Origin of the sequence: Streptomyces sp. NPDC048192 (assembly GCF_043202415.1) — a bacterium.
Taxonomy (GTDB): domain Bacteria; phylum Actinomycetota; class Actinomycetes; order Streptomycetales; family Streptomycetaceae; genus Streptomyces.
The window spans coordinates 1-56,686 of the sequence record NZ_JBIDAL010000023.1 but is presented as its reverse complement, the minus strand read 5'-3'; the positions used below and the strand labels follow the sequence as shown (position 1 = coordinate 56,686).

Below are 56,686 nucleotides of genomic sequence, written 5' to 3'. Positions count from 1 at the left end.
CAGGAAGGCGCAGCGCTTGGTGATCGGGTTCAGCACCGCGACTTTCAGCGGGGTGCGGGCGGCGGCCTGGATGCGGGCCAGCCAGGTCTGGCCGGGGACCAGGATGGTCAGCTCGGCCGGCCACTGGGCGAGTGCCTGGGGGTCGGGGCACACCACACCGGCCAGGGTGAACGCGGCGCCCGGGCGGGGCCTGCTGTAGAGGAGCAGGCCGTTGCCGTGGGCGGGGCTCTGGACGCCGTACTCGACCGGTTTGCCGGATGCGGTGCGGACCAGTTGCGTGAAGGTGGGCCACAGCTGAGGGTCTATTCCGGCGTGTTGGAGGAAGGCGGCCAGACGTTCTTGCTCGGCCTGCCGTTCCTGGGCGCGCTGCAGGGCGTCTTCAAGGCGCCGTTCGGCGGCGGCGGCCCGCGCCGCGGCCGCCCGGCGGGCCTGCTCGGCAGCCCGGGCACGTGCGGCGGCCTCGGCTTCCGCTTCCATCCGGGCGCGGGCGGCCGCCAGTTGCACGTACGCGTCGGCCGTCCACCACACCGTGCCACCCGGGCCGGTATGAGGGTGCACCCGCCCCTGGAGGATCCACCCGATGGCATCGCCGAGCGGGCAGGTGATGTGGGTCCATCCCGCCGTCCCCGCCAGCGTGCGCGGAGCCCAGGCGTAGCGCGCCATGCCGTTGCCGCACCGTCCAGCCGCCCCCGCGGCCTTCGGGCGACTCCACCCGCAGCGAGGGCACGGCACGCTGCCAGGGCCTGCCCTGCAGCCCGACCCAGCACACCCCCACACCATCTCGCGCATAGCGCTCGGTACGCATCCGCGCCTCTGACGGCGTCAACGGCGACAGCTGCGCTTCCAGAGCCATGAACGCCCTGCCCTGCTCATCGAAGACCAGCACGTCAGCACGCCAGTCGCGCCGCTCGCTGCTCACCTCCAGCTGTGCTGTGAACCCCGCCGCCCGGGCGGCCGTGGCCAACTCCAGCTTCAGCAGGTGGTGTTCGTACGACTCGTTCGCCAGCTCGCAGTCACGGGGCTGCTGCTGGTGGTAGAAGTGCCGGGCACGGCGTGAGGAGACCCGCGCGAACACCCGGCCCCCACACTCCGGGCACGCCAGCTGCACCCCCTTGACCCGATGGACGTCCTCCCAGGCACGGCCGCACCCGAGATCGTCCAACGACGCATCCAGCCGCCCCCAGTCGGCATGGACCGCGGTGAACCCCATCCGCCCTCCCCAGGCGCGCGGTGTCTCAAGCCCGGTGCCAGTGGCCCGTCGCTGGCCTCAGCGTCCCTGGGCAGGGCAGCGGCGAGGCTGCCGCTGCCGTCGCACGATGCCGGCCCACCCCCTCGCCCCGCAGGACACGCAGCGCCACGTGAGCGGTGCCCCCGGCGAGGGCGCACTGCTCCTTGAGGTTGCGCACGGCAGGCCGCCGTTCACCGGCCACAGCCGGCCGGCCAGCATCTGCCGCCTCAAGGCCTGCGGCAGATCCGCTGACAGGCGGCAGCAAGGCAAGGGACCGAAGTCGGCAGCGGCGTGGCGTCGGCCGCCGTGGTCACCGACTGCCGGCGGTGTCGCGGCGGGGCCGGTTTGGTTCCCGGCCGATCTGCGCGGCGACCTGCCTGATCTCCGTCTCGCCGTAGGCGGTGCGCACCCCCGACGGGCTGTATCCGGCGTGGCGGGCGAGTTCCTCCAACTGGTAGGGGCGGCTGCCGTGGAACTCGCGTCCGTAGGCCAGCAGTTGCCGGATCCGGGCGTCCACGGCCTGCTTCTGCGCCTTCAGGTCGTCCAGTGCCAGCAGCAGCGGGTCCGTCTCGAGCTCCAGGCCCGCGGCCTCCAGATTGAGGGCGTCGTTCCTGCGCTGCTCCTCCACCTGTTCGCAGGCGTCGGCGTAGCAGTCCTCGGGGGTGACGGTGCCGGGTTCGGGCATGGGGTGGCGCAGCGCGGCCAGTTCTTCAATCGGATGCATACAGCGATCATCACAGTCTGCAGCGATGATCGCAATGAGATTTGCTGGATCCAGCGCTCCTCGTCCGTCGGCTGCCGACGGCAACCCTTCTGTGGGTGCGGGGTGTTCGCCCTGCGGCACGCGGCCCCGGCCGGCAGCGGGGACCGGCCGCCGGGCACACCGCGGCTCCTTCCGCAGGGTGCCTGCCGGCCCGCCACGCGCAGTGCGTCCTCCAGTGCGCCGATCTCACCCCGGCGCGGTTTGATTCAGCAATCGGACGGGTCTGCTGCACGAAACCGCGGTGAAAGTGAAAGTGTCACTTTCACTGCACGACGGTGAAAGTGAAAGTGTCACTTCCCGTGCTGCGCGTTCCAAATCGTTCGGGAAGTGATTTGTGAACATGGTTCCTGGGGGGAAGCGCGGCCGGTGAAAGATCTAGTGGAAATCTCACAGTGGAAAACACATGTCTGCAAGCTTCGTTTTTCGCACGAGACATCGTTTCGTGGGATTTGGCAGCTGTGGTCGTCCGGGATGAAAGTGTGGCGTGCGAGGTGGTGATTTCACTCCGCTGGAGCGCTAGAATGAAATCGCCCGGAGATCGGCGATGCCGAATCTCCGGGCGGCGGTCTTGGAGAAGTGTTCCCCGGGAGTCCTGAAGATGGGTCTTCGGATGCGGGCTCCCGGGGGCGGCCAAGTCCGGTGCGGGGCCCGGGCCACTGCCAGGTGGAGCGGGCCCCGCACGTACTACATGTAGGTTTTGACCAGCCAGAACAGCTGGTGCGTGAACCACGGCCACACCACGTAGGTGATGTGGGCGCCGTAGTACAAGGTCGACAGGACGTAGGAGATGAGCGCGATCCGCTCGGTCCTGCGTCCGGGACCCTCAGGCTCGGCCGACTTCTCGGGGAGGTCCCGGGCGGATTCTTCCTCCTCGTTGCCGGCCATGACTGTTCCTCCTGTTTCATCGTTAATGAGTGCCAGTGCGAGAAATGCTAGCAGGGTGCTCCGGGAGCTCCCTTTCGAATGTTATTCGTGACGCTCTTGATCATGCATTCCTTGTCACGCGGAGGGGGTTTTGGGTGAATTTTCCGCCCAGTCGTTCGATTTTTTGGCGGACGCTCATTGGCTTTCTGTGATGTGTGTCACACGTCCAGTTTTGATCTTCCTGATGTCCGGAATTCTGGATTCCGGCGCCTATGGAGCTTCCTTTTTACGGCGCGGCGTCGGCGCACCGGATGGGCGACCGGGCGCCGCGCGGGCTCGTCAGCGCGCTGGGGGCCGCTCAGGACTCCGGCGACCGGTCGCGGTCCTCGCGCAGGCAGCGGACGATCATCCGGCGCAGCTCGTCCGGGCTGATGTCAGGGGGCGGTGCCTGCGCGGCCTCGGCCTGCATCGCCTCGAGCTCCTCGTCGCTCAGCAGGTCTTCCTCCCGCTGCTCGCGCAGCATGGCCTGGTACCCGTCCTCTTCTTCATCCTCATCGTTGGGGAGGCCGCGGTAGCGGCGCCGGTCTCGCTGGTAGGTGCGTTGGTCCTCAGCGCGCTCGGCGACCGCGCAGGGATAGGACGATTCCCCGCACCTGCCCGATCGCGGGTCCTCGGCCCGGTCGCGAGCGGCCATCAGCAGGCGCGCCTCGCCGCCGGTCACGTGGCAGACCTCCAAGAACGCCGTCAGCAGCTCGGCCGTCACCGGCCGCTCGCCGCGCAGCACGGCGGACACCGTCGACCTCCGCAGCCGGTAGCCGGCCTCGGGAGCCGTCTCCAGCTCCCGCAGCGTGAGACCGGCGCGGGCCAGCACCACCTTCATCGCACGTACCACCCCGGCGCGCTTGGTGATGCGAGAGGCGTCGTACTGCATCCGGGCCAGCGGGTTGCGCGCCGCGCGTACCCGCCTGAGCAGCGCTTCGCCCGGCCGGGGATCGGCGCCGGCACCGACGGCCCAGGCGGTCACCGCCTGCGAGGTAGGAACCCGGCCGTCGACAGCCCGGCGCAGAGTCTTGGCCGTGACCGGGTGCCCGGCCGCCGTGGCCGCTTCAGCGAGCTGCCCGTAGGAGACACGGCCACGCGCGTTGCTCATCCAGTTGACCAGCGCGGCCAGTTCCACCGCACCCGCGCAGTCGCCGGCACCCGAACGCGTCGCCGTACGAGTCACCGGGCACCTCCTCCGACACGGGTACAGCCGCTGTGGAAGAGACGGAGCGCGGCAGCACCCCGGGCCGCAGGCGGCCTGTGGAAGCCGACCGGGACGGCGGTCGCGGTGCGCGCCGGAGAAGAACGGAGCATGGCAACATCCCTCGTGAACACAGAGCTTGGCGGGTGGGGTCCGCAGAACCTGCGCGGTCCCGCGGTGTTCGTCCCGCCGCGGCGGCGCCGACCGCGGTGAGGACATGTGGATCGTGGCAGCGGGACCCGGCGGATTTCCAGCCGAACCCAGCGCGCCCCCGAAAGTTACGTACGCTCCCGACGTGTGAGAAAGCCCAGCTCACACGGGGCGGAGTGACAATTTTGTCCCGGCTTCACGGGCCGGCCGGCACACCCGCCCGCGGGCATGGCGGCACCTCGGGCACGGACGGTCCCCACACCTCGGGCAACCCCCTGGGGGGTGAGCGCGACCGGGACCGCACGGCCGTGCGGCCCTCGGGGCCCGGTGTGGAAGAGAGGGGTGAGCGCCTGCGTGAGGACACCCGTCCTGCGGCTGCCAGCCGGGCATCCCGGTACGGGGCGCCCCGACAGCCCTGCCGCGCGACGCCCGGTTACCGGCTCTGCCGTCACCCGCCGTGGACCGCATCGGGCAGACCGGCCCTGCGCGGCTCCTGCCTCATGCCCGCAGTACGAAGGGGCCCCGACCGCTTACGCCGGTCCTCAGGCCTGTTCGACCCATGCGAGGGTGCGGCGTTGGACTTCATCGGCACGAGCTCCACGGGGCCGTCATCGGTGAGGGGGCCGCCCATCTTTGCGTTCCGGGCGGGGCGGTCACGCCTCATCAACTGCGCGTACTCCGCCGTGGACATGCCGTGCACGCGCAGCGGGGCGAGGCCGTCGCGCCTGCGCACTTCCCTGTACAGCTCCCTGAGCATGCCGCTGCGCTGTAGCTGTTCGGCCAGTAGGTCGAAGTCGTCCGGGCTGTTGGCGCTCTTGTACACCCCCAAGGCATGCAGGAGCTGGCGAACCTGCGCCGATTCCGCGGCCTGAGCCCGCACCGGTGGCCGTGCGCCGCGAGCCGCCGTGGCGGTGCCGGTAGCGGCCTGCGCCCAGGCCTTGTGCCACTGGGCGAGCGTGCGCTTGCCGGTGACACCGCAGCCCTGCAGGAAGGCCTCGCAGTGGTTCCAGGCGGGCAGCTTGGTCTTCCGGTTGACGATGCGCCAGAGGGTTCCGAGAGGAAGAAGGAACACTTCACGCCCGCCGGGTGCTCCGGCCGGTTGGGGAACCGTGCCGGCGCGCTGCTGGACGGTGCGCAGCGGTGGCGCCCCGGCGCCCTCGTAGACGGCCGCGAGTGCGGCCGTGAAGTCCTGACGAGTACGGATGTTGTGGACCCCGGGAGCGTGGAGCCGGCCCAGGATCCCGCGGTCCTTGGCCCGGGCCCGCCTCCACAGCTCAAGCGCCCTGCGCTCCTGCTGCGCGGTGGCGTCGCAGCCGCGCACGTACGCCACGACGGTGGCCTCCTTCGGCAGGGTGTGGCAGCCGGCCGCGCGCTTGAGGGTGGCGGCCGAGACGGCCAGGGCCGGATCGCCGAGCGCAGCGGTGCGCTCGGCGAGTTCGGCGAACGTCAGCTGGGCTCGCTGCCGCAGGTTCTCCAGCATGAGGCCGAGGGCGGCACCGGGCGAGCCGGCGGGGGCGGTTCGCGCCGCGCGCATCGTCGACCCGCCGCTTCTACCGGCGGGCGGCGGCGTGCAGCGCGGCCGCGAAGGCCTGCAGCAGCAGCCGGCCGCTCCCGCCGACGGCGTAGACGGCGGCGCCGATCGCTCCGCACCCGGCGAGGAGAACGAGGACGTCACGCACCGGCATGCCGTTGCCGGCGAGGCCCGCACCCAGCAGGGGAAAGACGCTGATTCCGAAGGCCTGCGCGGCGGTGACCGGCGCCCGGGACGGGCGGCTACGGCCGCGGGCGGGCGCGGGGGCGCCGTTGGAGGTGGTGGACATGCTGGACTGCCTCCCTGGCAGACGGGCGGGCCGCCGACGATGCTTGATGCCGACGACCCGCACGAGTGGTGTGCTACTGGCCGCAAGAACCGGTGCGCTCATGGCAGTTGACGCTGCCACGCCCCGGTGCAGTGCAGGATGCCACGCCCCGCCGTACCCGCGCGGATCCTCGGCTCACGCGTGTTCCAGGCGTCCCAAAAACTCTCTACGGCCGCAACGCCAGCGTCTGGATGGCTCGCACCTCCCCGGCCACTGCCTTTTTCCAGCCCGCCGGGCAGGCCGTCCTGTCTGTGGGCTCACCGGCGTTCCACGTTGCCTTGCCGCGGCCGGGCCGGGACGGGAACCTGGATGCAACCACGTTCGAGCGTCGGGGGGGGGGGGGGGGGGGGGGGGGGGGGGGGGGGGGGGGGGGGGGGGGGGGGGGGGGGGGCGCCGCCCCCCCCCCCCCCCCCCCCCCCCCCCCCCCCCCCCCCCCCCCCCCCCCCCCCCCCCCCCCCCGACCTCGGACCTCCCTGGCACGCTACTGGCCGCAAACCGAAGCAAAGCAGGGACACCGCAGACCGGTTGACGCCGGGCCTGCACCGGCGGGACTGGTCCGGACAACGGGCCAGTCCCGCCACACTTCTGCCCGGGCGGCTGGCGATGAGCCGACCCGGCGTTCGCGGCCGCATGCGATGCCGTCAGCGTCGTCTCGGCGCCCTACGGCCGCAGCAGGCCCATACGGCTGATTCCCCAGCGGGTGGCCTGTCTCATGGAGGAGCTGAGCAAGCCTCGCGCCACCGTGCCCGCGTTGGTCGCCGCGCTCTGCGTCAGCCGTACGGCGATCTACCAGCGGCGCGGCCGTGATAGGGAGTGCGCCTGGGCCAGGGACGCCGCGTGGGCAGCGCCGATCTCGTGTGAACGCTGCGGGCCGGACCTGAGAAGGTGCCTCAGGTCCGAACAGCCCGACCGTGCTGCTCCTCCCGGGGGGGAGTGACGCGTCCTGCAGGCCGGAACCGGTGAAGCGCCGACGGGTGACCTGACCTGCCCATGCGCCGACCACACTCCCAGCCGCTGTCGGACCGGCGGTGGCAACGCGCTTGCGTGCGCCTCCGCAGAGAGGGACGGGGGTGTCGGCACTGCTCGGCTGGTTGGTCTGAGACGGGTCTTCACCGGCTTGCTGGTCCGGCCGAGCGCCGTAGACGCAGAGAGTGCGGGGTCGGGCGTGTGGTTGGGAGGACGCCGGCCACGATCAGGCGGGGGATTTCGGTGGCGCTACGGGCGTGCCTGATGATCCAGATGCTGTCTTCGATGTCGCGGTATCCGGCGGTGTGGTCGCTGGCGTCGCCGACCAGGAGCAGAGCGAATGGTGGTCCGGTGGCGGTGTAGTTCGCGGCCTGTGCGAGGTAGTCGCGCTCGACAATGTGCTGGGTCTTCCACTGCGCTGTGCGCCACTTGATCTCGGCTACGAAGCGGCTGCCGGGCTCCGGCGTGTAGATGACGTCGGCGCGGCCGCTGGCGACGTCCCACTTCTCCCGCTCCACGGTGCCCGGTGGGAAGAGAGGACTGATGTGCTGGTGGAAGTCGTCCTGGAGGTTCTTCTCATTCCAGGGGACGAGGGTGCCGTCGGCGTCCTTGCGCGCCGGTCCGAGGTAGGCGATGCGCTCGCCGTAGAGGTTGGCCTGGGCGTCGAAGCGGTCGTAGAGGAACCGCAGGAAGTGCTCCAGCAGGGGGGTGAAGTAGTGGCTGTCGCTGGGCTTCCAGGCCGGGCTGGTCTTCAGGGTGTCGAGCAGGGTCTCCAGGTGGGTGTCCACGCGGGCGTTGCCGGTGGGGGTGTAGCCCTTGGTGAGTTGGTGTGCGAGCTGCTCGAGCCGGTCGAGATGGTGAGGGTCGAGGTCGTCGCGTAGGCCGGTGGCGTCAGACTGAAAGAGCGCGGCAAGCGCGGGTCGGCCTTCCAGGGCTTTTCCCGGCACCGCCTCCTGCGGTGGCGTTTGACTGCCCGTCTGCCGGCGTCGCTGGCGTACAGCGTCGTACAGCGTCTTGGCGTCCGGGTGGTCGGTGAACTGGGGGTCGTGGGCGAGGGCTTGCTCCAGTTGGTGCAGCAGGCCTTGGCTGCGTACGAAGGGTGCCTCTATGGCTGGGCTGATCAGCGCCGTGAGCCCCGGGGAGCCGTTGTTGGGGGTGTGGATGCTGCGGCTGGCGAGGTAGATCTGCAGGAGGTCGTTCAGGGCGTCGGCGGGCGTGTACCAGCTGGGCTGGTCCAGGTGTGTCTGTGCGGCGTTGAGGGTGGTGACGAGCTTCGACCAGGCGCTTTGGGTCAGGCTGCGGGCGCTGAGCCAGTCGAGCTGGTGCATGCGGCCGGTCCAGGCGGCGAGGTGCGCGGTGGTGGTGTCCAGCTGGATGGCTGCGTCGGTGAGCCGTTGCCGGGCGCTGTTGTCACCCGTGGGGTTCTGCTCGAGGTCGGCGAAGGCGAGGACGGCTTCGATGGCGGCGGCATGGGCGCGGGCGTCCAAGCGGGCCTCGTGGGTGCGGTCGAGTTCGGTGAACCGCATCAGGGCTCGCCGCAGTTGCTCGTCGGCGGTGGTGCGGTCGGCGGCCTCCAGCGCGGTTCGCTCGTCGGCCAGGGCGAGTTCGAAGCTCGCGTCGGCTCGGGTGGCGGGGGCCAGGGCGGGCTGGTTCTCCAGGGCGGCGAGGACGTCGAGGAGGTGGTCGGTGTCGGCGAAGTGGTCGCGGGCGATGCCGATCAGGATCGGCAGACGTTCCAGGGCGTCGGCGGGCTCGGTGCCGGTGATCTCGGTGAGCAGCGCGAGCAGACGGTGCGGGGAGCCTCCGGCCACCGCCAGGCGTAGCAGCCCGGCGATCGCCGGGTGGGCGAGGGCGGCGTCGCAGTCGCCGGTGAGCGCGTCCTCTGCGAGCGTGGCAAGATCTCGTACGATCCGGTTGCCCAGGCGGGCGGCCAGCTCCGGCTGGGTGCACACGACGTCGAGCGCGTCGGCGAGGACCCACGCCGAGTGAGGCTGGCGCAGGCCCTGAGCCGCAGCCGCGAGTAGCGCAGCGGCCTGGCCGGCCGGGATGGTGTCAAGGCCGTGGGTCAGCGCGCTGAGGAGGTAGGGCAGTTGCGGTCCGGCGGCCAGCGTGTCCGCCTCAGCCGCGACGGCGTCTGCTCCGCCGAGATCCTCCAGGCGGGGGCCGACGTCCAGTTCTTCCTCGCTCGCCCGGCCGGCCCACTCCTGGAGGGCCCGGTCCACGCTCGGAGCCACTGTCCTCTCCTCTCTGCTGGGCCGCGCCGGAAGCGAGCAGCTTAGAACAGGTGTTCACTATCGCGGGTGATGAGGTGGTCGGCAGGCAGATCGTCGACGAGTTCGGGCTGGGCGGTGGTCAGCACGACCTGCAGGTCCGGGAGGTCCTTGGCGATGGCCTGCAGCTCGGCGATCAGGGTCCGGGCCGGTACTTCGGTGACCTCCTCGGCGGCGACGGAGTCGATCAGCAGCAGACCGGGATGGGCGGCCACGCCGCGGTCCGCCCCGACACGCAGGAGCGCGATGACCGTGGCGATCCGCATGCGCAGCCGATCGCCGCGGCTGAGGCGCTTGAACGGGGTCTTCACCCCTGCCTTGACGGCGTTGACCCGGCCGGAGCGGTCGAGGCGGACGCTGTCGAGGTTCTGTACCCCGAAACGGGTCGCCAGCTCAACGATCTGAGTATTCATCGCCGGGAAAAGCCGCTTGGCGGCCGTATCGACGGCCTCGCGTACGGCCTCGGTCACGGCCTCCAGGACCTGGACCGACACGGGAACGGGGGGCTCTTCCGGGCGGGTGCCGGTGGCGGCGAGGCGTCCTTCCAGACCAGCTGCCTCAAGCTCCAGCTGACGAAGGCGCTCATGATTCTGCGACGTCGCCAGCGCCGTCTGCAGCGCGGCCGCGGCGGTTTGCTGCTCGACGAGCGCGGCGTCCACCGCGGCTGCCGCGGCCTCACGTTGCCGACGTGCCTCGGCCTCCGCCTCCCGCGCCTTTGCGAGCTGCTGCTCCAAGTCCTGCAGCAGCGCTTCGGCAGTCTCTTCGTCGACCTCGGGCAGCGGCCGGGTGCACACTGCGCAGGAAGCGTCCTCGCGCTCCTGCTGGCGGCGGTCACGATCGAGGGGCTCCTCGCATCGCGGACAGCACACCGGATCGAGCCGGCCCAGCACCCGCCGCGCCTGCCAGGTCTCACGGGCATCCAGCAGCGCCTGGTCGGCGCGCATCCGCGCCGCGCTCATCTCGGTCAGGCTCTGTTCGGCGTCGTGCAGCACACCCTGTGTGTCCCGAAGCCGTGCCGCGGCATCATCGGCGGCCTGGAGCAAGGGGGACACGTCCCGGCTCGCCACGTCCCGAAGTTCGCCGATCTGCTGGGAAAGCAGTTTCAGTTGCTCCCGCCATACGGTTCGCTCGGCCTTGCGGGCGTCGGCGTCTCCTTCCGCACGGCGCTTTCCTTGCGCGAGTGTCTTGCGCTCCCGCTTGCCGGCGACCGACAGCTGGGTGAGCACCGTGCTGTAGGGAATGTCGACGAAGAGCTCCATGAGCCGGGCGGACAGGCCCACCGCGTTGACATCCCCGAGAAGGATCTCGTCGCCCCCTGGGTTGAGGTAACACGCTCCGAAGTACGAGGCCCACCCGTGGACCTGGGGCGCGCCTTCGCCGTCGGCGCCGCCGCCGGCCTGCCACAGGCTGGTGTGCCCCATCCGCAGCGCGTCGAGGAAGAAGGCGCCGATGCTGCGGTCGACCTCGTCGGTTCCGGCAGCCTGCTCCAGCAGACGCAGGCCGTCCCCGGTGTCGTCCGTGGCCAGCAGTTGCTCCATGGTGTCTGCGGTGAGGATCCGCCCGGTCAGCGCCGGATGAGCGCCGGGATCGACCTCCAGGACAATCCGGATGGGGCGTCCGGCTACCGCGACGTCCATGCTCAGATGCCGCACCCAGGAACGGACGTCCAAAGGCAGATCGCGAGGCTCTCCACGAAGCGGCCAGACCAGGAATTCCAGCAGGCTCGTCTTCCCGGCGCTGTTGTCGGGGTGGACGATCGCCCACACGCCCGACGAGAAGTCCCGCTCCACACTGAAGGGATCGCCCGAGTGCTTCACCCCCTTGACCCGAAGGCGCAGCATGCGCAGTCGGCGGTCGGCGGTTGCCGGGCTCTTCAACGTGATGTTGGCCTCCGCGAGCGACCGCTCCACCTGCTCCGCGGTCAGCCCCAGCTTCGCGGCGACACTCTGCAGAATGTCGCCGGCCCGCGGAACGCGGACCTCCCCGGTGGTCGTCTCGGGCGACGCGGTCACGAGGCCTCCTGGTCGACGTCGGACACCGGCACCGGGGCGGCAGCCTCCAGCTGACGCAGCCGGGCGCGGGCTTGCTCGGTGATAGGTGAGATGTACTGCCTCCACGGGGTGTCGGCGTAGTCGCTCAACAGATACTGCCGATTCTTGATCTGCGTACCGCCGAGCCCATCGACCAGCGCCACGACCAGCTGGGTGCGCTTGATATACCACTCCAACGCGGGGGCGTCCTTCACCAGCGACCGCGTCACCTCGCGACCGCGCTCGAGGAGAAAGTAGACGTGCTCGACGACGCGCTTCTGACCGCTCCGGCCAAGAACCTGCGTCTTGCGGATCAGTCCGCGCTCCACGAGCGGCGCCAGCGCGTCATCCAGTTCCTCGAAGGCCCCGAATTTATGGCGCAGCATGGGAAAGCGCCTCAGATCCGGCTCTTCCGAGCCCAGGATGTCCGAGGCGAGGCTGAGCAGTCCCCTCTCATCGGGAGCCGCCTCGTACTCGTTCATCAGCTCGAAGGCCAGATAGTCCGGGTAGCGGACCCAGAAATCCAACTTCTGCAGACGGACTTGCGTGTGGACCACGCCCACCGTCGCCGCTGGTACGTCCTCGTCCTCGGCCGGCGGCTTTGCGGCGGCGTCGATCAGCAGCAACAGCCGAATGGAATCCTGCCAGCGACTTGCCCTACGTACCGCCAAGGGTGCGACCATCGTGCTCCCCACACAGTGTTCGCCCAATCACAAAAGGTCATCTTGGCAGCCGGACGGGCCTGCACACCAGACGTGGAAGCCAGCCGACTGTCGAGGCTGCGCGCCGGGACGGGCACGAGCGTCAGAAGCAGAACCAGGCCAGTGCCCGGGCGAAAGGCCGGCAACTGGCTCTCGCTCTTTGCCTGACTGAGGCGAGAAGGCCCGGTTGTCAGCGGTGGCTGTCAGGCTGAACGGATGGACCGTGATGAGGAACAACTGCTGCGGGCCGGGTCTACGGTGCCGACCACGACGCCCCGGGCCCGCGGCCCGGACGGCGCTACGCCGAACTGGTCGGAGGTCCGCTGGACGGCCTGCTGCTCGACATCACCGGCCTCACACGGCAGGAGGTCGGAACCGGCGTTGCGCTGGCCACCGAGCTGGGGCAGTTCGGCATCAGTGGCCGGGCCGTGTATGACCCGCGCCCCGGTGATGCGGACCATTTCGACTTGACCGGCGACACGCCCTGACCGACGCCACGGCCGCGTGCACTGACGCCCTCCATAGCGTCGGGAGCCGCGGACGCCCCGCCAGGCAGCCTGCTTTCCGCAGAGCGTTGAGGCATTTCGCGATCCCCGCACGGACGGTGTCCGACTCGCCGACGGACAAGACCAACGCGTACGAGCAGGTCACATTCCCCGGCGCGTACCAGGTCCGTCTCCCGCAGTACCGGAAGTCCTCGTTCACGCCGCACGACTGCCCCCGCCTCCCCCTGGCGCCACGAGCGGCGGGTCCTCGCTGTTGGCCGCGTTTCGACGATCCGGCCGATTCATCGAATCGCTGGCACGAGGCAGTTCTGCAACTGACGGTCGCTGACTGCGACGAGCGACTTCAGGCCGCTCGGCATCGATTTCTGACGTGCGGCCGTCCCCTCGGTGCGCGGCGTGGACGCTGGTGCTGGTATAGGTAGGGGTCGGTGTCTGCGATCGGGGTAGGCGCTCACGATGGACGCTGCGTGGAGGGGATGAGCGTGGATGTCCCGGTTGATACCGAGAGCCACTCCGGCGCGCCCTCACATGGTGCGCACGGCCTGGAGGTCTACCCACTGCCGGGACGTTGCGGTGTGCGTGCGGCCGGGGACGTCAACGCTGCCACGCGGCCGGTGTGGAGCGAGATACTCGACCAGCTTGTGCGGCAGGGTGAGGGCCTTGTGCACCTGGACATGTCCCAAGTGACCTTCATCGACGTGGCGGGGGTGACGGACCTGGCGATGGCCGCGCAGTCGCTGCGCGGCGGAAGACGGATCGTGGTGCAGCAGCCGCCGCCCCACGTGCCGCGCGTACTGGAGCTTTTCTGGCCCGGCCTGGGCGGGATCGAGGTAGCACAGTGACCGGTCCCGTTACCGAGGCCGAGCGGTTCGAGCATCCAGCGCTGTTCTACCGCGGCGAGGACCAGTATCTGGCCGGCACGGTCCCCTTCGTGCTGGAGGGCCTGGCCGCAGGTGAGCCGGTGGCGGTGGCCGCCCCGCCGGACCGCCTTGAGGCGATCAAGGACGGCTTGGGCGACCACGCTGGGCAGGTGCGCTTCGTGGATATGACCCAGGCCGGCCGCAACCCCGGTCGGATCATTCCCGCGGTGCTGCGGCGGTTCGCCGACGCCCACACCACCGGACGGGTGCGGATCATCGGTGAGCCGATCTGGCCCGGCCGCACCAGCGTGGAGTACCCGGCGTGCGTGCAGCACGAGTCGCTGATCAACTTTGCGTTTACCGGGCGTGCGGTGACGATCCTTTGCCCGTACGACGCCGACCGGCTCGACGAGCGGGTGCTGGAAGATGCCTGGGCCACCCATCCCTTGGTCATTGACGAGGACGGGGGCAAGCCCTCGGCCGCCTTCCAGTGGCAGGCAGTCGTCGCCCGCTACAATCGGGCGCTTGCTGTGCCGCCGCAGGCCGAGGCGTCCTCCTTCCGCGGCAGCGGTGAACTGGCGGAGGTGCGTGAGTTCGCCGTGCTGTGCGCCAAGCGGCTGGGGCTGGACGGGCAGCGGCTGCAGGACTTGGAGGTGGCGGTGGCGGAGTTGAGCACCAACAGCGTCATCCACGGCGCCGGCGGCGGCATACTGCGCATCTGGAGCGAGGGCGAGCAGGTCGTCTGCGAGGTGCACGACGCGGGCCGGCTGAGCGATCCGCTGGCCGGACGGCGCCCTCCGGCCCCGGAACGGCCCGGCGGGCGGGGCCTGCTGCTGGTCAACCACGTCGCCGACCTGGTCCGCATCCACACCAGCCAGGCGGGCACCACTATCCGCTTCTACATCAGCCTCTGACCTCTCTCCGACGCTCAAGCGCGGCTTGCCGTGCTCCTTGTCTCATGGACGCTGTAAACCGAGAGGACATATCTGTACACGACGGCAGGCAGGCGGCGTCAGGCCCCGTCGGCGCCTGCCGGCTGTGCGGGCCTACTCCCGAAAGGGGCGGGAGACTTTTAGCTGCCCGGCCCGGCAGCCGCCAATGCGCCGCGAGCCGTCTGGCTGATCGACCGGTCAGCCGCCTCTGCCTCCGGCGAGGATAGCCCGGTGATCAGGGATTAAGAGGACTTCTTGGGCATCCAGAGGTGCTCACTGGCCGGGATGCGACAGGGCCAGCTGATCCTTGACCCAGGGGTCGAACACCGCCAGCCGGTGGGCGGCAGAGGGGTAGAAGGTCGCCAGCTGGCCGGCGATCCACGGATCCATGGGCTGGCGGGCCGTGCCCTGGCTTTCAACGGCGGCCGTGGTGTTGAGAACCCGGTGCTCGCCCGCCTGTGGAGTCGCCGCCATCGCCGAGCCGCCGCTGGCCACGACAACGCCTGCGGCGATGGCGGCACACACACCTGCACTCGCTACCCGGCGCGTCAACTTCATGATCGTCTCCTCCTCGCTCTGCCCGCCCCGCCCGAGCACCGCGCGGCGCGGGCCGTCCAGCGATCCGGAATAATTTGTTCCGGCTGGCTCGCCTACCCCCTGCCGTTTCACACACACCCGCGTCGCCGGTGTCAGTGGTGTTGGAATGCGTGACGAGCTGGCCGCGGCTGCCGGGCAGGGGGCCGGCCCGCTGGCGTCGTGGCATGGCCTGCAGATGCCTGGGTAGACGCGCGGTCGTCGGGTCGAGGCAGGCCGGCAGCGTACAGCGATAGGGGAGGGAAGCATCATGACGACAGTGGCTGCCTCGCAGGTGGACACGAGCGTGGACGGCCTGCCGGAGGTTGCAGATCCCTCCCAGGTGGCGCCGAAGGATGCCCGGCAGTTGACGCGTCTGTTCTTCGAGCAGCTGGCGGTGCTGGAGGAGGGTACGCCCGAGTACAGCTACGCGCGCAACACGCTGATCGAGATGAACATGTCCCTGGTCCGCTTCGCGGCCGGCCGGTTCCGCAGCCGGGGGCCGGAGGAGATGGAGGACATCGTCCAGGTCGGCATGATCGGCTTGATCAAGGCGATCGACCGGTTCGAGCTGTCGAGGGAGGTGGAGTTCACCTCCTTCGCGATCCCCTACATCGTCGGCGAGATCAAGCGCTTTTTCCGTGACACGACCTGGGCCGTGCATGTGCCGCGCCGTCTGCAGGAGGCCCGCGTCCAGCTGGCCCGAGCCACCGAGGAGCTGCGCAGCCGGCTGGGCCGCACGCCGACGGTGAAGGAACTGTCGGAGCTGATGAGCCTGCCCGAGGACGAGGTGATCGAGGCCCGTCTGGCCTCCAACGGCTACAACTCCTCCTCCCTGGACGCCGCGATCAACGCCAGCGAGGATGGCGAAGGCGCCCTGGCCGACTTCATCGGCACCGACGACCCGGCCCTGGAGCTGGTGGAGAACTTCCACGCCCTGGCCCCGCTGATTGCCGGACTCGACGAACGGGACCGCAGGCTCATCCACATGCGGTTCGTGGAGGAACTTACCCAGGCCCAGATCGGCGAACGTCTCGGGGTGTCCCAGATGCACGTCTCGCGGCTGCTGTCGCGCTGCCTGGCCCGGCTGCGCGAAGGCCTGCTCAGCACCCACTGACAGCCGCTCTCTCCGGGCCCTCGGCAGCACAGCAGCAATCCGTACGGCCCATAGGCGCGGCGGCACCCGCCAGGGATTGCTCTGCGGCCGGCCGAAGTGGCGTCAGATGCCGAGTGCGTGACGGAGGGTGTCCCGGCAGTCGATGATGGCGTCCACACCGACGATTCGCATGGTGCGCAGGACGGATTCGGTGGGTGCGGCCAGGCGCAGCCAGCCGCCGGCGTCGGTCAGGTGGCGGTGGGCGGCGATGAGGATGTTTATGCCGCTGGAGTCCATGAACGTGACCTGCCGCATGTCGACCACGATGCGCGGTTGAGCGGCATCGCAGGTATCGAGGGCCTGGCGAAGCGTGTCGCCGGTGTGGTGGTCGATTTCCCCGGCGGGGGTGACCACGTGGATGCAGCCGGTGGTGATGGACACGACCGACAGCCCACCGGACTGGGCGGCTTCTTCGGCGTCCGTCATTTCTCCCTCTGCCACGTCGGTGATACGGGCCTACCAGGATCTCCTTGGAGGCTGTCCCGCATCGTAGGGGTGGTCCCTTTGGGTGGCGGAGCCACCAAAGGGGCGCGCAGGGCGTCAAACACGCGCCCGTGGGTACGCCGAGGCGTGTGAACGGGGAGCGAACGCAGGGAGCTGACCACCGGCAGCCGTACCCTTGCCGCGGTCACGGAGGCGGGGACGTTCGCCGTCAACGTGCTGGCGTGGCCCGACCGGCACCTCGCCCAGCGCTTCGCCACCGCCCCACCGCACGAACGCTTCGAGGGCGTCACATGGTCCCTCGCCCACGGAGCCCCCGTACTGACCCGGTCCTCCCTCAGCGCGGTGTGCGAGGTCAGCGAGACAGTCCCTTTCCTCGACCACACGATCGTGGCGGCACCGTGACCTGGCTGCGCACCGAAGACACCGAGCGCACCGTGCTGTACCGCCACCGGCAGCACATCCTGCGCCGATGACCGACGCCACCGGCTCCGCACCGCGTACGGGCGGCCCCACGGCACTGCCCGTCTACCTCACGGCCGCCGCCTTGGCCCGCACGGCCGACGAAGGAGCCCGGGTCGCGCTCGTCATGCTGGCAGCACAGCGCGCCCACAGCCCGGCGCTGGGCGGCGCGCTGGTGGCCGCGCTGATGGTCCCGCACGTCGTGGCGGCTCCGGTGGCCGGGGCCCTGGCCGACTCGGTGAGACGGCGCCGACTCTTCCACGGCGGCGGGGTCGCCCTGTACGGCAGCGCGCTCGCTGCGCTGGCTGCCCTGGTGGGCAGGACCGGCGACCTCGTGGTCCTCGCGCTGGCCGCCGCCGCGGGATGCGTCGCATCGCTGCTCACCGGCGGACTGACCAGCCTGCTCGGGGAGTTGCTGCCCAAGGACCGGCTCACCGGGCGTTCAGCGCCGATGCCGTTTCCTACAACCTGGCCGGCATCTGCGGGCCCGCTGCTGCCGCCGCCCTGGGTACGGCGACGAGCGCCGGCCTCGCCCTGGCCGCCCTGGGAACCGGAGCGACGGCCGGCGGCCTGCGGCTGTGCTCGCTGCGGCTGCGTCCCAGGTCCGCGAAGCGGCGGCGTGGGACCCGGTTCCGGCCCGCCGACCTGCTGAGCGGCGCGGCCGTACTTGTCCGTGACCGCCCGCTCCGGTCGGTCACCTGGGCCAGCAGCGTGGGCCAGCTGGGCGTCGGGGCGCTGCCCGTCGTGAGCGTGTTGCTCGCCCGCCGGTACCACACTGCATGGGCAACGGGCGGCCTGATGACCGCGTTCGCCGTGGGCGCCCGGCGGGCTCGCTGAGCTATGCCTACCGGCCCGTGGGCGAGGAACGGCCCGAGCGCGTGGTCCTCTGGGGCCTTCTGAGTACGGCCTTCCCCCTGGCGGCCGTGCCCTGGTCTGGCCACGTCCTGGTGGCGACCGCCCTGTTCGCCGCCGCCGGATTCTGTACCGGCCCCCTGTTCAGCGCGCTGCTGGCCAGCCGCGAACGCTACGCGCCCGCCGCCGTCCGCACCCAGGTCTTCACCCTCGGCGCCGGGCTGAAGAGCACCTTCGCCGCCGCCGGAGCGGCCGGCGCCGGCGCGCTCGGTGGTCTGGGAGCGTCCCCACTGCTGCTGGGCACCGCCGCGGTAGTGGGCCGCGTGCTGCTGACGGGCCGCCGTACCCGGGGGACCGGCCCGGAATCGGCGCCGACCGCGGCTCGGAACGTTCAGCCCGCCCCTGTCGACACCCCCTCGGACTCCTCGGAGAAAGGCCACTTGTGAAAATCCTCTTTGAACCCCTCGGCGGCGCCCTCGGCATCGGAGCCATCACCCGGTGCCTCGCCATGGCACGAGCCGCCGTCATGCGCGGCCATCAGATCGCTTTCCTCGCCCCCGACGGCTACCCTTTGGTGGACGAGTTGGCGCTCGGTCCGCGGTTCCCGGCTCCGGCGCCCGTACGGCCCCCAGAGCTGGTGGGCACCGGCGAGACCGACGGGGCACCGAGGCGGTCCTGATCCGGGGTATGGCCCAGCCGGACTACGCCGAGCGTGCGATCGCCGCGGAGCTGGACGCCTACCGCACGTTCGCCCCCGACATCGTGGGCACCGAGATGCAGCCCACCTTCTCGCCGCGTCCGGCGACCTGTCCACGGCACTGGGTCGCGTTCGATCTCGCGGTCACGTGCCGCCCCGTGGTCGCCGACCACCCGGACCCCAGCGGCGCCCCGCGACCACCAGGAACGCGGACACCGGCGGCAATTCCTCGAACGCCACGGTCATGGCGGCATCCGCCCACCGCTGCTGCACCGCTTGCCCCACCGGGTCGAGGAACACCGCCTCGCACCACGCCCACTCACCTTGCCCGTGCCGGGCCGCTCCTGTGCTGGTCACCCGCGCCAGCCGAGCCGCTCCCGTCAGCGCATACCGCACGAGTGCCGTATCAGTTGACAGCTGGGTCGCTCAGGGCGCATCTGGCTCTGTTCACCGAGAACCGACAGCAAATGTTCACGGGTTCCGACAGCATGGAGCGGCAGGAATCTTCGGCCCGACGGTGGCCTGATGACACCTGTCAGGTCTCGGGCCTAAGGTGTGCCGGTGATCTTCAGAAGGAAGCAGAAGGCCGTGGACCTGGCCGCCGTCATGTTCGAGTTGGAGCAGGCAGTGGCCGCTCGCGACGGTGGCCGCACCGAGCGTGCGTTCAACGCGGTGATGAGTGGTCTGCAGTCGGCGACGGGCATCGAATGCGTGGCGGTGGGACCCCGGTTGGCCGCGCTACTCCCCGCCTTTCCACCCACCGGCCCGCGCCCGATGCTGGCAACGATGGCCGGCTTCTGCGTGGAACGCGGTGCCGATCCGGCGGCCTGTGCGAAGCCGATCCTCGACGGCACCCACGGGGACCTGCTCGATGCCGTGGAGTTCGCCCGCCGCTGGGCAGCCGCCGGCGGTGCCGGGGACGAACTGCCGGAAGCCGACGAGAAGATCATCAATGACGCGTTGATGGCCCGACTGGGTGGCGAGGCGCACGAGGCGTTGCGGCTGGCGCTGGCCTGGTGCTCGGTCGAGCAGTGGCAGCCTCCCGCGCTGGCCGTGCTGTGCCGCAGCACCGACGTGCGCCGTCGCCACGCCTCCGCGCTCCTCCCCGCCTGCCGTGACCTGGCGGCCGTGGAACGGCACGACCTCAAGTGCCTGGCCTACGCGCTGGCAATCCTGGACGACGAGCCCCTGGTGGTGTTGCACCGGCCCACCGGCACCGGGTTTGAAGTGCGCATCGGCGGAATCGGGGACAACTTCCAGTTGCACACGCTGCTCGCCCACGTACTCGTCGGCGGCGGCCACGTGCCCGGCACCGCACCATCGGCGGAGAGCGTCCGCCTGGCTACAGATCCCGAGCCCGCCCAGGGGCGCACCGGGGCCGTCGCGACCGGGGCCTTCGAACTCCTCGCCCCGGACGGGGAACGGATCTGGAACGAGGGGCTGCCCGACGACATCCCCGTGGTGGAGGGACGCCGCCTACTCGTGCTGGACGAGCCGATGTACCCGCGCAGTTGGAACGCCGACCGGTTCTTCCCGATGCTCCCGGGGACGGCCGAGCTGACTCGTGTGCTGTCCGCCGACGAGGTCCAGACATGGTTCACCTACACCTGCTGGACGTCCTGACCCGCTCGCCCCGCCACCGGCACGCTGCCTCGGCCGCACCGGACCTGCGCCGCGCGAGACGCTGCTGAAGCCGCTCAAACGCCAGCCGGTCGGACTCCCACACCACCAGCTCGCCGTCCAGCCCGGTGTCCGCTGGCAACTGCGCCAGGGCCGCCGCCCGGATCTCGGGGAACGCGAGGGTCATCGGTGAATCCGGGTGCGGCCATGGCGTGGTGTCACTGGCTACGAGGCCCGCAGCGGCGGGCGCGGTCGCTGCGCATTCACGGCGACGCCGGAGCGCGCCGTACCGATCCGCGACGACGAACAGCTGCGCGTCGCGCTGGCGTCCGTCCTCGACCGGGTCGGCTGGGGCCCAGGTCCTCTCTTTCGGATCTTGTCGGATAAGCGCGCAGCGTTGGGCGCCCGGCTGGGCGTGCCGGCGGATCGCCCTCGACGTGACGACGGCGGGCACAGCGCGGTCAGCCGGAGGAGTCCCACCACGGCTCAGGTCCAGGGTGGCCGGAGCCGGCTGTTCTCTGCTGCCCAACACGAGCCAATTTCACGACGGTGTCCCGGCCGGCCGGCCGGGATCGGATGCGCCCACACGGCAGTCCCGGCAGCGCTCCCTGCCGTCCCAGGCCGACAGGCCGAAGGTCGCTGGGGTGAGCGAGGTGCCTTCCAACTCCTCACGCACGGCGACCCGGTATCCCCACGCTGCCGCGATGTACGGGTGATAGGCGTCGTGGAAGGTGGCCGAGTGCGGCCCGGCGCCGGTGGCGACGGCCCGCCGCAGATCGCGCAGCCTTTCGAACATCGCCTGTCCGGCGGCGGCGACTGTCGCGTCTCCCTCCAGGAACAGCCGCTCGCGCACCTGGTAGAGCTCGGCCTCGGTCAATGCGGCCCGGCTGTCCGCCTCGAGGTCCGCGACGGCGCCGGGATCCTGAGCGATCTCCCGCAGCCGGGTGTACGCACTGCCGACGGCGGAGATGAACTCCAGGTACAGCTCACGGCGCCGGGTCTGCGAGCCACGGTCCACCTCCTGCCGGCTGCGCAGCCGATCCGCCAGCACGGTGCCCGATATAGCGATCAGCGCGCCGCCGAGCGTCGCGATCTGCGTACCCCACTCCACTCCGAGTCCCCCGGTGCCTCGCTACTGCGCCGAACCGGATCACCGGCTAGCGACCCCAGGAAGCAGACACCTGCTCCCGCGGACATGTCAACTGCGGAAGGGCCCCGGGGGGCCTTCGGCGGCGGGAGAGCGGGCGGCGATCTGTTCCAGAGTGACGCCGGGCTCGCGTGGCTTTGTTCACGAGAACGGGTTCTGGCTCGCTTTCCGTGATGTGGTCACGACTAGTGATCAGCGGGTGCTTCGCGTGCCTGAAGGATCTGTTGCACTTCCTGGCTCCACTGGTCGGTGTCGGCACTGTCCACCCATCCCGTCGCCATTTCTGATCCGTGGAGTACCCGCTCCAGTGCAAGCCTGGCCGACGCGCGGAGCGATGCCGGTGTTTGGGCAGCGGTTCCCTCGGACCGTTGTCTGGATCGATGAGTAATTGTCAAGAGCTGTGGGTCGGTGGGCGGAGTGAGGGTGAGGTGCCCTCGTGCTGTCGTGATTCCATCGATGGTTCGGTGAGTACCGAACCGTCCGGCCGGTAGCGTGTCGGGTCCTGTGCGGGAGATGCCCGCGCTGGTAACGCCGGAGGCGACCCGATGTCGGAGACAGACCTGAAGCAGCAGCTCGCCGAGCGATTCCGCGAAGTCAACGGCGACCATCCGATGACCGATGCCGATGACGCATACGTCAGCGCGCAGTTCGTTGCCCTGGAGGAGCTGTGCGCAGTCCATGGCCGCGATGCCGATGCGGTCCGCCAGCTGATGCTGGGGCACCGTCTGCCGCTTCCGGGATATCTGCGCTCCGACGGTGCTGAGATGGTGCCGGCTGACCTGTTCGCTCTCGCCGACGAGGCGGGCGGCGTAGAGCTGCTCGAAGCGTGGTTCACCGCTCACTGGGTCGACCCGGTCACCGGGAAGGCGGAGTGGAATTCGTATCTCAGCGGACAGTACGTGTGTCTGCACTCGGTGACCCCGGCCGCCATTCAGCGCAAGGATTACCTGACGACCGCGATCAGCGCCGCAGCGAACGAGCCGGATGCCGGTTCAGCACAGTGGTCTGAGCGGCTGCACGCCCTCGTCGACGAACTCGACACGCTGGAACCGGCGTTCACGGCCTACGACCGTCTTCGGTTTCGGCGGGCCCACGTCCCGGGACACCTGCATCGACGCCATGCGCGCCCGCTTCCCGCGCCCGTGACCCGGAGCCATGGGTGGCGTTCTGCGGATCGGTTGCGATCGCTCATGCCGCGCGGGCTTCGGGACGTTCGACGAGGTGGCCGGGTTCGAAGCGGACTCCGGCGCGGACAAGGGCGACGAGGTGGGGCGCTGCCCGGGCGGGGGAAGCGTCGTCCCCGTGCTGCCAACCGCCTCGTGGCTGGCTGCGGCTCCAACTGTCACAGCCGCGTGTCACGATGGGCGCGTGGAGCTTGATGACGAGGCCGGGTACGACGGCCGCCTCCCAGGGTGGCTCACAGACGCCCCCACAGGGGCAGCAGTGCCACCTCCGGTTGAGACATCTCCGGAAGTTCTGCCGCTGGCCGAGGTGACCTGGCAAAACACGGAGCGGCTGTTCCTGTGACTGGCAGAGCGTTCAGGCTCCGCCGAGTACGCGCAGCAGTACGGAACCCCCGGTCGGAGGCAGGACGGTATCGACCTCTACGTACGCCCCGCCGCTTCCGACGCGCTCAGTGGCAGCCGCCGGTACCTGACCCTCCAGTCTCGCAGGGTCAAGGATCTGACACCCGCGAAGATACGGGCCGCGGTCGATGACTTCCTGGCCGGCACATGGGCCGCGCGCAGTGCGACCTTCATCTACGCCACCACCCAGTCTCTGAAACCGACCCAGCTCGCCGAGGAGGTCCTCAGACAGGCCGACCGGCTGAATGAAGCAGGCATCACCTTCATCCCCTGGGGCCTGGAATCGGTCTCCGAACGCCTGAGAGACCTCCCCGAGATCGTCGAGGAGTTCTTCGGCCCGTCATGGGCAACCCTCTTCTGCCGTCACCCGCCCAGCGCCCACCAGCGGATCTCAACCGCTCGATTGCCTGATACAGGCAAGGCCACAGCTGACTGGGACGCGCAGCGCCTGGGAGTGCATCCCCGCAGCGCCGAGCCCCGGCGAGCGCCTCCCAGCCCCGGGGTTCGTGCTGCCGACCTTCGTGCCTCGTCCACACGACGCAGAGATTCGGCGACGGCTCCAAAGGTTCGCTAGTGGCGACCAGTTCGAGCTCTTGGTCGTGCGCGGATCATCTTGCACCGGCAAGACCCGAACCGCCTACGAAGCCGTCCGCGCCGTCCTGCCCCGCTGGCGGCTGATCCACCCGAAGACTGCAGAAGCCGTGCTCGCGCTTGTCGACTCACAGACCGTGTCCAGCCAGACGGTGCTGTGGCTCGATGATGCCCACCACTTGTTTAACGAGCCCGCCGGTGAAAGCGCCGCCGCTGCTGGGCTGCCACTCGTAGAAGCCGTCCGCCGGGAGCAGGCAGCGGCGTTTGACGAATGCGCGGCGGAAGGCTGGTTTCTCGTGCACGGTCTCGACCCGGGCGTTGATTATCCGGGCGTCGATCTTCGGCTCTTTCGTCCGGGCCAGCACCAGGCCCCAGCGCAGCGGCCGCAACTCCCTCACGGGTACTGCGGCACCGTCATCGCCGTGCGGGGTGCGCTCCAGCACGGACGAGTCGGCGGGGGCGACGTTCCAGTTCGGTGCGAGCGCCTCGGTGGAGGGCCACGTGTCGACGTGGCAGTCGGGCTGCTGGAGTAGGTGGGGTCAGCGCATCTCGAAGTCGTCGTAGTGGAAGCCGGGTGCGACGATGCACGACACCAGCACCGGCTCGTCGCCTTCGCACTGGGCGGTCTGCCATACGCCGGCCGGGACGAGGTACTGGGGCCGCTGCCCGCGTTCGACACCGGGCCCCAGGATCACCGTCTCCCCCGGGTCGGGGTCGGGGCCGTGGCCGCCGAGCCGGAGAGTCAGGGTGTGGCCGCGGTGCCACAGCCACATCTCGTCCGACCGGACCCGGTGCCAGCGTGAGACCTCACCGGGATGGAGCAGGTAGTAGATTCCGGTCGCGCAGGGGCGTACGGCGCGGCGGCCGTCCGCGAGGGTCTGCGCGTCGGTCTGCCAGGTGCGCCGGAACCAGCCGCCCTCGGGGTGCGGCTCCAGTCCCAGCTGCTTCACCAAAGGAGAGGTCTCGCTCATGACGGCCAGCCTGCCCGAACTCTCTGGTCGGCGCGTTCGGGGCTGGCGACGCGCCGTGCATCAGTTGGTTCGAGAATCGACGCGCACCGCCACGTCACCGCCGGGGAGCGCCTGCCAGCCGCAGTGCCGAAAGGTGCGCGCGTGGCACCTCATGGCGGGTCCGGACGGCATCCGAGCGTCATCGGTTCTCACGGACATCCGTCCGCATGTACTTGAGTAACCGCTGAGCAGGCCGCGCTCGCCGGTGTTGGCCGACGGCGCCAGGCGGCGTCCTCGGCCGGGGCGGTGCCCAAGACCGGGGAACACTCCGGCCCGGGCAGGGCGGCGGGCAGCCGCCGCGCCGCGCGCCGCCGTGGGGCGCGGTGCCGAGCACGAGCGTCAGGAGCAGGACGTACGCCGAGCTGGCCTGTGCCGCGCTCGCCTGCGCACTCGGCAGGGTGCCGAGCGAGGAGGCCAAGGCCCGGGCCCTGCTCGAGCGGCTGGGTACCGCCTTGCACGGTCTGCAGGTTGGTCCGGTTGTCAGTGGTGGCTGTCAGGCTGAGTGGATGGACCGTGATGAGGAGCAGTTGCTGCGCGGCCGGGTCTACGGTGCCGACCACGACGACCCGGGCCCGCGGCCCGGCCGGCGCTACGCCGAACTGGTCGGCGGTCCGCTGGACGGCCTGTTGCTCGACATCACCGGCCTCACGCGCCAGGAGGCCGGCACCGGTGTCGCGCTGTCCACCGAGCTGGGGCAGTTCGGTGCCGGCGGGAAGGCCGTATGTGACCTGCGCCCCGGAGACCCGGGCCGTTTCGACTGGACCAGTGACACCCCCTGACCCGCATACGGACCCTGCGGCCGGACAGCCACTGGGATTCTGAGCACCGAACAACTGACAGACGACCGGGCGCTGGCGGGGCTGTCAGCTCACTCCGAGCTTGTGCAGGGCGGTGGTCCAGTCGATCGCGATCGTCTTCTGTGCCGCGGCGAGTGCCACCTTGCCCGAGCAGACCGCGGTGTGCAGCCCCTCTTCGACGGGGTCCTTTCTTGTTGTGGAGCCGCCAGGAGTGCGGTGGCCTGGGTCGGGCTCATGCTGCACTGTCCGGGGATTCACGAGTCGGGAATGACTATTCCGGCCACGATGGCTCTGCTGATCCGTGGATTGTTGACAGATCGAGGTCCCAGCCGGTGGCGGCGACCACCTCGCGGGCGATGTCCACGACCGTCCTGCCGTCGGTGGCCACGCGCACGACGTCCGCCGGTGCCTGATCTTCCAACAGTCGGGCTTTGCGGAGGCTGCTGCGCACCTCGTGCTCCAGTTCCGACCCGAGTTCACGGGCCGTCAGCCGCTGTGCGGCCGTGGCATCGGATGCGGTGAGCAGGACCCGGACGATTCGCAGGTCCGCTCCCATGGCGCGCTTGAACATGGCCGCGGCCTCGGGCAGCACACTGACGGTGTTCGTGTAGACGAGGCGCCGGTAGCCGAGCCGGGCATAGTTCGCCCACACCGCCGTAAGGTTGCGTTCGGTGATCTCCGACCGATCTGGGTCCCCCTCGGGCGCCGGGTGCACCTGCCCCATGAAATCGCCCTCAATGATCGCGTGAGGGATCGCTGTGGCACGCAGACGCGCTGACACCTCCCAGGCCACAGTCGACTTGCCGACGCCGGCGCGTCCACCGATGAGCAGTACCTCAGCGTGATCCATGCAGGCAGCGTGCCAGCTCGCCACCTTCTCGGGCGACCGAAAAGCCTGCAACGGTCGGGAGGTGCTGGCCTACGCCGAGGCCGGCCCCGCGTCCGACCTCCGCCCCGATGGGCCGGGGCCGGGGGAGCGGCTGGTGGAGCTGCGCCGCTTGCAGATGGACGCGCTGCGCCTGTACGTGCACCTGGGTGACCGGCTGCATGTGCCGCCGGCCGAGGGCCTGGCCGACAGGGTGCGCGCCGCGCGCCAGCTCGGCAGCATATGGGTTCTGTATCTGACCGAGGGACAGATCACCTCGGTGGCTTACGCCTTGTATCTGCGTGGGATGGGCGGTTCGGCCGCGGAGGCGAACCGGTTCGCCCGCGAGTACGGCGTCGCCTTCCGCCCGGACCGGTCGGCGGGCAGCGTGCGGGTGGTCCGGCTGCCTTGAGCCCGGCTCTGTCGGCCCTCGTCCAGCCGCCGGGCGCCGGCCAGGTGTGCGCAGGGGGTGCGGCGATTCGGTGACCGACAGCGGTGCGCCGGGCAGGATCCGTCTGCCGGTGGTGGTCTGGTTGCAAGTGGTGCCGTGGCCGGTCCCCGAGCCGACCGCGGCACCGCCATCCGACGCGGGGCATGCCCGGCAGGTATCGGGTCTACGACGCGGCGGTGTTCGCTCCAGCCGCGTTGGCACTGCCGCTTCCTGCGGTGCCCGTCGCCGAGGTGGCCCCCAGTGCGCGTGTGTGGAGTTACCCGTCCCCGCCGCGCAGCGGCCGGTGGCGTGCGCCTGCGCGGGCCGGGTTGCCGCTACGGGCTGACCGGGTCGAGGAGGTGGGGGCCGTTGTTGCGGACGTTGTTGACGGCCGTGGAGACCGGGCGGGCGTCGAGGTGGCCGTCGGCGGGCTGGCCGAGAAGAGCGTGCAGGTGGTCGGGGTCTTGGTGTGTGGGGTCGAGCCAGGCTTCGTAGTGGTCCTCGGTGAGCGCGAGCGGCATGCGCGGGTGCACGCGGCCGGCTGCGTCGGTGGCCTCGGTGGTGATGATGGTGCAGGTCGTCAGCCAGGCGGCCGGGTCGTCGTCCTGGGGGACGGCAGGGTCGCGCCAGTACTCGTACAACCCGGCGAGCGCCATCACCTGATCGTCTTCGGGGTGGATGAAGTACGGCTGCTTGCGGACCTTGCCGGTGGCCGGGTCTGTGCCGGGCTGCCACTCGTAGAAGCCGTCCGCCGGGAGCAGGCAGTGGCGTTTGACGAACGCGCGGCGGAAGGCCGGTTTCTCGTGCACGGTCTCGACCCGGGCGTTGATCATCCGCGCGCCGGTCTTCGGTTCCTTCGCCCAGGGCGGCACCAGGCCCCACCGCAGCGGCCGCAACTGTCTGCGCGGTGCTGCGGCACCGCCGTCGCGGTACGGACTGCGCTCCAGGACGGCCCACACGTCGTCGGTCGGGGCGACGTTCCAGCTCGGTGCGAGCGCCTGTGTGACGGGCCAGGTCTCGGAGTGGAAGAGCTGCGCCAGGTCCTGGGGGCGCCGGGTGGAGACGTATCGACCGCACATGCGACCAGCCTCTCACCACCTGGCCGCTCGAGAAGACACCGGTGCCAGTGGCCGAGCGGACGTGTCCTGCACCGGGTGCTGTTGCGGCCCGGTTGCCCTTACGGCTCACCCGGCACCAGCAGACGGGCCGTCACCTCCCGCTCCCGCTGGCCGCTGTTCTGCAGGCGGGCGAGGAGGGCGACGACGAAGCCTGCTCCGGCCCGGCGTGCGCCGCACGCGCCCGCTCGGGACATGCCCGGGCCGGCGGCGTGCCCTCGACCTGTCCTATCAGCAGCTCACGCCGGACCAGGCCCGCTTGTTCAGGCTGCTGCCCCTCAACCCCGGCCCCGACCTGTCCACCGACACCGCCGCCCACCTCACCGGTACCGGTCCCAGGCAGGCCGAGGAACTCCTGCAGCACTTTGCTGCAGACCACCTCATCGAAGATGGCTGAGCGTAGACGGGGCCGCCCGAACAAGTGGGTACTGCTCAGGACGACTGCAGGCCTGGGAACAGGGCATGGACGCGGAGCGGGTCGGGGGTGACGAAGATCCCGTCAGCCGTGACGAGGTTCGTGCCAGGATCCGTCCGGCTGGTGATCGAACCGCTCACCAAGATCTTGCGCGCGTCCGTGCCGGTGACACGTGTGAGAATGCGCAGGGGTGTTTCCAGCGGGACCGGGCGGTGATAGCGCATCTGGAGGGAGACGGTCAGGCCGGGCATCCCAGCTGCCGCGCAGGCGCGGGCCATGAGTTCGTCCAGGAGCATCGCGCTCATGCCGCCGTGGCCGTAGCCGGGCGGGCCTTCGTGAGCGATGCCGAGGGTGCACTCGCCGATTAGGCCGTCGTCGGCGGGCATGACCTGCATCGGTGGGGCGAGCGGGCTGCCGGCACCGGTGACCGGGCTGTAGATCCGTGTGCCGGTGGGGAACTCATCGACTTCGGAAATCTCGCCCCTGGCGCGTCGGCGCCCCGTGAGCTGTCCGGTGAGGGTGCGGACGCCGTCCGCCATGCGGTGGAGGGTTGCAGGGGAGGCGGCGGTGCGGGCGGTGGCTTCCACCAAGGCACGCAGTTCGTCGCCGAGGCGGGTGATGGCCGCCTTCTGGCGTTCGAGCTCCGGTGTGCCGGTGGCCGGCGGGTCGGTGAGGGAGGTATGCATCGGGTTTCCCGGTGTGCTGGGGCGGTGAGGCGGCATCCGGGGTGATCAGCCGTCTGCTCGGACGAAGACGGGCTTCAGATGCCTTTCCGGCAGGGCGCTCGGCAGGTCGTCCCAGTCGATGACGTGCGAGACCACCTTTCCGGGGGTGACCTTGCCGGAGGCGGCGAGGGCGAGGGCGTCGGGGATGTGGGCGCGTACGTTGTCGCGGGCGACGCGCAGGGTGACGCCCGTGAGGTACATGTCGAGCAGGGGCAGCTCGCCGGGGCGGAAGTGGTTGCCCGCCGACTCGCAGATCCCTTCCGGACTCAGGCACTTGACAGCCAGGGCAAGCTGGTCGACCCGTCCGGTGGCTTCCACGGCGATGTCGAATCTCTGCGGGACGGGTTCCAGTGTCTCGGCGGTGTCGGCACCGAAACCGCGGGCCAGTTTCCGGTGTTCGGGATCGGGGTCGACGTAGAGAACGTCGGAGGCGCCGAGCGCGCGGGCGATGTCGCAGACGTAGAGGCCGATGCTGCCGCGGGTGACGACCAGGACCCTGGCTCCGGGGCGTCCCTTGAGGTGCGGGGCGATCAGGCGCCAGGCCAGGGACCAGTTGTCGCTGGCGGACGCCATGGCGACCGGGTCCAGGCCGGCGGGCAGAGGGACGAGCATGGCGTCGGCGTACGGGACGCGGACCAGGTCGGAGAAGAGGCCACCCCAGTTCCCGCCGATGGGCGCGCCGTACATGGCCATGTAGGGCACGGTGGTGCAGTGCGCGGTGAGCCCGGCGCGGCAGCGGTCGCAGCTGCCGCAGCTGATGGACCAGGGGACGACCACGATGTCACCGGGGGCGACGGCGGTGACCGCGTCGCCGGTCTCCACGACCCGGGCGACGCACTCGTGGCCGAGGGCGAAGGGCGGGTCGATGAAGCCGTGACCGGCGAGGATGGCGGAATCGACATCGCAGGCAGTGGCGGCCACCGGAGTGACGATCGCCTCATCGCTCGACTGGACTTTGGGGTCGGGCGCTTCTCGCCATTCGACGGTGCGCCGGGCGACGTAGGTCAGTTCACGCATCGGTGCGCTGCTCCTTCGCCATGGCCACGAGGCCGGCGTAGCGGATGACTGAGCCGCCCGCGCCCCAAGTGCCGTCGGGCTGCTCGTTCACCAGCACCCACACCCGCAGGGCGTCGTCCGGGGTGAGGCCGGCGGCGGACAGGACGGTCTTCGTCGCCTCTTCGACCAGACCCGCCTTGCGGCGCTCGGACAAGGCCCCCTGCGGGACGGTGACCTCCACCAGGAATCGTGGCGCGTCGTCCTCGGCCGTGGTCTGGGCACCCTCGGGCAGTTCGACGAGGTAGCTCCACGCCTGGGCGCGGAAGAAGGCGGTGTCGGGGGCGCCCTCCCAGCGCAGCAGTACGGCGGCGAGGTCGCGCTGGACGGTGGTGCGGCCCTCTGCGGTGAGGGCTCCGGTCGGGATGGTCAGCCCGATCATAGGCACGGCGGGGCTCCTCGGTTCGTCGCGGCAACCGTCTATGACGATCGTTATAGCGAGGGGCCACGCTAGACTATGACGGTCGTTATAGCCAGAAGGGATGTGCACAGGTGGCCAAGAGCAGTACGCCGTCACGCGAGCGGATCGTGGCCGGAGCCGCCGACATGATCAGCCGGCGTGGCCTGAGCGCCACGAGCATCCGGGAGATGGCCAAGCACGCCAAGGCCCCACTCGGCTCGACGTACCACTACTTCCCCGAGGGCAAGCAGCAACTGGCCACCGAGGCCGTCCGGTACGCCGGTGAGTGGGTGGCCCGGAGCCTGCGCGAGCAGCTGGACGCGGGGCCGATCGAGGGGTTGCGGGCGTTCCTCGCCCTGTGGCGCGGCATCGTCGTGGAGAGTGACTTCCGTGCCGGCTGCCCGGTCCTGGCCGTGGCCATCGAGGAGCCCCCGGCCGACAGCGGCATCCCGCCCGCCCTCGCTGCCGCTGCCGAGGTCTTCGACCAGTGGGAGAACCTGCTGGCCGCCTCGCTGCGCGAGCACGGCGCCGATGCGGAACGGGCCGCGCAGCTCGCGACGCTCATCGTGGCAGCTGTCGAGGGCACGGTGGCCCTGTGCCGGGCCCAACGCAGCACCGAGCCGCTCGACCGCACCGCCGAGCAGCTTCACGCGCTCATCGCCGGCGCGATCAAGCGCTGACGCCCGCGGCTCGGAGGGGCGGCGGAGTCGCACGGACCCGGGTCATGCTCCGAGCGCGGCCCGGAATGCCTTGGCCTGCTCCTCGGTGAACACGCGCTGTCCAGGAGGGAAAGGACGGACAGCACGCCGCCGCGTGACCCCCAGCTGCCCTCGTCGATCACCCGGAGGTGACCCCACCACCCGCCTGGATCACCTCAGTGTCGAGGTCGAGTCGACCGAGCCCGTCCACGCCGCCACCCGCCCTGGGCGAGGCCGGCCTGACCACCAGCGAGGGAAGTGGACACCACCTGCTGCTGTGCCCTTCAGTACACAGGTCTAGGTCGACATACACCTCCCGGCCAGGAGCCCTGGGAGGTGTACGTCGTCAATCCTGCCGGTAGGTGAGCGGCGAAGGCGTCTTACATACTCGACGGCTCCGCCGGGAGGAATTGGGACGCCGAGAACTGCGGCGATCCCTCGGCACGGAGTTCGGCATTCTCCTGTTCATGGCCTTCGGCTCGGCTGTCTCCTCCGTCGTCGTCTCCGGCCGCCGGCCCGAGTTGGTCTGGTCCTGTCGTACCCGTTTGTGGATGGTTTCGGTCGAGCCGATGCCTGGCTTCTGCGCTCGGGGGTGGCTTGGTGGTGCGGTGGCGTGAGGGGGTGCGGGTTCGGTGTGGTGCCGGTGGGTTGGGGGAGGGGTGTTGTGTGAGTGGATGGCCACGCCTTGCATGGTGTGCGGCGTGTTTCGGTCAGGGTTGTGGTGGGGGTCGGGTGTGGCGGGTGGTGTGTGTCAGGGTTGGGGGTGGTGATTGCTGTTTCGGTAGGGGAGTGGAGGGGTGGCTGCGTTAGGGCAGTTGACCAGGTTGCAGCGTGTTCTGGTTGGTGTGGTGGTGTCGGGTGCTGTGGTCATTGCTGGTATCGGCTTCGCTGGCTCGTATGCGGCGGTCCGTGAACTGGCGGTGCGGAAGGGCTTCGGAGGCTTCTCCTATGTTTTCCCGGTCGGTCTCGATGCCGGTATCTGTGTCCTTCTGGCCCTGGATCTGCTGCTGACCTGGATCCGCATCCCGTTCCCGCTGTTGCGGCAGGCGGCCTGGTTGCTGACGGCCGCCACCATCGCGTTCAACGGGGCGGCGGTCTGGCCCGACCCGCTCGGCGTGGGTATGCATGCGGTGATCCCGGTGTTGTTCGTCGTGACGGTGGAGGCCGCCCGGCACACGATCGGCCGGATCGCCGACATCACCGCCGACCAGTACATGGAAGGCGTCCGCCTTATCCGCTGGCTCCTTGCGCCGGTCCCGACGTTTCTGCTGTGGCGGCGGATGAAGGTGTGGGAGCTGCGCTCCTACGGCCAGGTTGTCAAGCTGGAGCAGGAGCGTCTGGTCTACCGGGCTGGTCTTCGCTCCCGGTTCGGCCGTGCCTGGCGTCGTAAGGCTCCGGTGGAGTCGCTGATCCCGCTGCGCCTGGCCCGCTACGGCGTTCCCCTGGCCGAGACGGCTCCGGCCGGGCTGGCGGCTGCGGGCATCGACGAGCTGCCGGTTCGGTTCACCGTCGGGAGCGGGCCGGTTGCGGCCCAGCGGCCAGGTGCCGGATTCGAGGCCGGCGTCGGGAGGGAGGTGGAGGGGGCGCCGGTGTCCGGCGCGCAGGGGCGGCCGGTGGGGCAGCCGCGCACCGCACCCCCGGAGCCGGCGCACGGCCTGGCGGACGAAGACAACACCCACCACCTCGCCGGCGCCTACCAGGACTGGACGGCTGCTTTCGGAGTCGAGCCGACGAGCGCGCAGTTCGCTGGCTGGCTGCAAGACGGGTACGGCATCGCCACCGCGGCCGGCGGACCGCTGCCCGACGAGCAGCTCGACCCTCTGCTGCGGCTCCTCAAGCAGCGCCACACGCCTGCAGCCGAGAACGGCAGCGAACCCCGAAACCTGCACGACGCGGGTGAGGGATGGGCTGACTACTTCTACAACGCCTGGCTGACGTACGCGCGGGAGCATGGGGCGTGCCCCGATGCGGATGCCCTCGCGCGGTACGTCTTCGAGCGGGATCGGATCACCGGCGGCACTGGCCGGCCCATTACGGGCGCAGACGTGGAGCGCTTCGTCGCCGCCTTCCGCCAGCGCGAGTTCGACGGAAGCCGGCCGCCCGCCGTCGAGTCTGTCGGGTGGACGCCCAGCGGGGAGGCGCTGCCGAGCGACGAGTCTGAGGAGATACCGGCCGGCGCGGGTGCGCACCCCGCCAAGGAGCAGCGTGGGCCCCGGGTGAGCGCTGCTGTCGACGACCCGCCGGGCGAGGGTGACGCGCGCGGGGAGCCCGCTGCGCTCACCACCGTCGACCGCTACTACCTGGCGTGGAGGGAGTACCAGGCCGAGCACGGCGAGGAACCCAGGGCCGAGCAGCTCTCCGCCTACCTTGCACAGACGAAGGGCATGACGGGCCGCGGCGGGAAGCCGGTCAGTGCGTCGACTTTGCGTCGCTACCTGCTGCCGTTCCGGGTCTACGACGTGTGGGCGGAACACCGGGTGCGCAACGAAAGCCCGTTGCTTGATGCGGTTGCGCGGGAGTGCGCGGCTCGTGGGATCACTGCGCAGCACAATCGGCCCCTTGCGGCCGACTACGTCGGCGGGCAGGGCGTCGACTTCGAGCGGCGCTGGCAGGCGCTGACCCGCCACCACGCGCGGCCGCAGCAGTGAAAGGCCGCGCTGGATACGTAGGTGAAGATCGGGTTCTGGTCCGCTTCTTGTGGTCGTGTACGAGCGTGACTGTGGCTCGTCGTTATCGTCATCTGATGGGTTGCGCGCGATGACGGGTGTGAGTGCTCGACCGCTTCCTTGACGACGTGACCGGGCCTGCGCAACAGCGGAACTGAGTCAGTCGGCCGCTTCGACGTACGACGCCAGGTTGGCCAGCGAGGAGGCGATCCCGGCCTCGTGGTCCGCTTGGTTGATGCCGGGTGGCACGTCCATGGCGATGACGGTCACCTCGGTTCCGTCGCCGCTGGCAGTGAGGTGCCAGGTCATCGTCATGGTGCCCGCGTACGACGGATCGTCAGACTCGAACACCGCCCGCTGCACCACGCGCTCCGGTGGCACCAGGGCGGCGAACTCGACGTCAACGACATCCGTCGTATCTGACGTCTTCCCGGGGCTGTCGGCGGGCTCGAGATAGGTGAGGAGCATCCGGAAACCGCCACCAGGGCGGGGATCCCACCGCTCGACTCGCCCGCGCATGCCGTCCGGCGGCAGCCAGGCCTCAAGGGACTCCCGGTCGAGGAGGGCGCCGTAGACGGCCGCTGGCGGTGCCGCGATCAGCCGGCTGGCCCGATCTGTCCTACCCATGGCCCGATTCTAGGACTGAGGCTTCACCAGCCCATTCTCATCGACAAAACCCGCCGAAGGAACCGCTCAGGGAACAGGACACGACCAACAAGTCGCATGACACGCCGATCCATACGACGTGACTATTTCTCCGTTACGGGTGCGCCGGTTCGTCAGTTCCCAGGCGTCCTGCCCGCGCAAGACGTTTGTCGAGCAGGTGCCCGTGCTCACGCGACGGTTCGGTCGGCGGACAAAAAGGCTGTGATCGGCGTTGGTCTCGGTCGGTCTCGAGCTTTGGGCACGGGGCGGCGCCCGGATGTCGGGTGCCTTCGCCGGTGCGAGTCAGCCGGGGTGTGGGTGGCGGTGACCAGGGTGGTGTGGTGGTGCGGGCCGTTGCGGGAGCGGCCTTCGAAGTGGTCTGGGCGCAGGCCGTGTTTTGGGTTCGTGGTGGTCGTGCTCGATGCGCCAGGGGCCTTTTGCCGGGCGGACCAGGCCGGTGATCGGGGTGTCGTCGGGAGGTCGGGCAGCCGGAACCGGGTCGGTTGGTCCTCGCCGTCGGCTACTCGGCGGGCAGCCGCTCCTCGGGTGGGAGGCCGTCCCTTCGGCCGTGCTGGGCCACCGCGGCTGCCTTGGCCGGCCGACGCGGGCGGATCCCGGCCGGGGGCACGCAGTGCGAGGGGGCGGGAGGCCATCGGGCCGCGGGAGCCTTCCACCCTTGGGAACCTCGGGTCTGATGTGATCAATCGTTGTCGAAGCCGGATGGGCGACGGCGTGTGGTATCTAAGCTCTTTCGTAACGCCGCACCCCCGTGATGAATGACTGGAGTCGTTTGTGAGTGGACGGAGTTGCCGGGTCTGCGGCGTCCCGTTGCCGGATCGCGGCCGTGGCCGGACTCGCGTTTACTGTTCGGCGTCGTGCCGTCAACGCGCCTACCGTCATCGGCGCACCGCGGTCGACCAGCCGGCGGCCGATGTCCTTGCGGATATCGAGCGGCGGGTGAAGTCCCTGGTCCTGGAGCCTGCCGATGCTTTCCGCTCGGACGCTGAGGCCCTGGCCGTGGCGGTACGCAGGCTGCGGCGGCTGGCCTATAACGTCACGGACGTCGCCGTGACGAAAACTGCGCAGCGGGCGCCGGACTCCGGCGACGAGGCCGGCTTCGCCGCACTGGTCGAGCCTCACCGCAAATGGCTGCACCTGCACTGCTACCGCATGGTCGGCTCTTATGACGACGCGGAGGACCTGGTGCAGGAGACCCTGCTCAAGGCTTGGCGGGAGCGGTCCGGTTTCGAGGGCCGGGCGGCGCCTAGGACGTGGTTGTACCGGATCGCCACCAACGCCTGCATCGACCACCTGCGCCGCACGGGCCGCCGTCCCCGGCGCTACGAGCCGGTCCCCGGCATCGAGTCCGGTAGCAGCACCCCGCCTGACCGTCTGCCCTGGTTGCAGCCCTATCCGGACCACCTGCTCGAGGAGCTGTCGGCCGACGGTGAGCAGCCGGAGACCGCCGCTGTGTCGCGGGAGACCATGGAACTGGTCTTCCTTGCCGCGCTGCAGCATCTGCCGCCCCGCCAGCGCGCGGTGTTGATCTTCCGTGATGTGCTGGGCCGCCCCGCAAAGGAGGTGGCGGCGCTGATGGACATGAGCGTCGCCGCGTCCAACAGCGCCTTGCAGCGGGCCCGGCAGACGCTGCGCGAGCGGCTGCCTGAGCGGCGGACCCACTGGGCGGCCGGGCCGCACAGTCGGCAGGAGCACGACATCGTGCGCCGCTACATGGCCGCGGCCGAACGCGCGGACGTGTCGATGATGGCCGACCTGCTCAGCGTCGACGTGGTGGTGACCATGCCGCCCAATCCGGTCTGGTTCGCCGGCCGGGATGCGCTGCTGCAACAGCTCGGACGGGTATTCGACGCGGACTCGCCGGGGTACTTCGGCCGCTGGCGGCACCTGCCCCTCCGGGCGAATGGACAGCCGGCCGTCGCCGGGTACGTGCAACGGCCGGGGACCTCGGTGTACCGGGCGCAGATGGTCGACGTGCTGCGTATCGAGGCCGGACGCATTGCGGAGATCACCACGTTCGAGGCCCACCTGGTCGCCGCGTTCGGTCTGCCGCTCAGGCTGCCGGCCGAACGCGCCGCCGACCGGTACCGATGACAGATCGCTCCGGCCGACGTCCAACTCTTCGAAGTTGTCCATCCGATGCGGGAAACCAGGAGAGATCATGACCATGCAGAAGATCCAGCTCGAGCGTACCTACGCCGCCGCGCCGGAGAAGATCTGGGAGCTGTGGACCACCGAGGCCGGCATCGAGGCCTGGTGGGCGCCGCAGGGGTTCACTGTGCACGTCACCGCCCTGGACCTGCGCGCAGGCGGCACCCTGACCTACACGATGACCGCGACCGGCCCCGAGCAGGTGGCGTTCATGCAGAACGCGGGCCTGCCGCTGAGTTCGACCTCGCACAAGACCTTCACCGAAGTCGAGCCCACCCGGCGTCTGGCCTACACCACACTCGCCGACTTCATCCCCGGCGTCGAGCCATACGAGTTCCTCACCGAAGTCGAGCTGCGTGCGACCGCCGACGGTGCAACGCACGTGACCATGACGGCCGACACCATGCACGACGAGGAATGGACCGGCCGGCTGGCCGCCGGGCGGGCGAACGAGATGGACAACCTTGCCCAGGTGGTCGGGTCTTGACTGATCCCTACGCTGTGCTGCGGGGCGTGGTGGGCCCTTCGTGTGGTTCACCCGCCCGGGGGCGCCGAGCGTGGTTGTAACTGATCTGCGGGGTGTCCGGCGACGCAGGCTCGGGGTCCGTGACAACGGTGCCGGGCTGGCGCCGGGTCGAAGCCGGGCATGTCTGCCCGCCGTACTGGTGGCCGCGGTTGCCTCGCGTGACGCGGGTAGGGATGCGGGGGAGCGGGGCCGTGGTCGGGCCCCGGGGCCGATTCGCATCGGCACGGGGCATCGCGCAGCCGGGTACGGGCCGTGGCCCGCGACCACCCGCCCGCGAGAGCCGGACTCGGCCGACATCGAAACCCTGGCGCACCGGGTGCTGCTCGACGCTCCCCTCGAACTGCCCCAAGCCCAGCGGCACGCCTTCTGCCCGCCGCTCACCCCGCAGGGCCGGCCGTTGCGCCGCGGAGCGGGCGGCTGCACCTACCAGGAAGCGCTGCATGGGGGCACCGCCGGGGAACAGGTGTGGGCCACCCACGAGGGCCTCGTCCAGGCCTCCACCCGCCCCGGAGTCGTCCACCGTCCGCTCACCGGCCTGCCACCAGCCAACGGCACCCTGGTGGCGTGCGGACGCGGAGACCACCAAGATCCGCGCCTTCGCGCCGTCCCACGGGCAGGCCCTCTGCGGCCTGGCAGAGTGAGGAGCGGGACCAATCGACAAACAGCGCCACGCAGCGATGCCGCGGCCGGCGGGACACAGGCCGGCATCCTCGGTGCCGGCGGCCGTGAACAGCTGCTCGGCGTGCCGCCCTGCGTGTCGGGCTAGCCGCGCGGTCGGCGGGAGAGGCTTGCTTGGGGCGGGCGTCGGGGCGGGGGACGGGGGTGTTTGGTGGGGACGCTTTTGAAGGGGACGAACCGGGTGCGGTGGGGCGAGCTGACGCATGCCTACGGACCCGCGCAGGACGTTCCGGGCCGGCTGTCGAGGGTGGCGTGGGGCGACGCCAGGGCGAGCGCTGACGCGCTGAGTGATCTCGGTTTGTGGCTGGGTGAGCTGGCGGTCTTCGACGCGACCGTGGCGGCGGTTCCGTTCCTGTGGGATCTGGCTGTGACCGATTCGGTCACGGCCCGGCCCGCAGTGATCGCACTGTTGCAGGCGATCCTGGGACACGGCAATTCTGCGCAGGTCAGTTGCAGTACGCAGCTGACCAAGCCCTGCTTGGTGGCAGCGGCATGGTGGGTGTAGCGGCCGGCGATGGGGATCCCGCGGTGCGGGCGGCGGCTCGCGGCCTGGCGGCAGCGATGGACAGCCACACCTGTGATGGCTGCAGTCCATCCTGGTGGCCGTTGGCAGGCCCCGGCTGCCAACCGTGCGTGAATGACTGGCACCGAGTGGCGCAGCCGGCTGCCCGCCTCCGACGTGGCGGCCCTGCGTGAACTGCTCGCCTACGCCGTCTGGGATGTAGGATCCGGACTGGCTGAGCTGCGCCATGCAGGTCGGTGATGAGCAATCGGGCTCGGTCCGAGTGCCGGTGAAAGTCGATTGGGCCGATGCGGGTCGGTGCCGTACAGTTCACCGTACCGTCGCGGGGTGGAGCAGCTCGGTAGCTCGCTGGGCTCATAACCCAGAGGTCGCAGGTTCAAATCCTGTCCCCGCTACTCAAACGTGAAGGCCCGGCATCCGCCGGGCCTTCACTGCGGTGTGGGCCCAAGACGCCGTCGGCTGGGCCCCGGGCTCGGCAGAGCACCAGGACCGTAAGATGCCGTTGCGGACCGTCACACTGCTGACCGTCCGGATTTGTTCGGACCGTGCTTACGATCAACGGACTCACGGACTCACGGACTCACGGACTCACGGAGTTGCGGATCTTGCATTGCTGTAGGGTCCGCGGCTTCGTTGGCACTGGGTCGTGCGGATATGCGGGAATCCGGGCGTGGTGAGCAGCGGCGGTGTTGGTAGATGGTGAGCAATCGGTGGCTCCTCCTCGGCCGAGGCGGTGACAGCGAGTGAGGTATCGGTTGGCTTGGTGATCGTCGGCGGCTATGTGGTGGGGCGGGTGTCCTGTCCGCTGGTGGCGGGGTGGGTGGCGTGCCAGGCGTTCCAGATCTGTGCGCGGAGTCTGCCGCGTGGTGGTACGTCCATGCCTTGGTCGCGGGCCCAGGCCCGTACCTCGGCTACGTTCGGCGCCGGGGCCACGGACCGGGGCCGTCGGGCGGTGGGGACAGGCGTCTGGGGCGGCGTGGGTGGCAGGTTCTGTGGAGTGGTGGTGGTGAAGCCGCGGCGTTGGAGGATGCGGCGGCGTTTGTGGTGCATGCGTTCCAGGAGGGGGACGTCGGTGTCGAGGTAGTCGTGGGCCTCGACGTGGGATTTTTTGGCTTCGGTGTTGCGCATGATTCGGCCGACCTGCTGGATGACGCGTCCCTTGAACGAGATGGGGCTGGTCAGGAAGAGGGTGTCGAGGCGTGGTGCGTCGAAGCCTTCGCCGGCGAGTTTGTCGATCGCCAGGAGTACCAGCGGTTCGTCGTGCTCCTGGGACAGGGCAGAGCGGACTCGGGCGCGTTCGGCCGGCGGCACGCCGCCGTGCAGGATCAGCGGGGTGATGCCGTGCGGTTGGAGGGCTTCGGTGAGCTGGTGGAGGTGTTCGACGCGGTTGGTCAGGGCTAGGCTGCAGCGGCCGCGTCGGGCGGCGTCGGCGATGTCTGCGGCGATCAGCTGGTTGCGGGCGTCGTGGTGGGCGAGTTCGTTGTAGATGGCTTGGATGGAGGCGCCGTCGGTGCCTGGCTCGTCGGTGGTGAAGGTCGTGGGGTGCACGATGAGGTGCTTGGCGAAGGTGGTGGTGTCGTCGATTTCGTGGCGGATCGGGCCGCACTGCATCGTGATCACCGGGTCCATCTGGTCCGCCCGGTAGGGGGTGGCGGACAGCCCGATGAAGCGCGGTGCCTTCGCTCGGCGGATCGCCGCCTCGGCGCCGGGTGCGCCGACGGCATGGCACTCATCCACGATGACCAGTCCGTAGCCGTCGAGTAGGTCGTCGGGGGCGTCGCGGTGGGACAGGGTTTGCAGCATGATCAAGTCGACGGTGTGGCCGCGGCGGTCCTTGCCTCCGCCGAGCGAGCCGACGCGGCCGTCGTCGAGGTCGAGGAAGGCGGCCAGACGCTCATGCCACTGAGTCAGCAGTTCTGCCCGGTTGACGATCACTGCGGTGGGGGTGTGGTGGTGGGCGATCAGGGCGCAGGCCATGACGGTCTTGCCGGAGCCGGGCGGCGCGACCAGGATGCCCGCCGGGTGGCCGCCCATCGCCTCGACGGCGGTGCGCTGGGTGGTGGTCAGCTGGCCTGTGAAGTGGGCGGTGATCGCGGGGGGTTCGGGCAGTTCGCTGGTGACGTCGAGGGTACCGCCGGCGGCGGCGATGAGCTGGGCGGCTTCGTCGACCAGGCCGCGGGGCAGCCCCAGCCAGTCGGGGTCGGATGCGTCGAAACAGCAGACGAGACGCGGGGTGGCCCAGGTGGAGAAGCGCTGGTTCTGTTTGCGGTAGAACTCCGGGTTGTGGAACGACGCCGCGTGCTTGAGCGCGGCCAGTAGTTGCGGCGGCAGCCCGGTCGTGGAGATCGCCAGCATCGCCGAGAGCCGGGCCTGAACGCGCGCGGGCGCTTTGCCGAGGGCCTTGCGGCGGGGCTTGGGCCCCAGCTCCGGGGCGGTCGGGGACGGGCCGGCCTTGACCGGGCCGAGCTTGTCGACGAGCACGTCGACGTCGGCCGGGGACAGTCTCTCGGTGCCTGCGAGGTGGGCGAACTGGTCGGGGTAGGGCTGCCAGGTGTCGGGGTCTACGAAGACGGTGGTGCCCTTGGCGCGGGAGATGCCGTGCAGCGGCAGTGCGATCAGGCTGCCGAACCGGAAGCTGCCCTTGGCCTTGGTCGGCAGGAAGTCCTGGGCGGGAAAGAGCCGGTCGTAGCTGGACAGCGCCATCTGCCCGCGGGCGTCGATCGCCTGGCGCAGCAGCGCCATCCCCAGGGCGCGGGCGGTGGCCGCCGCGACGGGGGCGGTGAAGAACGTCCACACATGCGCGCCCTTCCCGGACCGGGAGATCTCGAGGAGGGCGGGGACGCCCGTCTCGTGGCAGGCCGTGACGTACGCGCTCGCGTCGGCGCGCCAGTCGCTGCCGTCCTTGCCGTCGAAGTCGCACGCCAGCAGGCGGCAGGTGTCGTCGGCCAGCAGCGGATACAGCCCGATGTGCAGCTCGCTGCGGCCCTGACGGGTCGGGTCCAGATGGCGGTAGACGGCTTCGTCGGTCAGCGGCCAGAAGACCCGGTCCTCGTCGGCCTTGTTCTTGTCGAACGGGTTGTCCTCGGCCGGGCTCCAGCCGGTCCTGCCGGACTTGGCGCTTGTCCACCGCTTGGCGTAGACGTCCTCGCGGCCTGCGAACAGGGCCCTGAACAGGGCGATCTTCGCCTCGGCGCTGGAGGAGGCGTCCGCATAGGGCAGCCCACCGGCCTCGGCTCGTGGCGCTGCCGGGATGGGCTCGGAAACAGGCGGCATGCCGACAGGTACGGTCTGGATGTCGCGGCCAAGGAGGCTGCATAGACGGGCGTTGTCCGCTCTCAGCCGGGCGATCTCCTCGTGTAGCTCTGCGTTCTCCTCCAGCGCCACGTCGAGACGGATGCGCAACTCGTCAGGATCGAGGCAGTCGGACCAATCCTCCACGCTCCCATGATCCAGACTGCGCGTGCGTCACGCAGCGAAAGCGGTCAGGTTTCCCTCTCCCGGTGCCCCTGTTTCGGGGCTTACTGGGATTTCGGACGGGTCTTGTCGGCGATGCGGAGGATCTCAGTGGCCTCGCGGAGGAAGTCGTGTCCGCGTGGGGTGGGTGCGAGGGGAGTGGCGGAGCGGTCGATGATCTGGAATCCGGCAGCCTTTTCGATCTTTGTGATGCGTTGTCTGAGGGCGCTGTCGCGTCCGTCGTAGATGGCCCGGGCGGCGGTGGCGATGCTGGGGTGGCCGGGGACCTGGACGATGGTTTGCAGTCGGTCGAGTGCGGTGGGGGATGCGGTCACGGCCTGGATGGCTGGGGACGGGGTCCAGGTCAGGTCGAGGTGGCCGATGGCGTTGTAGCGGCGTTCGGTGCTGCGGATCGCAAGGTCCCATCCTCTGGCCAGGTGGGTGAGGTGGTAGTGGCTGACGCCGCGTTCGCGGGCGAGTTCGGCCATGTTGCGCCGCTTTTCGACGTACTCACGGCGGAGCCATGTGCGGGTGATGTCGGGACGTGGTGGCAGCCGGTTGGCCTGCGGGCGGAGCGGGACTTCGTCGTGGATCAGCAGTGCTCGGACGGTGTCGGGGTTGCAGAACGCCAGCCGGGCGATGTGTGCGAGTTCCAGTAGTTGGTTTTCGTAGAGGTCACGGAGTTCTTCTGGGGCAAGAATGCCCTGTCGGACCTCGGCAGCCTCGGGCGTGAGCTGGTTGGAGTGGTTGCCGATTGCGGCACTGGGGGTGGTCGTGCTGATGTCCACGAGGTCGCAGTAGAGGCGGATGTGCTCGGCGGTCAGGCCGAGGGCGTCGCCGGCTTCGTGGACGGAGGTGACCGTGCTCAGGAGGTCACGGACATCGTTTGGGGCAAGGATTGTTGGGCTGATTCCGGGCCATGTCACTCCCGTCACCCAGGGCTCTGGGGGTTCCCAGGTCAGGGGTTCGTTGATGCCGTGGCGTGCGAGGTTGTCTTCGGCCTGCTGGCGTAGGAACGAGCGAAGCGATTGAGGCGCGCGGAAACGGAACTCGGTGCAGTTCCAGGCGAATCGGGTGTTGGCGTTGCTGGGTGGGGGGTGGATTTCACCGGTCAGCAGCATCAGCAGGTACCAGCGCAGCAGGGAAGTGCGGTGCTGTTGGCCGGTTCTCCAGCCGTGCTGGGCGCAGAGCCGTTTGAAGGCGTGGTGATCGAAATCGACGGAGGCGTAGGTGAAGGTGGCCCGGCGCCGTGCGTAGTCGATCGGGGCGCCGTGGGTGTCCAGGGCGTAAGCGAGTTGGGCGAGGGCCGAGGCCAGCGGGGTCAGGTCGCGCTGGCGGTAGATGCGTCGCTCGACGCTGTCACGGTCGGTGTGGATCTGGTGGTTTTCCAGCAGCGGGCCGACGCGTTCGTAGTTCAGCTCCGGCGGTCCGCCGGGCAGGAGGAGGAAGCTGCTGCAGCCGCGCCGGAAGGCGCCGACGCGCAGGTTGGCCCTGTCTTTCAGCCGCGGCAGCAGGCGCATGGTCCAGCCCGGCCAGAGCATGGAGGGGATCAGTGCCGCCCGCTGGAGGATGGTGTCGGCCTGCAGTGTGGGCCAGCGCGGCCTGGGGCTGGCGCTCGCGTAGCGCAGCCGGGCCTGCAGGGTGGCCTGGGGGTCGAGCCTGGCCAGGGACCGTTCCACCAGTGCGGGACCGCTCCAGGACCATCTGCCCGCTCGTGTGCCGATGTTGGCTCGTGGGCCCTTGTGGAGTGACTGGTCGGCCTCGAGGATCCAGTCGAAGAGCGCGCCGTGGTCGCGGTGTCCGGGGTGGAGAGCCACGTGGGCCAGGGTGGTGCCGAGGGCCGCGTTGTGGGCGTCGTGTCCAACATCCTCGTCGGTCAGTTGCGGTAGTACTCCGCCGCACTCGGTCAGCGCGGTGCGTACGATGTCCGGTGCCCGGTCGGCGACGGTGTGCAGGCCCTTCAGGGCCCGCCAGGCCAGGGCATAGAGCTGCTTGAGCTCGGTCAGCGCGGCCGGCCGTCCGGAAGCCTCACTGGCGAGAAGGGTGGTGATGCGCTGTTGTGCGGGCAGCACCAGACCAGTTTCGGACAGGGGGAGGATCGGGGCCTGCGACAGGTCGGCTGCGCAGGGCCGGCGGCCGGTGAGGCCTTGGGGTCCGGTCAGGCTGTCGCGGGTGCATGCGCCGGTGCCGCGTGGGCCGAGGCGGCGCGCTTTCCACGGGTGCGGCGGCCGGTGGCAGTCCGGGCAGAAGTCGAGCAGCAGCGTGTGGTGGGTGAGGCAGGCGAAGGCCCAGGGAAGGCGCCAGAACACCGGGCCCCGGCCGGTGTTTTCATCCAGACACGCCGGGCAGTAGCGGGTGCGGGCTGCGCTGAATCTCCAGGCGGGAGGCCGGGTCAGTCGGCGCCGGTTGGGATGGATCGTCACGGCCAGCCCGTCGTAGGGCTCGAGCGTCATCGCGGTGAGGACCGGCAGCGGGATGCCGGTGGCCCGCTGGAGTGCGATGGCCTCGGTACCAGTGAGCCGCAGGCCCATCTGGTTGGTGCGGGCCCCCACTAGCCCGACGGTCTCCAGGAAGCCGCTGTTGGTGGTGTGGAGGCGCCGGGCATAGGCGCCGATCCAGCTCTCGAGTGCTTCCCCGGGCAGCGGCATCACCGCGATCGGAAGACGGTCGGCGGTCCAGATCATCAGGCTGGTCGCTTCTGGCCCAGGCGGGATCGGGGGCGGGAGGTCAGCAGTCCGGCCTCCATCGCGGCGACCAGTTCCAAGCGAGCCTCCTCGGCTGCGGCGTCGTTGTTCACCTGGTCCATCAGCTCGGCGTCGAGCCGTTCCTGGCCGGTGCGGATCGCCCGAAGGCAGCCGCGGTTGATCAGCGCCATGAGCGAGGCGAAGTGGCCGCTGGAGCGGGCCAGGAGATAGTCGCAGAGGTCATCGGCCAGCATTCCGGGATGCTTATTGGCCAGCACCAGCTTCTGCTCGATCGTCAGCAGAAGCCGCCGCCATTCGTGCCGTCCTGCTTCGTCTTCGATCTGGAAGGGTCGCAGTGTCAGGGCGGTAGTGCGGCGTCCGAACTGGGCGTGGAGTGCCTGCTCAGGAGAGAGGCCCTCGGTGAGGATGCCTCGCTCGCGGACGCCGACACCGATATAGATCATCGTGACCGGGAAGGTGTTGGCCAGGAACTTCAGGTGGTTCGCCATCGTCGTGGTGGCGCGGGAGGAGGCATCCAGGAAGTGGATGTCGTCGACCACGAAGACGGCCGTCCTCAGGCTCAGTACCGCGTCCTTGGCCCGCTCGGCGAGGGAGTCGGCGTCCCCGCGGGTGGGTAGCCCGTAGAACCGGCAGATCGTCGCGTTCAGCCCGCGGATGCGGGTGTTCCCACTCAGGGCGATGTAGATCACCGGCACGCGGCGGTGTCCGTCCGGCGTGGTCTCGCCGCGCAGGGCGATCTGCTTGCGGTGGAAATCGCGGCCATATTCCCGCACTGCCGTGCTCTTGCCCAGACCGGGATAGGCGTCCACCAGGGCAGCGGGTTTGGCCTTGTCCCCGTCCTGCCGGTTGGACTCGACGATCTCGGCGAGCTCGTCATACAGCTGCAGCAGCTGCGGGGTCTTGATCGGGCCGATGTTGGCGTGCCAAACGGCCCGCAAGTCGTTGTAACGCAGCTGAGCCCTCGAAGACAGGGCGGCCAGCTCCGTTGCCGAGAGTTTCTCCGGCTGGACGCGATCAGGCCCGCTAACGAACTCCAGCCAGCCGTCCAGGCGAGTGGGGGAGTACTGCCGGTCGTCACCTTCGAAGACGTCCTGCCCGCTCAGCGTGCTCACCGGCTGTCCATGGCGTCGGCGTAGAAGTCGTCCTCGTCGCAGGGCGCCTCGCCGTCGCCGGGGAAGGGGGCCTCGCACTCGGCATCCTCGTCGTCGTCCCCGCCCAGATCCGCCTCCACAGACGGGACCACGTGAAGCTCGGCCCCGGCATCCCGGTCGGTGCCGTCACCGGGCGGGGTACTCAAGGCCGCCAGGCGGCGGACCGAGGGTAGCGATGCGACCTCGTCCTGCGGCGCGTCATCGTCGCCGACCAGCCGCAGCCGTTCCTGCGACAGCCGCACTGCCATGCGCCGCTCGGCGCGGTTCGCGGTCAGCCCTGCTCCCCACCGCTCAAGGAGCTCGACCAGCGCGCGCTTGGTGTCGGGGAACCGGTGAGTCCTGGCCGCGAGCCGGCGGGCGTAGACCATCGCCTCACGGCTGACCGGGCCGTTCAGCGCGGCGGCGTGCTCCCAGACCAGCAGATGCCATCGGCGGTCCTTGGGGTCTTGGAAGTAGACCCTGGTGATGTCGCCGCGGTCCACCGCGATCGGCCACTTGCCCGCGTCTGCCCCGGCATACGAACTGGGCCGGTTGCGGTAGTTGTTGAGGGCCTCCCCGTTGTAGCGCAGTCCGTCGATCTGCACCCCGTAGTGCTGGATGGTCGTGCGGACCTCCTCAAGGAACTCCAATGCCAGATGCGGCCGGGCCGGAATCCGCAGCGGGCCGGCCCGGGTGACGCCGTGCTCGAACATTTCCAGCGGGCTCAGCTGCAGCCCCGGGACCTCCGGGATGGTGAGTCCGCGGTGGTGGCGTCGGTGGTAGATCCGGCTGATCCACTCGCGGATGATCGCCTCGAGTTCGTCCAGGAAGAAGAACGCCTCCTCCTCGACCTTCTCGCCGCGGCTGTGCACGTCGGAGCCCTTGTAGCCGGGCAGGGCCGCAAGCAGGCCCTCGCTCAGGGTCTTGAACCAGCGTTCCACCGGCTTGTCGGTCGGCGTGTATGGGCGGGCCGGTTGCAGCGAGATGTCCAGCTTCGCGCACACGCTCTGGATGTGGTTCGACAGGTAGACCTTGCCGTGATCGAAGATGATCGTCTCCGCGGCAACAGCAGGCAGCAGCGGCCGGCCGCCCCGGTCGACCAGCTTCTCCGCGTCCACCACCACCGTGGACGGCACCCCGCAGTACGGCAGTACCTCACCCACGCTCGCTGGCGTCCCGCGCGGGCGGACCGTCTCGAACAGCACCCCGGCCACGTCCACCGACTTCGTCGACACCGGGGTGAGCCGCAGCCCGGTGATGACCTTGCTGTAGAGGTCCATCGCAACGGTGAGTTCGCACTGCACCCAGCGGCAGGTCACTGGCTCCATCGCGAACACGTCCAGCCGGTTGGTGTCCAGTACCACGTACTCGCCCGGCCTTGTGGCCCGCAGCCTGCCGTAGACCCCTTGCGGGCGGTTCGCGATGGACCGCTTGCCCTTCGTGCTGCCCTCGAACGCGTTCGTGCCCTTGCTCAGCTCCCGCAGCAGTTCGTAGCCCGTCGTGCGGGCCGGGATCGGGACCGCGCCACGGCCGTGGGCCTCGGCGAGACGCTCCTCGATCTCGAGCAGGATCAGATTCCGGACCGGCCGGCTGGACTTCACATGCTCCTTCAGCACCGCCCGCGCAGCATCCACCCAGCGCGGATCTGCCCGATCCAGCACGTTCCGCACGGGGCGCTCACTCACTAGTCCGGCCGGGCCGGAGCGTTTGACCTGCCTCACCCAGTTCCGGACTGTGCTCTCGCAGACACCGAGCTCGGCGGCCTTGGCCGCATGGCGGTGCATCATCGGCACTCCCGGCGCGTAGTCCGGACGTGGCTCACCTTCCAAAGCGAGCTCCGCGTGCCCGAGCCGGTAGCCGGTGAGGACTTCCTGAACGTGCCGGTACTTCGCCGTCAGCGCGTCGTCCTCGTCCGCCTCCAGGCCGCCCAGCACCGCCGCAGCCGCCGTCTCCTCCTCCGGCGCCTCGACCAGGATCTGCGTAGTGGGATGCGAGAGCAGGACGGAGACGTCGACCTGCCGCCACTTCGGCACTCCGGCGACCGCAGCCTGCTGAAGCATGATCCGGCGCCCGTCGATCTCTGCGACGGTGAAGTACTCGCCGTCGAAGCTGACCGCTAGCCCCGGCCGCAGCGTCGTCGTCCACCCAGTCACGAGCACCTCCACAGCACCGAATTCCCCGACAGCGGGCGGGACAGGTCCGTGGTCAGGCGCCCGGACCACAACAACGCCATCAACGCCGGACGGGCCTCGTGAGCAGGCCGGTCGCCAGCCAGCCGCTGCTCGACAACCGCCATCTGATCGCCGTCCGCGACGTGCTGCCAGGCCCGCTCCACCTCGGCCTCGGGCACCACACCGCGGCGCCGGTAGGCGGCCAAGAACCGCACGTTCTCCAGCAGCACCCGATCGGCACCGGACCAAATCTCGTACACCCAGCCGTGTCCCTCGACCAGCTCGCCCGGCCAGGCCAGAGCCTCCGCAATCTTCGGATCCTGCACGCGGTCCGTCGACCTGACCTTGACCACCCGCACCGTGCCCGATCCCATGACCAGCAGAAAGTCCGGGACGTGACACCGCGCTCGGTTACCGATCCGCGCCACCAGCCGGCACGGCTGGGCAAAAATCCCCCGTACCGCTGGATCGAAGTCTGCCAACAGCAAACGGGCCAGCTCCAGACGGCTCTCATAGACCACGTGACCGCCCGTCGTCGCCGACGCGTAACTGCCTGAGTAGTGGGCCTGCCCGTGTACCGAACGGACCCGTCGCCACGGTACCGACCCTTCAAAGTCCGCCAACCGCAGCTGAGCGAAGGGGACGTCGCGCACCGACTTGTCCTCGTACCGGATCGACACCGTGGACACCTCGCGTACACGGCGGGCCTTGTCCGCGCTTTGTACCGCCATACGTGGACCGTAGGGTCCGGGGAGGCCCCGACGGGGCAAAGACCGGAAGTGCCGTCAGTGGACTGCTACTGACCGTAGTCGTTGCTAAGGCAGTCGTGGATTTTGCTAATCCACTGCTAATGAGTCGCCTTCGTTGCTAACGAAGTCGCGGATCCTACAAGGCGCATGGCCGGGTCATGGTGATGCAGGAGTTCGTTGATCAGCTGTTCCGTCTCTGGTTCCAGGGATGCATCCAGTGACCTGTTGACCTGTTGGATGCGGGCGATGGCGGTGTGCAGGCCGGAGCGGTTCCCGGCGGCGTGCTCTACCCTCAACCACGCCCTGTAGAGCAGCTCGGAACTAAAGTCGGCGTCGAGGCCGATTGCGATGGCTGGGCGTGCTGCGTTGAGGTTGTGGTGGGGGCCGGCCGGGGTGCGGTAGGTGGCGATGGTGTGTGCGATGTCGATGATCCTGGTGATCATTTCTTGCTGGAGGGGTTCGGCCCAGGGCAGGGGCCTGGAGCCGAACGGCCGGCCTCGTACCAGGCCGAGGGCCTTCTCCAAGTCCGGGAGGCCGGCCGGTCCGTGGGGCAGTGCGCGCTCGGCGAGCTGGAGGAACCTGGTCCAGTCGCAGCGGAGGGCGGGGGAGAGGCGGTAGGGGTCGTCGCCGGTGCGGCGGCGTGGCACGTAAGGGCTGCCGGCCGGGTCGTTGCCCAGGGCGCGGCGCAGGCCCCGCAGCCGTGCGTTCAGGGTGGCCGGTGACCAGGGGTTGAGCGGGTCCATGTCGGAGCACAGCGCATCGGCGTTGCGGCCGGGACGGAAATAGATCAACGCCGCGAGCTGGGCGATGCGTGGGCCGTGTCCGGTGCTGGCCACGCCGTCCACCTCGACTGGTCCCAGGACGCGGATCTCCGGTGCATGCAGGTCGTGTGCTTCGTCGGCCGCCGTGCCCCCGGCGTTGTCCGCTCCTGGGACCGCAGAGGCCGGAAGATGCGGTTCTTCGTGTGGCGGGTCTGTGGCGAGGTCCTCTCCGGGGATCCTCCTGCTCGTGATGTGGCGCGGGAGGCAGCAGGCGCAGCCCGCTCGGATCGGCGGATGCGGCCAGCAGGGCCGGGAACACCTCGCTGTCGGTCACGTCCCCCGTCCCCGACGCCGTCGCAGGGGCCTCGCTGCTGATATCCGAGTCAGAAGCGGTGCTGAGGCCGTCGGACTGCGATGTGCCGGTTTGGTGTCAGCGGGTGGGTGTCAGTGACAGGGTGTCAGGTCGGGGGGTTTTCGCTGGTGGGGTGCTGAGGATGGCTGGGGTCGTTGACGTGGGGTGGTGTCCGGTGCCGTAGCGACTGCCATGGGGCGTTACACCCTGCTTCGTGCCGCTGTCACGGGAACGGTACTTCTGATCTTTTTGCGGGGCGGGTGGGTTCACGGTGGTCTTCTGTCGGTGGGTGCGGCCGGGGAGGACTGGGTGGGGGAGTGGGAGCTTGAGGGACTGGTATCGGTTTCCCGGCCGGTGTTGGTGGGGCGGTTGCTTCAGCTGGATGCGGCTGGTGGTTTGACGTCCGCGCATGTGCGGGCGGGGGCGCGGTTGGCGGGGGTGCATTCGAGGACTGTGTGGCGGTGGGTTCAGGCGGCGCGCAGTGAGGGCCGGGTGGAGCGTCGCAGGCGTGCCCGGTTCGAGTTGCGGAGGAGGCGTGGGAGGTGCTGGCGCAGGCGGGCGGCAATGTGTCTGTCCTGTACCGGTATTTGAAGGATTGCGGGGACGGGGATGCGGGGGTGTCGCTGGCTTCTGTGTACCGGGCCGTGCAGCGGGAGCTGGCCGCGGGACGGGTGTTGCCGGAGCGTGCCGTGGTGCGCCGGGAGCGGGTTGAGCGGGAGACCCGGCAGGCTCTGGCGGATCTCGTGGTCGCGGGTGCCGGCGCCGGCGCGCTGTCTGCTGGTGGCGGGGCTGGTCCGGCTGAGCTGATGTCCTCGCGGGAGGCAGCGCCGGTGGCGCAGGCGCCGGGCGTGGTGTTGCCGGCGGGTGCTCAGGCGGTGCATACGGCGTCGGTGCGTGCGGTGGCCGAGGCGGTGGGGCAGGCGATGGCGGCTGAGGGCGCTGCGTGTGTGTTCGGGGATGCGGGGCGGGGCAAGACGGTGGCGCTGCGGATGGCGCTGTCGGATCCGCCGGTGGGCTGGAGCGTGTCGTGGGTGCGGGTGCCGGTGCGCCCGTCGGTGTCGGAACTGCGGCGGGCGGTGTTCGAGGCTCTGACGTTGGCGGGCCGGTTTCCGCACCGTTCGGCCGAGGCCGATGAGCGGATCATCGGCGCCCTGGGCCAGGCTCGGGTGCTGGTGGTGGATGAGGCGCAGCGATTGCCGGTGCCGTGCCTGGAGTATCTGCAGTCGTTGTGGGACCACCCGCAGGCGCGGATGGCGCTGGTGCTGTGCGGGGCGGGCAGCGAGCGCGCGGTGGCGCGTCTGCCGCAGCTGGCGTCGCGGATCTGCGCGTGGCAGGAGGTGGGGCGTCTTGCCGCGGGCGAGGTGGGCGCGACGGTGTCGGCCTTTCATCCGCTGTGGGCCGGCGTAACTGACGGGGAGGTGGCGTGGATCGACCAGTCGTGCACGCACGGTGTCTTCCGTACCTGGGCTGCCTTGACGACGCATCTGCAGAACGCGCTGCTGACCGTGCCGGACGCGACGGTGGACCGGGCGCTGCTGCGGCGTCTGTTTAGGCGTCTGAGCCCTCCGGCCTGAGTGGATGGGCGCAGAGGAGGGGCAGATGAAAGACGGTGGTGCGGCCGGTGCCGCGCGGGGAGGGCTTCCGGAGGCGTCGCGTGTCGCGCTGCGCGGTGTGGCGGTGCGCCGGCTGCTCGCTCTGCGGGTGCGGGGCGAACTGGCGACCGGCCATGTCCGGGTGGCGGCGGATGCGCTGGGAGTGTCGGAGCGCACCGTGTGGCGGTGGCTGGCTGAAGCCAGCCGCGACGAACGGGCGGCGGATGAGCCCGGCGCACGGGCCCCGGCCAAGACGAGATTCACGATCACGCCTGAAGTCCGTGGGCTGTTGGCGCTGTGGAAGGGGAACGGGCGGGCGGTTCATCGCCAGCTGGTCCTCCGCGCTGCCAGGCAGTCTTCGCCGACAGACGCGCCGTCGCTGACGACGCTGCACCGGGCGATCCGCCGTGATCTGACGCCGGGGGAGCGGGCCGGGCTCGCGGGTGGGGAGCGGGCGGCGCGCAAGCATGATGTGTTCCTCGCCCGGCCGCGTCCCTGGCGTAACCAAGTGTGGGAGAGCGACCACATGCAGGCGCCGGTGCTGGTCGATGTCGACGGCAAGGCCCGCAGGCCGTGGATCACCTGGTTCACCGACTGCGCGACGAACGCGATCACGGGGATGGCCGTCACGCCGGGCGATCCATCGCGGGAGTCCGTGCTGGCCGCACTGCGCTCCGCGGTCCTGCGCGAGGACCCCTACGGCCCGTTCGGCGGCCTGCCCGAGAAGGTACGTGTCGACCGCGGCAAGGACTTCCTGTCCAGAACGGTGACCGCCGCGTTCGATCTGTTGGACGTAACCGTGGAGGACCTGCCCGCCTACACCCCCCACCTCAAGGGCACCGTGGAGGGCCTGAACCGGGCGGTGGAGAGCATGTTCCTGGCCGCGCTGCCCGGCTATGCCCGCCAGCCGCGCCCCGGCAAGCGGGCTTCCCGCCCGAAGGACGAAGTGCTGCTCGGCTTCGAGGACTTCACCGCCCGGCTGCTGGCCTGGACTTCGTGGTGGAACACCGAGCACCGCCCAGCGCCGTTGCGAGGCAGGACCCCGCTTGAGGCGTGGCAGGACGATCCCACCCCGCTGCGGGACGTGCCTGCGACGGATCTGTGGACGTTCACCCTGGAGGATGCCGGCACCCGCACGCTGACCACCCGCGGCATCCGCTTCAGGAAACGCGACTACGTGGGCCCGTGGATGACCGGCCAGGCCGGCATCCAGGTCCGCATCCGCTTCATGCCCCATCACGACCACCGCATCGAGGTCTACCACGCGGCCACCGGCCGCTACCTCGGTCCCGCGGACCTGGCCGACCAGGCGACCGAGGAACAGGTCAGCGCCGTACGGCGGGCACGGGCCGCTCGCGCCCGTCGTCTGAAGAAGGACCTGGAGGCTTCCCAGCGTGAGCGCTACGCCGCTGTGAACCAGCCCGAGGCGCCCCAGCGGCTTGGGGCGCTGACCACCGTGCAGGCCCAGGCCGAACTCGCCCAGGCCGCCGACACCGACCTGTCGGATCTGGCGCTGCCGGACCTCATCCCGCCCGCCGCGCCCCCGGCCGACTGGCGCACCCCGCCCTCCCTCGCCACCCGAACCACGCCGGACCGTCCTGTTCTGCTCCAGCCCGAACCCGTTCCCGACGGTCCGCCCGGACGCGCCACAGACCCTGCTGAAGACCAAGGCGCCTCGTGACCGCGGCCACCTACCAGTACGTCGACCTGCCCGATGCCTCCGTGGTCACCACCCGAGCCCTGCTCACCGCTCGGGAGAACATCACCGACACCGTCGCCGCCCGCGCCATGATGTGCATCCACGGCGGCGCCGGCTTCGGCAAGACCCTCGCCGTCAACATCTGCCTGCGCGAGCTCGAACCGCACGAGGACGTCCGCAAGATCACCTTCCGGGCCCGGCCCACGGCCCGCGCGGTGCGCTACGAACTGTTCACCGCGCTCGACCTGGCGGGCGAACCACCGCGCCATCCCAGCGAGTTCGACCGTCTGCTGAAGACCGCCCTGGCCGAGCGGCCCCGCACGTTCCTCGTGGACGAAGCCCAGTGGCTCAACGGGGAGGCGTTCGAGTACTTCCGCTACCTGTGGGATGAACCCGCAACCCAGCTCGCGATCATCTTTGTCGGCGGCGCGGGCTGCCACACCGTGCTGCGCCGTGAACCGATGCTGTCCTCCCGGGTCTTCATCTGGCAGCAGTTCACCCGCCTCACTCCGCAGGAGGTACTGGAGGTGATCCCGCTGTTCCATCCGGTCTGGGCCGCCGCCGACCCCGATGACATCACGTTCGCCGACCAGCATGCCGCGCACGGCAACTTCCGCGCGTGGGCACAGCTGACCGCTCACGCTCGTACCGCCCTGGCCCGTACGGGACGTGCCCGCGTCGACCAGGACCTGCTGCGCTGGGCCTTCAGCCGCCTCGCATGACGCCGATACCGCCCGCCCCGCTCTCCGCCATGGGAGTGCCGGCCGTCAGGCACATACAGAATGAGCTGCCGTGCCCGGTCGTGCTGGGACTCGACGGCGATGCTGCCGAGTGCCGGCCGGCCCTGAACCGGCCCCGGCCTGCAGAGCGTCCTTTCCGGAGTCACGACACACTTCTGTGGAGCCGCCTGACCATGAGCACACCCTCACCGCCTTCCTGGCTGTACTGCGGGCACGGTGCGGACCCGGCCACCGATCCGGTCGGCTGCACGGGCATCCACGTTCCCGGCCACACCGCCTGCCTGGCCCACCTCGCCGACACCGACCGCACCGCCTACCTGACCGGCCTGGCCCCCGGCGCCGACATCGACCACCGCGGCACCCCCTTCACCCACGATCTATTGGAAGCCCTCCTCAACGCCCTCCAGGACCCCACAACCAACGCGCCCCACATCGGCACGGCTAACTTCGAACAAGCCCGGTTCTTAGGCGTCGCTTGGTTCGCCAGGACGCTGTTCTCCGGATTCGCCACATTCGACGGGGCGCAGTTCTCCGACACCGCCGCGTTCGATCTAGCGCAGTTCTCCGGCCCCGCCAGCTTCGAGCAGGCGCACTTCTCCGACACCGCCACGTTCGAGCAGGCGCACTTCTTCAGTGCCGCTCGGTTCGGCAAGGCGCGGTTCTTCGACAGCGCTATGTTCGAGCGGACGCAGTTCTCCGACATCGCCGGGTTCGGGCAGGCGCAGTTCTCCGGCCCTGCCGAGTTCGAGCAGGCCCAATTCTCCGGCCCTGCCCGGTTCCTGCGGGCCCAGTTCTCTGGTACCGCCTGGTTTAAGTGGGCGCGGTTCTCCGGCCCTGCCCAGTTCGACGGGGCGCAGTTCTCCGGCCCTGCCACGTTCGAGCAGGCCCAATTCTCCGACACCGCCACGTTCGAGCAGGCGCGGTTCTCTGGCACCGCCCAGTTCGACGGGGCGCAGTTCTCCGGCCCTGCCACGTTCGATCGGGCGCGGTTTTCCGGCACCGCCGGGTTCGGCGGAGGGCGATTCTCCGCCACCGTCACGTTCGGCGAAGCGCGCTTCGAGGGTGAGTCGGTGCTGGGGCCGTTTGTGTGCGCGCGAATGGTGAGGTTGTCCGGAGCGGTTTTCATGCTGCCGGTGACGTTAGAGGTAGCGGCGCGGGCGGTGATGTGTAAGCGGACACGGTGGGAGTCGACGGCAACCTTGCGAGTGCGGTACGCGACCGTGGACCTGAGTCACGCGGTCCTGACCGCCCCTGCGGCGGTCATCACCCACCCCACCCCCTTCACCCACAACGACTTGGTTGTGAGTGAAGACCATCTGGCCACACCAGGCGTGCAACCCAGCGTCACGGAAAGGGTGAGGGTGGTCTCGGTGCAGGGCGTGGATGCCGCGCATCTGGTGCTGACCGACACCGATCTAACCGACTGCCTGTTCTCCGGGGCCTTCCACCTCGACCAGATCCGCCTGGAAGGCCGCACCACCTTCGCCGATGCTCCCACCGGCTGGCACCGCCGCGGCATCCGGCCGGTCCGTTTCTCCCCCCGGCGTGTCCTTGCCGAGGAGCACCACTGGCGCGCCCACACGGCCGGCCAGCCCGTTCCTCCCGCAGGCGCGGCACCGGATCCCCGTCTGTGGCACCCCGGACCGCACCACCCCGACCCCGCCCGCACGCCCGACCCGGAAGACGTTGCCGCGCTGTACCGACAGCTGCGCAAAGCGTTCGAGGACGGCAAGAACGAGCCCGGCGCCGCCGACTTCTACTACGGCGAATGCGAAATGCGCCGCCACGACCTGACCGGCACCACCAAGGGCGAACGCCGCCTGCTGTGGGGGTACTGGCTGCTGTCCGGCTATGGCCTGCGCGCCTCGCGCGCCTTCACCTGGCTGCTTGCCGCCATGTCCCTGACCGTGCTGCTCCTTGTGGGTTTCGGACTGCCCACCCACGACCCCGATCCCGCCACCACCGGCACCCTGACCGGCAGCAAGATCAGCCTCCACACCAGCACGCCCGACCCCACCCTGCACGGCGGCTGGACACAGCGCATGACCTGGGACCGCGCGGAGAAGGCGACTCGCGTCGCCATCAACTCCGTCGTCTTCCGCTCCAGCGGCCAGAACCTCACCACACCCGGCACCTACATCGAGATGACCTCCCGCCTCCTCGAACCCACCCTTCTCGCCCTCGGCGTCCTCGCTATCCGCGGACGCATCAAACGCTGACATGCCTCACTATGAGTTCAAGCGGCTACCGGGCGGCGGTGGTCGCTCTCTCCGCCCGGCAGGCGGTACTTGACACGTATTCGAGCCCTTCCAGGACGGCGTCCACGTCCTCGACTTCCACCTGCAGCGCCCCAGGGCCTCCTGCCGCCCGCCAGCAGGAGTTCACCAAGCTGCGCCGTTCATGGCGCGCGCAGCAACCCTGCTGACCGAGCGTTGGCCACCACCGTGGCCCCGCACAGCCTGTCCTGTGGTTCGCGGCCCAGCTGCTGGGGGGGTAGCCTGGCGACAGTTCGTGGCGTTCCCTCCGCGCCGCCTGTGACGGGGCGCCACGCATACGGCCGGCCACGCCGAACCGCGTACTGTCGTAGGTGACCGCAGCGCGGTGACGTTCCGGTGACGCGGCGCGGATGTCATCGGCGAGCGGCGGGACGTGCTGATTCCAGTATCGATCCAGGACTTCATTTTGAAGCACTCCCAGGGCCATCCATCCCGCGTACCGCTCCCCACCTCCATCTGACGACCCGTCACGCTCCCATATGTACGGGACGTCTCCCCGCCCTTGCCCCCTCCACCCGCCTGACGGGCTGCCATACCCCACCTCTCGCTGCCGCTACGGGCCGCAGGCCCGTTGGCGTGCCGCGCGAAGCGTGGCACGCCGTGTGACGCGGAGCGTCACTGTGGCTGGAGCGCAGCGGAAGCCACCAGGACGGCCGGAAGGCCGGCCGCGGCCCGCAGCGCGGGCCGCTCGGCTCCTGGAGCGCAGCGCAAGGAGCCTCAACGAGACTGCGGAGCAGGCTCGTTGAGGCGGGGAGCGAAGCGGGCCGCTCGCGCTCACGCGGAGCGGGAGCGCAACCCCCGCGCTGCGCGCGGGGGTTCGCTGGCTCCGGGCGCAGCCCGGAGGGA

The 56,686-nt window shown here is 70.0% G+C and carries 48 protein-coding genes, 1 tRNA gene and 6 pseudogenes (1 of these 55 cut by a window edge); 25 read left to right on the top strand and 30 right to left on the bottom strand.

Going from position 1 to position 56,686, the window contains the following annotated elements:
• The 10 genes and pseudogenes from ACGFZN_RS35910 to ACGFZN_RS35865 form a co-directional block, all read right to left on the bottom strand.
• Positions 1-663: the 5' portion of a hypothetical protein gene (locus ACGFZN_RS35910; RefSeq protein WP_393862731.1), read on the bottom strand. The gene continues 75 nt to the left of window position 1, outside the view; the window shows 663 of its 738 coding nt (coding positions 1-663); its start codon is at positions 661-663; its stop codon lies beyond the left edge, outside the window.
• A 154-nt stretch (positions 664-817) separates the two neighbouring features.
• A pseudogene (locus tag ACGFZN_RS35905) lies at positions 818-1,210 on the bottom strand (competence protein CoiA family protein); the annotation flags it as partial.
• 328 nt (positions 1,211-1,538) lie between these two features.
• Positions 1,539-1,952 (bottom strand): hypothetical protein, encoded by a 414-nt coding sequence (locus ACGFZN_RS35900; RefSeq protein WP_393862657.1) that lies wholly within the window; start codon positions 1,950-1,952, stop codon positions 1,539-1,541.
• A 723-nt stretch (positions 1,953-2,675) separates the two neighbouring features.
• A complete protein-coding gene (locus tag ACGFZN_RS35895) occupies positions 2,676-2,876 on the bottom strand; it encodes a hypothetical protein (RefSeq protein WP_393862656.1) in 201 nt (66 codons plus the stop codon).
• Between the two features lie 337 nt (positions 2,877-3,213).
• Complete coding sequence (locus ACGFZN_RS35890; RefSeq protein ID WP_393862655.1) at positions 3,214-4,080, bottom strand: hypothetical protein; 867 nt, start codon at positions 4,078-4,080, stop codon at positions 3,214-3,216.
• Between the two features lie 616 nt (positions 4,081-4,696).
• The gene (locus tag ACGFZN_RS35885; RefSeq protein ID WP_393862654.1) at positions 4,697-5,782 is read right to left on the bottom strand and encodes a hypothetical protein; all 1,086 of its coding nucleotides are present in this window, start codon (positions 5,780-5,782) and stop codon (positions 4,697-4,699) included.
• Positions 5,783-5,798: 16 nt separating this feature from the next.
• Entirely contained in the window at positions 5,799-6,068 is a 270-nt protein-coding gene (locus ACGFZN_RS35880) for a hypothetical protein (RefSeq protein ID WP_393862653.1), read from the bottom strand.
• Between the two features lie 1,148 nt (positions 6,069-7,216).
• Complete coding sequence (locus ACGFZN_RS35875; protein WP_393862652.1) at positions 7,217-9,307, bottom strand: hypothetical protein; 2,091 nt, start codon at positions 9,305-9,307, stop codon at positions 7,217-7,219.
• Between the two features lie 41 nt (positions 9,308-9,348).
• Entirely contained in the window at positions 9,349-11,355 is a 2,007-nt protein-coding gene (locus tag ACGFZN_RS35870; RefSeq protein ID WP_393862651.1) for a hypothetical protein, read from the bottom strand.
• Positions 11,352-11,999, bottom strand: coding sequence for a hypothetical protein (locus ACGFZN_RS35865; RefSeq protein ID WP_393862650.1), 648 nt, complete (start codon positions 11,997-11,999; stop codon positions 11,352-11,354). The genes ACGFZN_RS35870 and ACGFZN_RS35865 overlap by 4 nt, the downstream gene beginning before the upstream one ends.
• 291 nt (positions 12,000-12,290) lie before the next feature.
• Here ACGFZN_RS35865 and ACGFZN_RS35860 point away from each other — a divergent pair.
• The 3 genes and pseudogenes from ACGFZN_RS35860 (at position 12,291) to ACGFZN_RS35850 (ending at position 14,354) form a co-directional block, all read left to right on the top strand.
• Positions 12,291-12,562 (top strand): annotated as a pseudogene (locus ACGFZN_RS35860) (hypothetical protein).
• Between the two features lie 494 nt (positions 12,563-13,056).
• Complete coding sequence (locus ACGFZN_RS35855; protein ID WP_393862649.1) at positions 13,057-13,422, top strand: STAS domain-containing protein; 366 nt, start codon at positions 13,057-13,059, stop codon at positions 13,420-13,422.
• The gene (locus ACGFZN_RS35850; protein ID WP_393862648.1) at positions 13,419-14,354 is read left to right on the top strand and encodes an anti-sigma factor RsbA family regulatory protein; all 936 of its coding nucleotides are present in this window, start codon (positions 13,419-13,421) and stop codon (positions 14,352-14,354) included. Before ACGFZN_RS35855 ends, ACGFZN_RS35850 begins: the two co-directional genes overlap by 4 nt.
• 291 nt (positions 14,355-14,645) lie before the next feature.
• On the opposite strand, the gene ACGFZN_RS35845 is transcribed toward ACGFZN_RS35850, so the two are convergent.
• Entirely contained in the window at positions 14,646-14,930 is a 285-nt protein-coding gene (locus ACGFZN_RS35845) for a hypothetical protein (RefSeq protein ID WP_393862647.1), read from the bottom strand.
• A gap of 286 nt (positions 14,931-15,216) precedes the next feature.
• Here ACGFZN_RS35845 and ACGFZN_RS35840 point away from each other — a divergent pair, with 286 nt between their 5' ends.
• Positions 15,217-16,062, top strand: a complete 846-nt coding sequence (locus ACGFZN_RS35840; RefSeq protein ID WP_393862646.1) for an RNA polymerase sigma factor SigF — start codon at positions 15,217-15,219, stop codon at positions 16,060-16,062.
• A 102-nt stretch (positions 16,063-16,164) separates the two neighbouring features.
• On the opposite strand, the gene ACGFZN_RS35835 is transcribed toward ACGFZN_RS35840, so the two are convergent.
• The gene (locus ACGFZN_RS35835) at positions 16,165-16,527 is read right to left on the bottom strand and encodes an STAS domain-containing protein (RefSeq protein WP_393862645.1); all 363 of its coding nucleotides are present in this window, start codon (positions 16,525-16,527) and stop codon (positions 16,165-16,167) included.
• Between the two features lie 171 nt (positions 16,528-16,698).
• Between ACGFZN_RS35835 and ACGFZN_RS35830 the strand changes: the two genes are divergently transcribed.
• The 4 genes from ACGFZN_RS35830 to ACGFZN_RS35815 all read left to right on the top strand — a co-directional run bounded on the left by ACGFZN_RS35830 (position 16,699) and on the right by ACGFZN_RS35815 (position 18,535).
• A complete protein-coding gene (locus ACGFZN_RS35830) occupies positions 16,699-16,947 on the top strand; it encodes a flavin reductase (RefSeq protein WP_393862729.1) in 249 nt (82 codons plus the stop codon).
• Positions 16,948-17,014: 67 nt separating this feature from the next.
• On the top strand, positions 17,015-17,656 hold the full coding sequence (locus ACGFZN_RS35825; RefSeq protein WP_393862644.1) for a hypothetical protein: 642 nt from the start codon (positions 17,015-17,017) through the stop codon (positions 17,654-17,656).
• A gap of 271 nt (positions 17,657-17,927) precedes the next feature.
• Positions 17,928-18,302 carry a hypothetical protein gene (locus tag ACGFZN_RS35820; RefSeq protein ID WP_393862643.1) on the top strand — a complete coding sequence of 125 codons (375 nt, stop codon included), beginning with the start codon at positions 17,928-17,930 and terminating at the stop codon, positions 18,300-18,302.
• Positions 18,299-18,535 carry a hypothetical protein gene (locus tag ACGFZN_RS35815; protein WP_393862642.1) on the top strand — a complete coding sequence of 79 codons (237 nt, stop codon included), beginning with the start codon at positions 18,299-18,301 and terminating at the stop codon, positions 18,533-18,535. Before ACGFZN_RS35820 ends, ACGFZN_RS35815 begins: the two co-directional genes overlap by 4 nt.
• Positions 18,536-18,697: 162 nt before the next feature.
• On the opposite strand, the gene ACGFZN_RS35810 is transcribed toward ACGFZN_RS35815, so the two are convergent.
• Positions 18,698-18,910 carry a hypothetical protein gene (locus ACGFZN_RS35810; protein ID WP_393862641.1) on the bottom strand — a complete coding sequence of 71 codons (213 nt, stop codon included), beginning with the start codon at positions 18,908-18,910 and terminating at the stop codon, positions 18,698-18,700.
• A 204-nt stretch (positions 18,911-19,114) separates the two neighbouring features.
• On the opposite strand from ACGFZN_RS35810, the gene ACGFZN_RS35805 reads away from it, so the two are divergent.
• Positions 19,115-20,176 (top strand): hypothetical protein, encoded by a 1,062-nt coding sequence (locus ACGFZN_RS35805; protein ID WP_393862640.1) that lies wholly within the window; start codon positions 19,115-19,117, stop codon positions 20,174-20,176.
• Here the strand turns inward: ACGFZN_RS35805 and ACGFZN_RS35800 are convergent.
• Positions 20,151-20,360: a hypothetical protein gene (locus tag ACGFZN_RS35800; RefSeq protein ID WP_393862639.1), complete on the bottom strand. Its 210-nt coding sequence runs from the start codon at positions 20,358-20,360 to the stop codon at positions 20,151-20,153. The genes ACGFZN_RS35805 and ACGFZN_RS35800 overlap by 26 nt on opposite strands.
• A gap of 354 nt (positions 20,361-20,714) precedes the next feature.
• On the bottom strand, positions 20,715-21,284 hold the full coding sequence (locus tag ACGFZN_RS35795) for a CchlQ (protein ID WP_393862638.1): 570 nt from the start codon (positions 21,282-21,284) through the stop codon (positions 20,715-20,717).
• A 581-nt stretch (positions 21,285-21,865) separates the two neighbouring features.
• Here ACGFZN_RS35795 and ACGFZN_RS35790 point away from each other — a divergent pair.
• Positions 21,866-22,466, top strand: a pseudogene (locus ACGFZN_RS35790) (DUF6058 family natural product biosynthesis protein).
• Between the two features lie 1,159 nt (positions 22,467-23,625).
• Here the strand turns inward: ACGFZN_RS35790 and ACGFZN_RS35785 are convergent.
• A pseudogene (locus ACGFZN_RS35785) lies at positions 23,626-23,982 on the bottom strand (SOS response-associated peptidase family protein); the annotation flags it as partial.
• Positions 23,983-24,036: 54 nt separating this feature from the next.
• The gene (locus ACGFZN_RS35780; protein ID WP_393862637.1) at positions 24,037-24,468 is read right to left on the bottom strand and encodes a cupin domain-containing protein; all 432 of its coding nucleotides are present in this window, start codon (positions 24,466-24,468) and stop codon (positions 24,037-24,039) included.
• A gap of 545 nt (positions 24,469-25,013) precedes the next feature.
• Between ACGFZN_RS35780 and ACGFZN_RS35775 the strand changes: the two genes are divergently transcribed.
• Positions 25,014-25,286, top strand: a complete 273-nt coding sequence (locus ACGFZN_RS35775; RefSeq protein WP_393862636.1) for a hypothetical protein — start codon at positions 25,014-25,016, stop codon at positions 25,284-25,286.
• Between the two features lie 84 nt (positions 25,287-25,370).
• Here the strand turns inward: ACGFZN_RS35775 and ACGFZN_RS35770 are convergent, their stop codons facing one another.
• Together ACGFZN_RS35770 and ACGFZN_RS35765 are read right to left on the bottom strand one after the other, a co-directional pair.
• Positions 25,371-25,547, bottom strand: coding sequence for a hypothetical protein (locus ACGFZN_RS35770; RefSeq protein WP_393862635.1), 177 nt, complete (start codon positions 25,545-25,547; stop codon positions 25,371-25,373).
• Positions 25,548-25,575: 28 nt separating this feature from the next.
• Positions 25,576-26,154, bottom strand: a complete 579-nt coding sequence (locus ACGFZN_RS35765; RefSeq protein WP_393862634.1) for an AAA family ATPase — start codon at positions 26,152-26,154, stop codon at positions 25,576-25,578.
• Between ACGFZN_RS35765 and ACGFZN_RS35760 the strand changes: the two genes are divergently transcribed.
• On the top strand, positions 26,153-26,581 hold the full coding sequence (locus tag ACGFZN_RS35760; protein ID WP_393862633.1) for a DUF6417 family protein: 429 nt from the start codon (positions 26,153-26,155) through the stop codon (positions 26,579-26,581). The two genes, ACGFZN_RS35765 and ACGFZN_RS35760, sit on opposite strands and share 2 nt — an antisense overlap.
• Positions 26,582-26,934: 353 nt before the next feature.
• On the opposite strand, the gene ACGFZN_RS35755 is transcribed toward ACGFZN_RS35760, so the two are convergent.
• Positions 26,935-27,678 carry an SOS response-associated peptidase gene (locus ACGFZN_RS35755; RefSeq protein WP_393862632.1) on the bottom strand — a complete coding sequence of 248 codons (744 nt, stop codon included), beginning with the start codon at positions 27,676-27,678 and terminating at the stop codon, positions 26,935-26,937.
• A gap of 205 nt (positions 27,679-27,883) precedes the next feature.
• Here ACGFZN_RS35755 and ACGFZN_RS35750 point away from each other — a divergent pair, with 205 nt between their 5' ends.
• Positions 27,884-28,111: a hypothetical protein gene (locus tag ACGFZN_RS35750; RefSeq protein ID WP_393862631.1), complete on the top strand. Its 228-nt coding sequence runs from the start codon at positions 27,884-27,886 to the stop codon at positions 28,109-28,111.
• Positions 28,112-28,146: 35 nt separating this feature from the next.
• Here the strand turns inward: ACGFZN_RS35750 and ACGFZN_RS35745 are convergent, their stop codons facing one another.
• From ACGFZN_RS35745 to ACGFZN_RS35735, 3 genes are read right to left on the bottom strand one after another with little or no spacing between them, the layout of a single operon-like run.
• Positions 28,147-28,815 carry a PaaI family thioesterase gene (locus ACGFZN_RS35745; RefSeq protein WP_393862630.1) on the bottom strand — a complete coding sequence of 223 codons (669 nt, stop codon included), beginning with the start codon at positions 28,813-28,815 and terminating at the stop codon, positions 28,147-28,149.
• A 45-nt stretch (positions 28,816-28,860) separates the two neighbouring features.
• A complete protein-coding gene (locus tag ACGFZN_RS35740) occupies positions 28,861-29,871 on the bottom strand; it encodes a zinc-binding dehydrogenase (protein ID WP_393862629.1) in 1,011 nt (336 codons plus the stop codon).
• Complete coding sequence (locus tag ACGFZN_RS35735) at positions 29,864-30,295, bottom strand: 4-oxalocrotonate tautomerase family protein (RefSeq protein WP_393862628.1); 432 nt, start codon at positions 30,293-30,295, stop codon at positions 29,864-29,866. The genes ACGFZN_RS35740 and ACGFZN_RS35735 overlap by 8 nt, the downstream gene beginning before the upstream one ends.
• A 104-nt stretch (positions 30,296-30,399) precedes the next feature.
• Here ACGFZN_RS35735 and ACGFZN_RS35730 point away from each other — a divergent pair, with 104 nt between their 5' ends.
• The 3 genes and pseudogenes from ACGFZN_RS35730 (at position 30,400) to ACGFZN_RS35720 (ending at position 33,653) form a co-directional block, all read left to right on the top strand.
• Positions 30,400-30,987 carry a TetR/AcrR family transcriptional regulator gene (locus ACGFZN_RS35730; protein ID WP_393862627.1) on the top strand — a complete coding sequence of 196 codons (588 nt, stop codon included), beginning with the start codon at positions 30,400-30,402 and terminating at the stop codon, positions 30,985-30,987.
• A 175-nt stretch (positions 30,988-31,162) separates the two neighbouring features.
• A pseudogene (locus ACGFZN_RS35725) lies at positions 31,163-31,353 on the top strand (glyoxalase/bleomycin resistance/dioxygenase family protein); the annotation flags it as partial.
• 497 nt (positions 31,354-31,850) lie between these two features.
• Entirely contained in the window at positions 31,851-33,653 is a 1,803-nt protein-coding gene (locus ACGFZN_RS35720) for a DUF2637 domain-containing protein (protein ID WP_393862728.1), read from the top strand.
• A 177-nt stretch (positions 33,654-33,830) separates the two neighbouring features.
• Here the strand turns inward: ACGFZN_RS35720 and ACGFZN_RS35715 are convergent, their stop codons facing one another.
• Entirely contained in the window at positions 33,831-34,298 is a 468-nt protein-coding gene (locus tag ACGFZN_RS35715; RefSeq protein ID WP_393862626.1) for an SRPBCC family protein, read from the bottom strand.
• A gap of 975 nt (positions 34,299-35,273) precedes the next feature.
• On the opposite strand from ACGFZN_RS35715, the gene ACGFZN_RS35710 reads away from it, so the two are divergent.
• From ACGFZN_RS35710 to ACGFZN_RS35690, 5 genes are all read left to right on the top strand, one after another.
• Complete coding sequence (locus ACGFZN_RS35710) at positions 35,274-36,428, top strand: sigma-70 family RNA polymerase sigma factor (RefSeq protein WP_393862625.1); 1,155 nt, start codon at positions 35,274-35,276, stop codon at positions 36,426-36,428.
• Between the two features lie 67 nt (positions 36,429-36,495).
• Positions 36,496-36,972, top strand: a complete 477-nt coding sequence (locus tag ACGFZN_RS35705; protein WP_393862624.1) for an SRPBCC domain-containing protein — start codon at positions 36,496-36,498, stop codon at positions 36,970-36,972.
• A gap of 868 nt (positions 36,973-37,840) precedes the next feature.
• On the top strand, positions 37,841-38,194 hold the full coding sequence (locus tag ACGFZN_RS35700) for a hypothetical protein (RefSeq protein ID WP_393862623.1): 354 nt from the start codon (positions 37,841-37,843) through the stop codon (positions 38,192-38,194).
• Between the two features lie 132 nt (positions 38,195-38,326).
• A complete protein-coding gene (locus ACGFZN_RS35695) occupies positions 38,327-38,452 on the top strand; it encodes a hypothetical protein (protein WP_393862622.1) in 126 nt (41 codons plus the stop codon).
• 81 nt (positions 38,453-38,533) lie between these two features.
• Positions 38,534-38,607: transfer RNA gene (locus tag ACGFZN_RS35690), tRNA-Met, on the top strand.
• 382 nt (positions 38,608-38,989) lie between these two features.
• On the opposite strand, the gene ACGFZN_RS35685 is transcribed toward ACGFZN_RS35690, so the two are convergent.
• The 6 genes and pseudogenes from ACGFZN_RS35685 to ACGFZN_RS35660 form a co-directional block, all read right to left on the bottom strand.
• The gene (locus ACGFZN_RS35685; RefSeq protein WP_393862621.1) at positions 38,990-41,650 is read right to left on the bottom strand and encodes a DEAD/DEAH box helicase family protein; all 2,661 of its coding nucleotides are present in this window, start codon (positions 41,648-41,650) and stop codon (positions 38,990-38,992) included.
• Between the two features lie 80 nt (positions 41,651-41,730).
• Entirely contained in the window at positions 41,731-44,349 is a 2,619-nt protein-coding gene (locus ACGFZN_RS35680; RefSeq protein ID WP_393862620.1) for a TniQ family protein, read from the bottom strand.
• Positions 44,349-45,482, bottom strand: coding sequence for an ATP-binding protein (locus ACGFZN_RS35675; RefSeq protein WP_393862619.1), 1,134 nt, complete (start codon positions 45,480-45,482; stop codon positions 44,349-44,351). Before ACGFZN_RS35675 ends, ACGFZN_RS35680 begins: the two co-directional genes overlap by 1 nt.
• Complete coding sequence (locus ACGFZN_RS35670; protein WP_393862618.1) at positions 45,479-47,653, bottom strand: Mu transposase C-terminal domain-containing protein; 2,175 nt, start codon at positions 47,651-47,653, stop codon at positions 45,479-45,481. The genes ACGFZN_RS35675 and ACGFZN_RS35670 overlap by 4 nt, the downstream gene beginning before the upstream one ends.
• Positions 47,650-48,402 carry a TnsA-like heteromeric transposase endonuclease subunit gene (locus tag ACGFZN_RS35665; RefSeq protein WP_393862617.1) on the bottom strand — a complete coding sequence of 251 codons (753 nt, stop codon included), beginning with the start codon at positions 48,400-48,402 and terminating at the stop codon, positions 47,650-47,652. The genes ACGFZN_RS35670 and ACGFZN_RS35665 overlap by 4 nt, the downstream gene beginning before the upstream one ends.
• A gap of 116 nt (positions 48,403-48,518) precedes the next feature.
• Positions 48,519-49,512, bottom strand: a pseudogene (locus ACGFZN_RS35660) (hypothetical protein); the annotation flags it as partial.
• A gap of 563 nt (positions 49,513-50,075) precedes the next feature.
• On the opposite strand from ACGFZN_RS35660, the gene ACGFZN_RS35655 reads away from it, so the two are divergent.
• The 4 genes from ACGFZN_RS35655 (at position 50,076) to ACGFZN_RS35640 (ending at position 55,783) form a co-directional block, all read left to right on the top strand.
• The gene (locus ACGFZN_RS35655; protein WP_393862616.1) at positions 50,076-51,107 is read left to right on the top strand and encodes an AAA family ATPase; all 1,032 of its coding nucleotides are present in this window, start codon (positions 50,076-50,078) and stop codon (positions 51,105-51,107) included.
• A gap of 103 nt (positions 51,108-51,210) precedes the next feature.
• On the top strand, positions 51,211-52,806 hold the full coding sequence (locus ACGFZN_RS35650; protein WP_393862727.1) for a Mu transposase C-terminal domain-containing protein: 1,596 nt from the start codon (positions 51,211-51,213) through the stop codon (positions 52,804-52,806).
• A complete protein-coding gene (locus ACGFZN_RS35645) occupies positions 52,803-53,546 on the top strand; it encodes an AAA family ATPase (RefSeq protein WP_393862615.1) in 744 nt (247 codons plus the stop codon). Before ACGFZN_RS35650 ends, ACGFZN_RS35645 begins: the two co-directional genes overlap by 4 nt.
• 191 nt (positions 53,547-53,737) lie before the next feature.
• On the top strand, positions 53,738-55,783 hold the full coding sequence (locus tag ACGFZN_RS35640; RefSeq protein ID WP_393862614.1) for a pentapeptide repeat-containing protein: 2,046 nt from the start codon (positions 53,738-53,740) through the stop codon (positions 55,781-55,783).
• Positions 55,784-56,686: the final 903 nt, after the last annotated feature.

Bases quoted from the DNA above. Each gene is read 5' to 3' on its own strand.
- ACGFZN_RS35775 (WP_393862636.1), top strand. From the start codon at position 25,014: ATGGACCGTGATGAGGAGCAGTTGCTGCGCGGCCGGGTCTACGGTGCC.
- ACGFZN_RS35695 (WP_393862622.1), top strand. From the start codon at position 38,327: ATGACTGGCACCGAGTGGCGCAGCCGGCTGCCCGCCTCCGACGTGGCG.
- ACGFZN_RS35835 (WP_393862645.1), bottom strand. From the start codon at position 16,527: ATGACGGACGCCGAAGAAGCCGCCCAGTCCGGTGGGCTGTCGGTCGTG.
- ACGFZN_RS35745 (WP_393862630.1), bottom strand. From the start codon at position 28,815: ATGCATACCTCCCTCACCGACCCGCCGGCCACCGGCACACCGGAGCTC.
- ACGFZN_RS35640 (WP_393862614.1), top strand. From the start codon at position 53,738: ATGAGCACACCCTCACCGCCTTCCTGGCTGTACTGCGGGCACGGTGCG.
- ACGFZN_RS35760 (WP_393862633.1), top strand. From the start codon at position 26,153: ATGCAGGCAGCGTGCCAGCTCGCCACCTTCTCGGGCGACCGAAAAGCC.
- ACGFZN_RS35900 (WP_393862657.1), bottom strand. From the start codon at position 1,952: ATGCATCCGATTGAAGAACTGGCCGCGCTGCGCCACCCCATGCCCGAA.
- ACGFZN_RS35880 (WP_393862653.1), bottom strand. From the start codon at position 6,068: ATGTCCACCACCTCCAACGGCGCCCCCGCGCCCGCCCGCGGCCGTAGC.
- ACGFZN_RS35845 (WP_393862647.1), bottom strand. From the start codon at position 14,930: ATGAAGTTGACGCGCCGGGTAGCGAGTGCAGGTGTGTGTGCCGCCATC.
- ACGFZN_RS35825 (WP_393862644.1), top strand. From the start codon at position 17,015: ATGACCGACGCCACCGGCTCCGCACCGCGTACGGGCGGCCCCACGGCA.
- ACGFZN_RS35800 (WP_393862639.1), bottom strand. From the start codon at position 20,360: ATGACCCTCGCGTTCCCCGAGATCCGGGCGGCGGCCCTGGCGCAGTTG.
- ACGFZN_RS35765 (WP_393862634.1), bottom strand. From the start codon at position 26,154: ATGGATCACGCTGAGGTACTGCTCATCGGTGGACGCGCCGGCGTCGGC.
- ACGFZN_RS35680 (WP_393862620.1), bottom strand. From the start codon at position 44,349: ATGATCTGGACCGCCGACCGTCTTCCGATCGCGGTGATGCCGCTGCCC.
- ACGFZN_RS35755 (WP_393862632.1), bottom strand. From the start codon at position 27,678: ATGTGCGGTCGATACGTCTCCACCCGGCGCCCCCAGGACCTGGCGCAG.
- ACGFZN_RS35705 (WP_393862624.1), top strand. From the start codon at position 36,496: ATGACCATGCAGAAGATCCAGCTCGAGCGTACCTACGCCGCCGCGCCG.
- ACGFZN_RS35780 (WP_393862637.1), bottom strand. From the start codon at position 24,468: ATGAGCGAGACCTCTCCTTTGGTGAAGCAGCTGGGACTGGAGCCGCAC.
- ACGFZN_RS35895 (WP_393862656.1), bottom strand. From the start codon at position 2,876: ATGGCCGGCAACGAGGAGGAAGAATCCGCCCGGGACCTCCCCGAGAAG.
- ACGFZN_RS35665 (WP_393862617.1), bottom strand. From the start codon at position 48,402: ATGGCGGTACAAAGCGCGGACAAGGCCCGCCGTGTACGCGAGGTGTCC.
- ACGFZN_RS35885 (WP_393862654.1), bottom strand. From the start codon at position 5,782: ATGCGCGCGGCGCGAACCGCCCCCGCCGGCTCGCCCGGTGCCGCCCTC.
- ACGFZN_RS35855 (WP_393862649.1), top strand. From the start codon at position 13,057: ATGAGCGTGGATGTCCCGGTTGATACCGAGAGCCACTCCGGCGCGCCC.
- ACGFZN_RS35715 (WP_393862626.1), bottom strand. From the start codon at position 34,298: ATGGGTAGGACAGATCGGGCCAGCCGGCTGATCGCGGCACCGCCAGCG.
- ACGFZN_RS35740 (WP_393862629.1), bottom strand. From the start codon at position 29,871: ATGCGTGAACTGACCTACGTCGCCCGGCGCACCGTCGAATGGCGAGAA.
- ACGFZN_RS35840 (WP_393862646.1), top strand. From the start codon at position 15,217: ATGACGACAGTGGCTGCCTCGCAGGTGGACACGAGCGTGGACGGCCTG.